Origin of the sequence: Rhizobium ecuadorense (genome assembly GCF_001187535.1) — a bacterium.
Taxonomy (GTDB): domain Bacteria; phylum Pseudomonadota; class Alphaproteobacteria; order Rhizobiales; family Rhizobiaceae; genus Rhizobium; species Rhizobium ecuadorense.
Genome location: NZ_LFIO01001780.1, coordinates 55,386 through 112,297, shown reverse-complemented (window position 1 = coordinate 112,297; position 56,912 = coordinate 55,386). Strand labels below are relative to the sequence as shown.

Here is a 56,912-nt window from a genome sequence, read left to right as displayed (position 1 = left end):
CCTCGCCGAGGACGCTCCGGCTGCGCCGCGAGGCGATTGAGGAGAGGGGGAGGGGGGCCCGCCCGGGGCCCACCCCCACAGATGCGGGATTGCGGCGGCTGAAGGACTTGGGAGAGATGACAGCCGCCGGCAAGACAGAGTGAGATACGAAGACATAAGCATGTAGCGCTCGATTTCTGGGAGGAGTGAGTATGGCAGGCGTTCAATTCGCGGATGTGCGGAAATCCTTCGGTGTGCATCCTGTCATCAAGGGGGTGGACATCGACGTTGCCGATGGGGAATTCGTCATCCTCGTCGGCCCCTCGGGCTGCGGCAAGTCGACCCTTCTCAGGATGCTGGCGGGGCTCGAGAACATTTCCGGCGGCGAGATCAAGATCGGCGGACGCGTGGTCAACACGCTGCCGCCGAAGGACCGCGACATCGCCATGGTGTTCCAGAATTATGCGCTCTATCCGCATATGACGGTCGAGCAGAACATGGGCTTCTCGCTGATGCTCAACAAGGCGCCGAAGGCAGAGGCCGAAAAGCGGGTGAAATATGCCGCCGGCATCCTCGGCCTCGACAAATTGCTCGACCGCTATCCGCGCCAGCTTTCCGGCGGCCAGCGCCAGCGTGTCGCCATGGGCCGGGCGATCGTGCGCGATCCTGAAGTTTTCCTGTTCGACGAGCCGCTCTCCAACCTCGATGCCAAGCTGCGCGTCGCCATGCGCGCCGAAATCAAGGAGCTACACCAGCGGCTGAAAACCACCACCGTTTACGTCACCCACGACCAGATCGAGGCGATGACCATGGCCGACAAGATCGTCGTCATGCATGACGGCATCGTCGAACAGATCGGATCGCCGCTGGAGCTCTACGACAAGCCGGCCAATCTCTTCGTCGGCGGCTTCATCGGCTCGCCGGCGATGAACATGATCAAGGGCAGGCTCGATCCGGAAGACGTCCGCCAGTTCGTCGCCGCCAACGGCACGCGGCTGCCCGTCGCCGATCCGCCGGCAAGTGCGGTGGGCCGCGAACTCGTCTATGGGCTGCGCCCCGAATATATCTCGCTCGATCCGAACGGTGTGCCGGCCGAGATCGTGGTGATCGAACCCACCGGCTATGAGACCCATCTGACCGTTCGCCTCGGCGGCAGCGATGTCAGCTGCGTGTTCCGGGAGCGCGTCAATGCCCGCCCTGGCGAAGCGATCCGCGTGGCGATCGACGCTTCGCACGTCCATCTCTTCGATGCCGAAGGCGGACAGAGATTGACCGACTGATGCCATCCGGCGGCGCGGGAGGGGAGGAGCCTTCCCCGCCGCCGGAGCGCAGGCATTCCGTGGGCGCTTCCGCTCCGGGGATGCCAGGCCGCCGTCCACCCAAGCGGGAGGTGGACGCCGGAGAATTGCTCCCGCTGTTTCAATGAGGAGGAATCTCATGACGATCAAGAGACGTGAATTTCTTGCTGCATCGGCAGCCGTTGCCGGCGCTGCCGGCTTCGGCATCAAGCCATCTTTTGCGCAGGCCGAGCCGACCTACACGCCGGAAAGCGGCGCCAGCCTGCGGCTGCTGCGCTGGACGCCCTTCGTCAAGGGCGACGAGGAGGCCTGGATCGCCAACACCAAGAAGTTCACCGAAGCGACCGGCGTCGAAGTGCGCATCGACAAGGAAAGCTGGGAAGACATCCGCCCGAAGGCTGCCGTTGCCGCCAATGTCGGCTCCGGCCCGGATCTCATCATGTGCTGGTTCGACGACGCCCACCAATATCCGGACAAGCTGGTCGATCTCACCGAACTCGGCAACTATCTCGGCAACAAGTATGAGGGCTGGTACGACGGCGTGAAGGGGTACGCGACACGCGGCGACACCTTCATCGCCATGCCGCTGACGGCGATCGGCAATGCCGTCGTCTATCGCGACAGCCACGTCAAGGCCGCCGGTTTCAACGAATTCCCGAACGACACCGCAGGCTTCCTCGAGCTTTGCAAGGCGATGAAGGCAAAGGGCACGCCCGCCGGCTTCCCGCACGGCAAGGCGGTCGGCGACGGCAACAATTATGCCCACTGGCTGCTCTGGAGCCATAACGGCAAGATGGTCGACGAAGGCGGCAAGGTGACGATCAACAGCCCCGAAACGCTGGCTTCGATCAACTATGCCAAGGAGCTCTATGCGACCTTCATTCCGGGCACGGAAAGCTGGCAGGACGTCAACAACAACCGCGCGTTCCTCGCCGGCCAGGTCTCGCTGATCGCCAACGGCGTCTCGGTCTATTACACCGCCAAGAACGACCCGAAACTCGCCGAGATCGCCAAGGATATCCGCACCACGAACTTCCCGATCGGCCCGGTCGGCAAGAGCGTCGAGCTTTGCCAGACGAGTTCGCTGCTGCTCTTCAAGCACACAAAATATCCTGAGGCGGCCAAGGCCTACATCAAGTTCATGATGGAAGCCGACCAGATGAATGCCTGGATCCAGGGCTCCAGCGCCTATTGCTGCCAGCCGCTCAAGGCCTTCGCCAAGAACCCGATCTGGACCGCCGATCCGGTCCACGCGCCCTATGCACGCGCCTCGGAAAAACTGCGCCCGAACGGTTATGCCGGCCCGCTCGGCTACGCCTCGGCGGCAACCATGGCCGATTATGTTCTGGTCGACATGTACGCCGCCGCCGTCACCGGCCAGATGTCGCCGGAGGATGCGATGAAGGAAGCTGAGCGCCGGGCCAACCGCTACTATCGCGTCTGAGCCCCGCTTAATGCATGTCGCCCGGAAGTGCGTAGCGGTTCCGGGGATAACGACATGCATGGAAACAACAGACAAGTACGCGGCATGCCGGCCTTTCGGCATGCCGCAAGCTCCTCCGGGAGTCCAAACGCGATCTGGAGATAAGCAATGTCGATGGCAAATTCGGGGAATGGACGTGGGCCGGTCTCTTCGCTCCTGCAGAACAACAATGTGCTCGGCTTCCTGTTCATGCTGCCGGCGGCGGTGTTCCTCGTCTGCTTTCTCACCTACCCGCTGGGGCTCGGCGTCTGGCTCGGCTTCACCGACACCAGGATCGGCCGCGACGGCATCTTCATCGGGCTGGAGAACTATCAGTTCCTGATGGATGACTCGGTCTTCTGGCTGTCGGTGTTCAACACCATTCTCTATACCTTCGTCGCCTCTGTGCTGAAATTCGCGCTCGGCCTCTGGCTGGCGATGCTGCTCAACCAGCACCTGCCCTACAAATCCTTCTTCCGGGCGATCGTCCTGCTGCCCTGGGTGGTGCCGACGGTGCTTTCGGCGCTGGCCTTCTGGTGGATCTACGATTCGCAGTTCTCGATCATCTCCTGGTCGCTGATGAAGCTGGGGCTGATCAGCGGACCGATCAACTTCCTCGGCGATCCGATCAATGCCCGCATATCCGTCATCGTCGCCAATGTCTGGCGCGGCATTCCCTTCGTGGCGATCTCGCTGCTTGCGGGGCTGCAGACCATCCCGGCGTCGCTGCAGGAGGCAGCCTCACTCGACGGTGCCACCAGCTGGCAGCGTTTCCGCTATGTGACGCTGCCGATGCTGACGCCGATCATCGCCGTCGTGATGACCTTCTCGGTGCTTTTCACCTTTACCGATTTCCAACTCATCTACGTGCTGACCAAGGGCGGCCCCGTCAACGCGACGCATCTGATGGCGACGCTCTCGTTCCAGCGCGGCATTCCCGGCGGCCAGCTGGGCGAGGGTGCGGCGATCGCCGTTGCCATGGTGCCCTTCCTGCTCGGCGCGATCATGTTCAGCTTCTTCGGCCTGCAGCGGCGCAAATGGCAGCAGGGCGGCCAAGATTAGGAGAATGACGATGTCGACACATTCGAACACCGCTCATCAGGCAAACACCGCCGACCAGGTCGTGACCGACAATGCCGAAGGCATGAGCTATCTGAACCGTCTGCCGCGGCGGATCGTGATGCTCTATCTGCCGATGGCCGTCTTCGTCTTCGTGCTGCTCTTCCCGTTTTACTGGATGGCGATCACCGCGGTGAAACCCAACGAGCAGCTGACCGACTATAGCAATTACAGCCCGTTCTGGGTGGTGGGGCCGACGATCGCGCACATCAAATACCTGTTCCTCGAGACATCCTATCCGGGCTGGCTGTGGAACACGATGCTGGTGGCGGTCTGCTCCACCTTCCTCTCGCTGGTGGCGTCGGTCCTGGGCGCCTATGCCATCGAGCGCGTCCGCTTCACCGGCTCGCGTTCGGTCGGCCTGGTGATCTTCCTCGCCTATCTCGTGCCGCCGTCGATCCTCTTCATCCCGCTTGCCTTCATCGTCTTCAAGCTCGGCATCTATGATTCCCGGCTGGCGCTGATCTTCACCTACCCGACCTTCCTCATTCCCTTCTGCACCTGGCTGCTGATGGGTTATTTCCGCTCGATCCCGTTCGAGCTGGAGGAAAGCGCGCTGGTGGACGGCGCCAACCGGTGGCAGATTCTCACCAAGATCATCCTGCCGCTCGCCGTGCCGGGGCTGATTTCGGCCGGCATCTTCGCCTTCACGCTGTCCTGGAACGAATTCATCTATGCCCTTACTTTCATTCAGTCATCGGAGAATAAAACCATTCCCGTCGGCGTGCTGACCGAACTGGTGCGCGGCGATGTCTTCGAATGGGGGGCGCTGATGGCGGGCGCTCTGTTCGGCTCGCTGCCGGTGGTCATCCTCTACTCGTTCTTCGTCGATTATTACGTGTCCTCGATGACGGGTGCGGTGAAGGAGTGACAGCAGCAAACGGCATGCCCAACCACATTCGGCGGTCTCAACGTCGAGCCTTCTTGCGACACGTGGTATAGTTCAATTTCGGTTGTCCACGGACGATTCGATAAAGGAATTATTCCATGGGAGATCAGAAACGCCCGCTGCAACCTGGAGAAGCCGCGCCCGGCTTCGCACTGGCGACGGCCAACTTCGACGGAACGGTCTCTTTCGCCGACTTGAGCGGCCGCCCGTTCCTGATCGGCTTCTTTCGCGGGCTGCACTGCCCATTCTGCCGGCGTCAGTTGGAACAGCTTGCCGGCGTCGAGCCGACGCTGCGCGCCGCCGGCGTGGAGACGGTGGCCGTTATCAATACGCCGGCGGAACGTGCCCGGCTGTATTTCCGCCACCGGCCGACGCCGATAACGCTTCTCTGCGACCCCGACTGCCGCACGCATCGGGCCTACGGTGTGCCGCATGCCGAGCTCCTGCCCGATGGCAGCGACGAGCAGCCCGAATGGCCCTATCGCACAACGATGGCGCAGTTCCAGACGGCACGCATCAACCCCACCGGCGAACTGCCGGAACCGCTCCACCCGATGGAAGCCAACACGATACTCAACGCCAAGGACGGCTTCGAACTTACCGAAGCCGATCATGCGATCTTCGCGAACCACGGAACCCAGCTCGTCGGGCACTTCCTGGTCAATGCGGAGGGCATCATCGGCTGGGCACGAATAGAGGCGCTCGACGGACCGAACAGCCTCTCCGTCTTCCCGACCGCGGCGGAGATCATCGCCGCCGCCGGCAGCCTTGGGCACTGAGAGCGCGATCTCGTCCGAAACCCGCTCACACTTTCGGCGCTCCAGCAGATCACAAATGCTGCAGAAGTAGACCTGCCGCCAAGGCATGAAAGGCCTCGACCGCTTTCGGCAGCACGTTTTGCGGATTTTCGCTGGCGGCGATCCAGAGAGCCGCATTGAGCGCCGCGCCGCTTAGCAATCGGGCCGCCGCTTCGGCGTCAAGCGGCTTGAGTATGCCTTGTGCGATCAGGCGCTCCACGGCGCTCTTGGTTACCTGCAGACAGGTGTTTTGGCTCGGCCATTGCGAGGGATCGCCTAGCACCGCCGGTCCGTCGAGCAGAACGATGCGTTGGACTTCCGGATTGAGCGCCATCTCGATATAGGCCGCACCCTCGGCGAGCATGCCCTGCCAATCATTGCCCGCCCGAGCCCCGATCTCCTTGGCGCGCGCTGCCATCTCCGTATCGATCTGTTCGACGACTGCCGCCAGCAGTCCGCGCTTGTCGCCGAAATTGTGGTAAAGCGCGCCGCGTGTCAGGCCGGCGTCCGCCGTCAACTCGTCCATCGAGGCTGCAGCGTATCCCTTTTCCGCAAAGGCCTTTCGCGCCGCCGCGATCAACTTGACGCGGTTTTCCCGCATGGTTTCGCTGCGTGGTTTCGCCATCCGACCCTCTCAAATTTCACATACGCAGCGTATATGAGATTGACATACGTCGCGTATGTCCCATATTACACATACGCACCGTATATAACAGTGCGCTCATTGCTCGTTGCCAACAAAAAGAGAGACCAGAATGACCCAACGCGAAGCAATCTTTCCTGCCGGCAGACATGCTCTTTACGAAGAGCACGGCTATTCCGCCGCGATCCGATCCGGTGATCTGCTGTTCGTGTCCGGACAGGTCGGCAGCCGTTCGGATGGCACACCCGAACCCGATTTCGAACGCCAGGTAAGGCTGGCCTTTGAAAATCTGAAGGCCACGCTGAGTGCCGCCGGCTGCACGCTGGATGATATCGTCGATGTCACCTCCTTCCACACCGACCCTGAAAACCAGTTCGCAACCATCATGGCCGTCAAGCAGGAGACTTTCAGCAAGCCGCCCTATCCGAACTGGACTGCGCTCGGCGTCAACTGGCTCGCCGGTTTCGATTTCGAAATAAAAGTCATCGCCCGTATTCCGGCAGACAGCTGACATCACCACCCCCGACACGGAGAAACGCCCTCCAGCAGGAAGCGCCCGACTTTCACCGAGCCGCCGGCCGGCGTCGAGAACTTGCCGACATCGCTCGCCGCTCCTATCTCATGTCGAACAGACTGATGGAGCGACGAGATGGAACTTGTGGCTGACACGCAACTCGATACGGCGATCGAGATCATTCCTCCGGAAGACACAAAAGACCAGGCCGACGGCCGTATTTGCCTGTGCTGCAAGCGCCGGCGCCGGTGGATGGACGACGACGGCTGCGGCATTTGCGAGGAATGCCTGGCCTCGTAATCACAGCGAAAAGGGCACAAGGCGATGGCAATCCGCAGCGCTGGACTTCTCATCTACCGGCGCATGTCCAACGACATCGAAGTGCTTCTCGTCCATCCCGGCGGTCCCTTCTGGGCGGGGAAGGACGAAGCTGCCTGGTCGATCCCAAAGGGATTGATCGAGCCGGAAGAGGATGAACTGGCGGCGGCAATGAGGGAGACGGCCGAAGAGCTGGGTGTCGCCATCGACGGCATGTTCACGCCGCTCGGCGAATACCGGCAGCCGGGCGGCAAGATCGTCGTCGTGTGGTCGGTCGAAGCCGATCCGGTATTGGACGTGAACGCGATACGAAGCTCTGAATTTCAGATGGAATGGCCGCCGAGATCGGGAGCGATAAAGAGCTTTCCGGAGGTGGACCGCGCGGGTTGGTTTTCCCTGGCCGAGGCGGGAACGAAGCTGTTGAAAGGACAGCGACCGATGCTTGCCGACCTGCTGAAGCATCAGGAGTGACCGGCGCGAAATGATGATCGAGCCGCCCGTCTCGCCGCATGCATGCGTGAGGCGCGCGGCAGCCATGCGTTGCTTCTGCAGACATCCATCTCCATCTGACAGTCACAGCCGCCTCACTCAATCGAAAAAATCGGCGCTCCGACCCGGCTTGGGCACGCGCGAGGAGACAATCATGAACGGCATATCGAAAACCCTCAACGACATGACACTTATCGAGCGGTCGAGCCTGCTCGACACCGTCGCCGACGCCCTGGAGGCAACCGCCGAGGAGGCCGAAGACGCGGGCGACGCCCGCTTCGTCGCCAACTCCATCTGCATCGCCAACACGATCCGGGGATTATCGGGGGAGCTTGCGCCGCGCGACCTGCGGGCGGCCGAGCTGCTTCTCGAGCAGGGTATCATGCTCGTCCACCAATTCTCCAGCAGGGTAAAACCAAGCGGAATGAAGCATTAGCGCCATGCGCAAAATCGGGCCGGCAGAGCCGGCCCGTCCGTAATCACTGCTGCTCGAGCGGCGCTGGCACCGCAGCCGGTGAAGCCGGCCGTCCAAGCCGATCGGCGACCAGCATCGACAGCATCATTTCCACAAGCCCATTGGCGGCGCCCTTTTCGCCGCCGGCGCCGCCGACCTGGATCTGCGGCACCAGCGGCAGCCTGCCATTTTCGATCGCCTCGGCGAAGCGCATCAGCACCTGCGAGTGGAGCTGATAATCCGGCCCACCGAAGGCCGCGACCTTCTTTTCGGTCGCCTCTGCTTCCGCCAGACCGACGGCGCGCACCTTCTGGGCATCGGCCAAACCGGTCGCCTTGATGCGCTCGGCATCGGCAAGTGCGATCGACTTGATCCGGTCGGCCTCACCCAGGCCGGCGAGCCGCACCTTTTCCGCTTCGGCCTTGGCGGTCACCTGAATGGTTTCCGCCTGCTGGCGGGTGCGGGCGAGTTGCGCCTTGCCTTCGTTCTCGCTGATCTCGATGGTGAGCGCCGATGTCGTGATCTTGGCCTGCTGTTCGGCGAGCGCTTCCTTTTCGCGCAATGTGCGCTCCTGGATCGCCGCCGCCTCCTGCAATTTATAGGTCTCGACCTTTTCAACGGCGATCTGGCGCTCGCGCAGCTGGATCAGGATCTGCTCTATGCTGTTCTGGCCGTTGCTGGCCCGCGGCGTGCCGATCAGCACTTCCTGCAGTTCGAGACTGTAAGAGTTAAACTTCTCGCGCATTTCGTCGCCGGATTTGCGCTGGATTTCGCTGCGCTCCTGCAGCAGTTCGATCAGAGTCTTTGTCTGGGCAATATTCTTGAAATAGGCCGAGACCATCGGATCGAGCGTCTGTTCGACCAGCCGTTTGATATCCCCAAAACGCTGTACGACGAGAGGCGCCTTCATATAGTCGATATGCACGACGACCGAGAGCGGCAGCACCGGTTCGAACGCATCCTTGGTGATCAGCGACACTTCGGAAAGATTCTCGTCCAGCCTGTGCTCGCCGAACTGTTCCTTCGTCCATTTGAGCACGAAGTTGGTGGTCGGCACGATGATGATATTGCCGGCATAGGTGTTGAACGCATATTTGCCCGGCAGAAGCGGCGTCGACCAGACACCGCGTGCGCCCGTCTCGACCAGCTCGCCATGGCGATAGGACTGGCCTGAAATATCCGCGCTTCGCCGGCCGGTATAAGAGACGACGACACCCACCGTGCCGACCTCGATGATCGTCTTCTCCACAAGTTCGACGGTCGCAAAGATGCGGTTGAGGAAATAACTGCCGTCGGCAAGCACCTGCAATTGCCGGCCGCGATAACCGCCGGCATTGAGAAATTTCTCCGGATCCTGGAAATTATTGTGGAAGTTCGGGTCCTTTGGGTTGTTGGCAACGGTCGGCGCGATGATCTCGCCATCCGGCAGCGCCGGACCGTCATGGATGGTGACGACACCGATCAGGTCCTGGGCGTCATGAATGACGACGGGCTCGAAACCGTTCCGCTCGGTGATCAAGGTGGACATGTCGGCAAACAGTCTTTGTTCCCCCGTGTTCAGGTTGACGGAGTAGGTCGATTGGGCGGTCAGCACGATGAACTGCGCCAGATTGATGGCATAGGTGCCTTCGCGCAGGATCTTGCGCTGCGGCCCCTTCTGGCCGCCCTTTGTCAGAAAGCCGCGCACGTCCTGAAAATCATCGGCGTCGACATTCGAGGCAAGCGTCTGGGTCGGCGGCAACGGCTCGCCATCGCGGGCGAAGACATAGCCGATCTGGCCCTGCGGAATGGTCACGAGATTGGCGCGATGCATCGAATACTGGAACGGCATGAAGAAATGCAGGCCGCCGCGCACGACTTCCGGCTGGAAGCCGGCCTCGCCATAGAGCGCAATGAAGCCATTATCGACGGAGCCGCGAAAGCTCCACAGCTTTTCGAGAATGCCGAGCCTGTCGTTCGGGATATAGCGGATCACGCCGCTCCACCGGAACAGGGCTGCCAGCACGATGAGCGTAACGGCGATTTCAATCGCCTTCCATCCCATCGGGCTTAGATATTGTAAGGTTTCCATCTTTTCTCTCGTATGGGCGCACGGGTTCGTTCCACCCGATAGCCGCCCGGCTGGTGCTGGTTGATAAGACGGGGAGATGGCGCGCCTGTTCGTTCGACGCACCTAATTGTGTATCGAACGTTTGGGCTGCTCATTGTCTGGAAAAAACGACCGCGCGTCCCGAGTCCCCGATGAGGGGCGGCGTGGTCGTGAGTGATCTTACATCGGTGTCACCTTGATAGACATGACGATGCAGGACGTAAGGATTGCGCCTTGAGGTTTAAAGATGCTCGATGCGGAAATCAGGCAAGTCCTTCCAACGATTTCGATATTTCGAGCATTCAATTCTACTGATCTATTTAACTCTAAAATAAAATAGTTGGAGCGCAACGTTCTTCGAAAACCGCTCAGATCTTTCGGTACGCACCGGCTCTTGACGTTCCCGTTTCAGCCTTTGAAAGGCACTTCAAACCTTGGTATTCGATTTTCGGCCTGCAGTTCGTTTCCTATCAAGGCGACTTTAGTTCACGGAGATCTCTGTAAGCCAGTCGGCAAAATGCTTCGCCAGACGGCGCTGAACGCCGGTTTTCGGATAAGCGAGATAGTGCCCGATATATCTGTTATCGCGGCAGTTCGCGAACGGCCGAACAAGGCGTCCGTTCTCTAGGTCCCGGCGCGCCAGGATGTTCGACTCGAGAGCCACGCCTAGATCATTGGCGGCAGCGTCCAGTGCCAGAAAGCTTCTGTCGAAGCTCATTGCTGGCGCTGGCGGCGGCCCAAGATTGTTAAGCTCAAACCAGTCGATCCATTGGATCCGCTTGAGGTCGCTTCGAATAAGCGGAAAGCGAGCAAGGTCCCGTGGCGACTTCAACTGTCCGGCCAAGTTCGGCGAACAAATCGGCGAGACGACCTCTTCCAAAAGCGGAATGACGATCAAGTCCTCACGATTTTGTGGTTCTCCGTACACGATATCGACATCGAACAACCCGTCAACAAAGCGGGCGTATGTGGTGCTGGCTGCCACCCGCACCTCGACGCCTGGGTTCTGCCGCAGAAAGTCCGGCAAGCGGGGAGATAGGACCTGGGCTGCGTAACTGGGAGCGCAGTGGACGCGAAGAAGATGCGCTTTGTTCGATGAAATCATCTCAACACCGCGTCGCAGTTCCTCGAATGCGTTCGAGGCATGGCCCAGCAAGGTCTGTCCGGCCAATGTCAATGTGACCTTGCGGGTACTCCGCTCGAACAGCGACGTTCCCAATTCGCGCTCCAGCTTCGAAATCGCGTGGCTCACGGCGCTTGGCGACAGATGAAGTTCCTCGGCGGCAGCACGGAACGAGGCGAGCCTGGCGGCAGCCTCGAAGATACGGAGAGCGGAGAGTGATGCCATTTGTAACATTCGATTAGTGAAGCATATTCACCCACCGGTGTAAACTTCGCGTTTGTCGATCTCCAACAACTTCGTCAGTTTGACCTCGCAAAGCCAATTGGCTTGCCTTTGATTTGCCAGATGCTCGGGATGCATCGGGAGGAGATTACATGCTATTGAATGGGAAGACCGCGGTCATATCGGGCGCGGCGAGCAGACGCGGCATTGGTCGTGCCACCGCCCAGCTCTTCGCCGAGCATGGTGCTCGGATTGCAATTGTCGACATCGATGCGGATGCTGCGGCCGATGCTGCATCGGCACTTCCGGGCGTCGAAGCCGGCTCTCACATAGGGCTTCGCTGCGATGTCGCAGACAGATCGTCCTGCGGAGATGCGGCGGCGAAGGTGATCGAGACATTTGGTTCGGTAAATGTCCTCATCAACAATGCCGGCATCACGCAGCCCGTCACGACACTCGATATCACTGCGGCCGACTGGGAGCGCATAGTAGCCGTAAACATGACGGGCGTTCTCTTCCTCAGCCAGGCTTTCATTCCTCACATGCGCGACAATGGCGGCGGGTCGATTGCTTGCATGTCGTCGGTGTCCGCTCAGCGCGGCGGCGGCATATTCGGTGGTCCGCACTATTCGGCCGCCAAGGCCGGTGTTCTCGGTCTGGCAAAGGCGATGGCACGTGAATTCGGCCCGGCCGGCATTCGGGTCAACTCGGTCACGCCGGGTCTTATCCAGACCGATATCACCGGTGGCAAGCTGACCGACCAGATGCGTGCCGACATTATCAAGGGCATTCCTTTGAGCAGGCTCGGCGAAGCGACGGATGTCGCAAACATCTATCTGTTCCTCGCCTCGGACCTTTCGGCCTACGTCACCGGCGCCGTAATCGACGTCAATGGCGGCATGCTGATCCATTGAGGCCTGCCGAACAGCGATTCCAGGAGGAGAATACCCGACCATGAACCCGATGGGGCACAACATCAGCTTGACGGAGCGTGCAAGACGCATCAGGCGTCATGCGCTTCGCATGGGCGAGGTACAGGGACAAGGCTATATCGCGCAGGCGCTCGGCGTCGCCGACGTGCTCGCGGTTTCCTATTTCCATGCGACCACCTATCGTCCGGAGGATCCCGAATGGGAGGGCCGCGACCGGTTCCTTCTCTCGATCGGACATTACGCGATCGCCCTCTACGCGGCGCTGATCGAGGCTAAGATCGTTCCCGAAGACGAGCTTGAAACCTACGGCACGGACGACAGCCGTCTGCCGATGTCGGGGATGGCGGCCTACACGCCAGGGATGGAGATCACCGGCGGCTCGCTGGGACATGGCCTCGGCATCGCCGTCGGCATGGCGCTCGCCCTGAAGCGGAAAAAATCAAAATCCTTCGTCTATAACCTTTTCTCTGATGGAGAACTCGACGAGGGATCGACCTGGGAAGCTGCGATGTCGGCGGGATCCTACAAGCTCGACAACCTGATCGGTATCGTGGACGTCAATCAGATGCAGGCCGACGGGCCGTCAATCGGCGTGCTGAATTTTGAGCCATTGGGAGCGAAGTTCGAGGCCTTCGGCTGGTTCGTCCAGCGCGTCGACGGCAACAATATCGAAGCATTGGTGGAGGCTTTCGACGCGGCTCGCAACCACAATGAAGCAAAGCCCCGCATCATCATCTGCGACACGAAGATGGCGAAGGGTGTGCCATTCCTCGAGGCACGCGATCGAAACCACTTCCTGCGGGTCGAGCCTCACGAATGGGCGGAAGCCATCAGGATCATCGATGCGGGAGTGGAAGCATGAGACGTTCGAAATACATCCGCCCGACGCATTTGGAAAATGGCCGCGACAAACCTCGTCTGACGACCTCGGCGATGATAGCATCGATCGCGGGACTAGATCAGCCGACCAGAGCAGCACCGTTCGGCAATGCGCTCGCCGCACTCGCCCGGAAGGACGATCGGGTTGTCGGCATGTCTGCCGACCTGGCGAAATATACCGACCTGCACGTCTTTCGCGCCGCCCACCCGGACCGCTTCTACCAGATGGGAATGGCTGAACAGCTCCTCATGATGTCGGCAGCCGGCATGGCGCGCGAAGGGTTCCAGCCCTGGGTTACGACATACGCCGTTTTTGCATCACGGCGGGCTTATGATTTCATATGCCTCGCCATCGCCGAAGAAATGCTCGACGTGAAGATCGTCTGCGCCCTTCCGGGGTTAACCACCGGCTACGGGCCGAGCCACCAGGCAACGGAAGATCTCGCGATGTTCCGGGGGATGCCGAACCTGACGATCATCGATCCGTGCGATGCGAGTGAGATCGAGCAGGCGGTTCCCGCGATCGCAGCTCATAAGGGTCCCGTCTACATGCGGCTGCTTCGTGGCAACGTACCGGTCGTCCTCGAGGAATATGGTTATAAATTCGAGATCGGGAAGGCAAAGCTGATCCGCGACGGTCGTGACACACTGATCATTTCCTCCGGCCTCATGACGATGCGCGCACTGGAAGCCGCCAAGCAACTCCAGAGGGACGGCGTGGACGCGGCCGTACTGCACGTGCCGACGATCAAACCTCTCGATGAGGAAGCAATCATCAGAGAAACCCGCAAAGGCGGCCGCCTGGTGGTCGTCGCGGAGAACCACACCGTGATCGGAGGCCTCGGCGAGGCTGTCGCCGGCACGCTGCTGCGCGCCGGTGCCGCGCCGCCGGCCTTTCGTCAGATCGGGCTGCCGGACCAGTTTCTGGATGCGGGCGCATTGCCCACCCTTCACGACCAATACGGCCTTTCGACCGGAAAGGTCGCGGAAGCGGTCAAGGGCTGGCTTTCGACCTAAAGCGCCGGCGACCCGTGGAGGAGAGCGGGTCAATTTTTCAACCAAGCTTACGATGGAGGATAAGATGAGCTTGCAGATAAACAGACGATTTTTCCTGGCGAGTGCCGCCGCTGCTTTGGCCGCTCCTGCGCTTGTGTTGTCCAGCCGGTCGGCAAGCGCGGCCGCGACAACGCTGACGCTCGGCCATGGGGCAGCGCCGGGAAATCCGAGAACTGTCGCGGCCGATAAATTTGCCCAACTTGTCAAGGAGAAGACCGAAGGCCGTATCCAGATCAACGTCGCGGGGGCGGAGACACTTGGCAGCGACTCCGCGATGCTGACCAGCCTTCGCACAGGTGCGCTCGACTTTACCGCCAACAGCCAGGGCGCCACCTCGGCCATCGTTCCGGAACTGAACGCGCTCGGCTTGCCATTCCTGTTCAAGAACACGGACAGGGCGATGGTCGTGCTCAATGGACCTGTGGGTGAAGAGCTGAACAAGCGCTTTGAAGCTGTCGGCGTGGTGCCGCTGGATTGGTGGGACAATGGGATCCGTCATCTCACCAATTCGAAGCGAAAGGTTGCCGCACCGTCGGACCTGGCGGGCATGAAGATCCGAACGCCAGCTGATCCCATGACGATCGACATCTTCCAGGCGCTCGGAGCGGGCACCGAGCAGATCGCATTCGGCGAGCTCTACATCGCCCTCCAGCAGGGCGTAGTGGATGGCCAGGAAAATCCACTCGCCAATATCGAGAGCTCCAAGCTTCATGAGGTCAACAAATATATCAGCCTGACCGCCCATAAGTGGGAATCGACGCCGTTCCTGATGTCGAAGATCGCTCAGGCGCGACTTGGCGGCGATCTCGAGGCCGTCAAGGCGGCGGCGAAAGAGGCCGGTGATCTGCAGCGGAAGCTCTCGAGCCAGAAGGCTGCCGAAGTGCTCGCGAACTTCAAGAAGAACTCCGCGGTCGAAGTTGTCGAAGTCGATCATGGTGCTTTCGCGAAGGCAACCGCATCGGTGGCGGACACTTGGAAGAAGAAGCCTTTCGGCGATTTCGTCGCCCAGGTGGAAGCTGCAGCGAGGGGCTAACCCTCTTACGAGCCGGAGGCCTCATGAACAGGGTATATTCAGGCGTCGATGCGTTTGCCGATATCATCGTCGTATTTTCGCGTCTGGTCATTATCGTCAGCGGTATCGCGCTGACGATAGTCACCACGGCCAACGTTGCCATTCGCTACGTCTCGGCGAGCGGCGGCCTCTCGTTCGCACAAGAGCTGCCCATGCTGATATTCCCTTGGTTCATCATTGCGGGGATCGTGATAGCGGCTCACGCCGGCGGCCATATGGCGGTCGAATGGCTGTACGACAAGCTCGATGGTCGTGCGCGGACGACGGCCTTGATCGTCGCAAACGCGATCAGCGTCGCGGCATTCCTTGTCCTCGCCTACCAGGCGACGGTGGTGGCCGAAATCGCCGGCGCGGAACACAGCGCCGTTCTGCAACTCCCGAACAGCATCGGATACTACTCGCTGTCGATCGGCGCGGTGCTCGTTTCCATCGTCACTATCGCTGCGACCGCCCGCGTTCTCCGACTGGGCTGGGAATATCGGCTTGAGATAAAGCCGGAGGAGATCGCGCTATGACCCTCGTCATGATTGTTTCCTTCTGCATTCTCATGGTCCTCGCGGTCCCTGTCGGCTACGGGCTGATCATCGCGGCGGGTCTCGGAGTGCTCTTCAACGGCTACGTCCCTCTGTCCGTGGTGGCGCAACAGGTCTACGACCAGACCCAGTCCTTCCCGATGCTGGCGCTGCCATTCTTCATGCTTGCCGGCACGCTGATGCTTGGCGGCGAACTCGGGCGTCAGTTACTGGAACTGGCTTCTCGTGCGATGCAGCGCTGGAGAGGCGGCCCGCTTTCGACGACGGTCGTATCTTCGGTCGTGTTTGGCGGCGTCTCCGGCTCCGCCGTGGCGAACGCGAGCGCGCTGGGATCCGTCCTCATCCCGTGGCAGAAGAAGCACGGTTTTCCTCCGGCTCTCTGCGCCGCCAACAACGCGACCTCCGCGGTGATCGACGTCCTGATACCCCCGTCGATCCCGATGATCCTCTACGCCCTGATCAGCGGCGTCAGCGTCGGCGACCTTTTCATCTCGGGCATCGTCCCAGGCCTGATCATGGCGGCGAGCTTCATGTTCGTATGCTGGTATATTTCCGTGAGGCGAGGCTACCAAGTGCAGGCCGTCAAGGTGCGTAAGCGTGAGCTTGCCCGACTGGCACTGCAAAGCTTTCCCGCCATTCTGCTGCCGATCCTGATCATCGTCTTTCTGCGCTTTGGCCTTGCGACGCCGACCGAGGTCTCGGTTCTGTCGGTGGTCTACTCGCTGCTGCTCAGCATCCTCTTCTACCGTGACCTGACCTGGAAGCGCTTCTGCGAGAACATGGTCGAGGCAGGCGTCGCGACTGGAGTGGTCATGCTTGTGATCATGGGGAGCGCGGCAGTTGGTTGGGTGCTGACGTTCGATCAGGCGCCGCAGCACATGGCCGAGTGGGTTTCCGCCCACATCTCCAGCCCGATCGTCATCATTCTTATGATGAACGTCATCATGCTGGTCGTCGGCATGCCGCTCGATATGCCGCCTGCGATCCTGCTGCTCGGCCCTATCTTCGTGCCTCTCGCCGACACGATCGGTCTCGACCGCGTCCAACTCGGCCTGATGATGGTGATCAATCTGGGGATCGGACTCTATACGCCGCCCATCGGTACGACGCTGTTCATCTCGTCTTCCATTGCAAAGGCGCCTCTTGGAAAGACGACCAACGAGCTTTGGCCATATTTCGGCATGGCGATGCTTCTTCTGCTGGCGGTGAGCTTCGTGCCCGCCCTGACGATCTACTGAGGGGCCGATCGATGAGCGATACTCCAAGACATGTCATCGCCGTGCGGGGACTTACGAAATCCTACGGTGCGACATCGGTCCTCAAAGGCGTCGATTTTTCGGTGGCGCGTGGAGAAGTCCATGCTCTGCTCGGCGGCAACGGAGCCGGCAAGTCCACGATGATCAGGATCATCACCGGCGCAGCGTCGAAGAACGACGGCGAAATCCGCTTCTTCGACAGCACGGGTACGGAGCGGAGCGAAAGCGCGGGCAGAGCGAAGGTTGCCGTCGTGCACCAGGAGCTCGCGCTTCTGCCCCATCTGACCGTCGCGGAGAACATCGCCCTGCCGCACCACAGGAAGGGAGCTCGTCTGTTCCGGCGCACGGTCGCCGCGCGACAGGCCTTCGATGCTCTGCGCATGATCGATCAGGACTTCGCCGCGACGTCGCTGCACAGGCTGGTCGGCAGCTTGAGCCTCCACGAAGGTCAGATGGTCGAGATCGCCAGGGCGCTCTCGTCGGGCGCGGAACTGATCCTGCTCGACGAGCCGACGGCCAACCTCACCGCGCTGGAAACCGAAAGACTATTTGCGGTCCTGCGCCGGCTCACCCGCGAAAACGGTCTGTCTGTAGTGTTCGTGTCTCACCGGATGAAGGAAATCAGGCAGATTGCGAATGTCTGCACGATCATCCGCGACGGACGGACCGTGGTCGACCGGCAACCGATGGATCAGCTCACGGACGTCGGCATCATCGAAAAGATGGGGCAGGTAGCGGCCTCTCACGCGGCCGAGCGGGCGCCACCATCGGCTGCGAAATTCAGCGCTACGCTGGGAACTGACCGTATCAGCATAGCGGAAGCGGGCTTCAAGCTGGAGCTGCTACCGGGCACCATTATCGGAGTGGCCGGAGCCCCCGCCGGCCCGGCGGCACTCATCCAAAGCCTGACCGGCGCGGCCCGGACGAAAAGGTGGACCGTTGCGCACGCCGGATGGCCGGATCGGCTTCGGTCACCAAGGAACGCCGCGCGTCTGGGCGCCGGATTCGTCACGGGCGACCGGTCTCACAAGGGCATTCTTCACAGCCTGCCCATCATCGACAACGTTATGGCTTCCCGCCGCATCGTCCGGGGTACCGCCATCGCCGGCGGCTCCGAAGGAGCCGAGTGCCTGGATCTTCTGAAAGCCTTGAAGGTCAAGGCGGCGTCGGTCTGGGACCTGCCCAGCACGCTGAGTGGCGGGACGCAGCAGAAGCTGCTGCTTGCACGCTGGCTAAACGTTCCCTCGCGCCTGCTTGTCCTAGAGGAGCCGACAAGGGGGGTGGATATCGGAACAAAGCGTGAAATCTACCAACTCATCAGGCAGATGGCCGCCAGTGGCACCGTGATCGTGTGGTGGTCCACGGAAAACGTCGAACTGCTGGAAGTGTGCGACCGGGTGGTCGCATTCGATACCGAAGGGCGGTGCGCGGGCGTGCTGGAACGGGACGACTTCAGCGAAGAGAAACTCGTTACATTGACGGGAATGGCAGCATGACCAGGACTGAGACACAGATTGCTCCGACGGAGGCGTCGACACCGGAAATCAAGCGGACGGAAAGCCCCTTCAGCGCATATCGAACGGAAATCGCCATTGCTGTCGCGATCATTCTGCTGGCGCTTGCGGTAGGCTCCCAGGTTCCTCAGGCTCTGACTTGGGGCAACTTCGCCAACATCACCCAGGCCGGCGCGCCGCTCATCATCATGTCGCTGGGCGTCCTTCTGGTCGTCGTCACTGGCGGTATCGACCTTTCGGTCGGATCGGTCTTCTCGCTGACCGGCATGGTGACCGCGCAGGCAATGGCGCATGGGTTCGGCGGCGTCTCGGCGGGCCTCATCGGCCTGTGTGTCGGCTTGCTATTCGGATCCATCAACGGGCTCCTCGTCACGATCGTTGGGCTGGCGCCTTTCGTCGTCACGCTGATCACGTTCGCGGTCGCCGGATCACTCGCCTTCATCGTCACGAACGGACGCTCGATGCCGATCGAAGACCCCGATTTCTGGTTGCTGAACAGCGGCAGCATGATTCCTGGCATGCCGAACTACATCCTGTTCTGTGTGATCCTTCTGGTCGCGATCGAGCTCTTCCTCAAGAAGATGGTCGCCGGCCGATGGTTCTACGCGGTCGGCAGCAGTTCCACGGCTGCCTACCTCCTTGGTATTCCAGTCAAGCGTACGAAGTTCATGGCATATGTCGCCTCTTCGCTGCTCGCGTCCTCCTCAGGGCTTCTGACGATCTCCTACATCCTGAACGCAGAGTCGACTGCCGGCTCCAGCCTGATGCTGCAGGCTATCGCGGCAGTCGTCATCGGCGGAGCAAGTCTCCTTGGAGGCACAGGGACCGCGGTCGGCGCCGTGCTCGGCGCGCTGATGATCACGGTCATTCAGAACGGCGTCAATCTCATCGGCATCAACAGTTTCTGGCAAGGATCAGTGACCGGCGTTGCCATTCTCATCGCGGTCCTGATCGACCGCTTCAGCAAGTCACGGCGGGGGGCCGTTTGACCGTAACCCGGCATGTCGCCGGTCCATTGGAGGAGGAATGAAAATGAGAAATTTGAAACAGCGGCTCGGGCTGATGACGGGCGTCGCCATCGCCACCCTGGCTCTGGCTGTGTCCGCGCAGGCGCAGGAGAAAAAGACGGTGGCATATCTCGCACCGTCGCTCGATATCTCCTACTGGCAGTGGGTTGGCTACGGGGTGAAAGAGAAAGCAAAAGAACTCGGCATGGATTACGTCGAGTACACATCCGAAAACTCGCCCGCAAAACAGATGGACAATGCCCGCACGGCTGTGACGAAGGGCGTCGACGCCATCGTGATCGGACCCGTCAGTTCGACCAGCACGCCGCCGCTTCTGGCCTATCTGAAATCACAGAACATCCCGATCGCATTTGCCGGAATCGGTCCGCAGCCCGGCCAGACCGACTACACGTCGTCGGTCACGGCGAACAACTACGAAACCGGCAAGGCGCAGGGCGAATTCGTCTGCAAGCTCGCCAAGGATCGTGGTGGCAACCAGGTCGGCATGCTCTCGCTTCCGCAGGACCGCGAGAATGCGCAGAAATACCTCAAGGGCGCCGAGGAGGCCTTCAAGTCGAGCGGATGCGATCTCGCCCAGATGCTGGAGACTCGCGGCCTGACTGTGAACGAAGCTGTCACGCAGGCGAACGACATGCTCACCGCGCATCCGGACATCAAGGCCATCTATGGGATGTATGACGAAGCGGGGACCGGTGCGGCCAAAGTTCTCCAGACCCGTGGACTGACAGGCAAAGTCGGCATCGCTGTGGCGGATGGCAGCCCAACGACGATCGCGCTTTTGAAGTCGAATGCCATTCAGGGCATCTTCTTCCAGGAGGCCGTCGGGCAGGGGATCGACGGCACGCAACAGGTCTTCAACGCGATCTCCGGCACTCCGGTCAAGAAGGATCTCGCTCTCGTCATGCCCCTGGTTACGGCGGACAAGGTCGATACTGCGGATGCAAAGGCAGTCATCGCGCGGGTGTTTCCGCCGGCCAACTAAATCGGCACGGGCGCCGGCGGCAATCTCCGGCGTCCTTCATCCGTGATCTTATCAGGGGCAGCAGGCATGGACGACCTACCGATCATCGATCCGCATTTCCATCTTTGGGACCTCGACAACAACTACTATCCGTGGCTGTCGGATGGCGTGAAACCATCCGCCTTCGGCGACTATACCGACATCAACAAGACCTACCTGATCGAGGATTTTCTCGCTGACGCAAAAAACCAGAACCTTCGGAAAGCCGTCCATCTCGACGTCGGTTACGATCCAAAGGATCCGGCCGGCGAGACGCGCTGGTTGCAAGACGTGGCCGACAAACATGGTTTCCCCCACGGGATCGTCGGGTATGCCGATTTCCGAAAACCGGACGTCGGCGATCTTCTCGACGAGCACATGTCATACGCGAACTTCCGCGGCATTCGGCAGTCGATGAACTTCCATACCGACCCGGCAAAGACTTATCTTACCGAACCGAACGTCAGTCGGACGCCGGAATGGCGCAGGGGCTTCAGGGAACTTGCCCGCAGGGGGGGCCTCAGCTTCGACCTCCAGCTCTATTACTGGCAGATGGAGGAATTCCTTGATTTGGCGCGCGACTTCGCCGACGTGCAGATCATCCTGAACCATACGGGGATGCAGGTCGACGGCGCCAGCCATTTCGAAGGATGGCGGAGGGGCATGCGGCGGCTCGCGCAGGCGCCCAACGTGGCGTGCAAAATCTCCGGCCTCGGCATGGGCGATTGGACTTGGACGACGCAGAGCATCCGGCCCTATGTGGAGGAGGCAATAGCTGCTTTCGGCGTTGATCGCTGCATGTTCGCCTCCAATTTCCCGGTCGACAAGCTGTTCGGCAGCTACGACAAGATCATGGATGCGTTCAAGTCCATTACAAAAGATTGCTCTCGAAGCGAGCGCGAAATGCTGTTTCATGACAACGCGGAGAAATTTTATAGACTGTAACGAGCCCGCCGGACGTAGATTTGCAGACGGATTCCTGAACTGACGATCGTGATCCCTCAGCTTCCGAAGCCGCTCATATCGAACACGGCCGCGTTGTCCTGAACTTCGCGCAGCCCCTTATACGAGGCGTGACGGAGGCTGCCGTCATCGGTCCAGCCGCGAAACTCGATCTCGGCGATAAGGGTCGGCTGGACGAAGACGTAGCGTTTGCCCTTCAGGGCAACGGCCGACCGGTTCGTCTTTAACCGGTCGAGCGTCTTTTTCAGGTGCTCGGCTTCGCTGGCGCTGAAACCAGTTCCGACCGAGCCCACGGAAATCCAGTCGAAACCCTTCTTGCCGGCGAGCAGCAGGCTGCCGATGCCGCCGCGGGCGGCTGCCGATTGTTCGTAACCGACGATCATGAAGCTCTCGCTCTCAACGCACTTGATCTTCAGCCAGTCGCCCGTGCGGCCACTGCCGTAGGGCCGGTCGCGATGCTTGGCGATGATGCCTTCCATATGATGGTGGCAGGCGTGCTCTAGCAGCTCTTCCGGAGGCAGTTCTATTTCTTCGGAAAAGCGGATCGTCCGATTGCCGCCTTCCGGTATCAGGTCTTCAAGAAGGTGACGGCGCACGGCAAGCTCGGTGCCGGTGAGGTCATGCCCGTCAAGATACAAAAGGTCGAAGGCGTAGAGAATGGACTCGCTCGAAGCCCGCTTGCCACCGCGACCGCCGAGCGAACGTTGCAGCGCGCCGAAATCCGATCGGCCGTGCTCGTCGAGAACCACCGCTTCCCCGTCCAGTATGGCGGTGGTCACGCCAAGTTCCTTGGCGGCCGCGGCGATGGTGGGAAAGCGGTGCGTCCAGTCATGGCCGCCGCGGGTGATGACACGAACGCCCTTCGGCTCGATGTGGACCGCCAGCCGGTAGCCATCCCACTTCGCCTCGTAGAGCCAATCCGGCCCGATCGGCACGCTGGGTTTCAACAGCGCCAGGCAGGGCTCGACCCGTGCCGGCATCGGATCGAAGGGAAGGCTTGGCTGGTCGGGATCGCGCTTGCGGATCGGACGAGACTGCAGCGTCGCGTTGGACTCGTTGAGGAATGGCAATGAGGGGCGGCGCGAGCGCGTCATGATCGTTGTCTGTCCTTCCCGGACTGGTTTTCAGGCTCTTCTCCAAACACGATGTCGCCTTTCCCACTCTGCTCAATCGGATTTAGGTCCGGCGAGTATTTCGGCAAGAACCATAGCCTGGCGCCGCAGACGCTACACGGCCTGCACACTCTGGTCCTTCGGCAGCGAGATCGTCATCGCCGCGGCGACGGCGGCCGTAACTGCAACGGCGAGATAGATGCCGCTGAAACTCTCCGTCGATGTCTTGATCACGCCGCCAAAGAAATTCCCTGTCGTGCCGCCGATGCCTTGGAACACGGTGCAGATGCCTAAGACAGTCACCGCGACGCGGGGCGTGGCGCGATGTGAAACGTAGGCCGGCAGCAAGCCATAGATCGGATAGAAGCCCAGCGAAAAGAAGATGCCGGACAGGATCGAGAGTTCCATCGAGGGATCGAGGACGAAGAGGGCGCCGGCGGCGAGGAAGCTTGAGTAACAGGTCAGCATGGCATAGCGCGATCCGAGACGGGACGATATTGTGCCAATGGCGAAGCCTGCGCTGATCCCCACCGCCCCGATCGTTGCCCAGAGCCATGAGGCAAAGCCGACGGAGTAGCCGAGTTCCTCGCGCAGGAACGGCGAGAGATAGGTGAGATAGGGATATGGCATCAGGCCGTTGATGAAGCCGAGCACGAAGATCAGCGTCACCCATGGCATGATGGAGCGCAGGCTTGCTGAACCGCCGGCAGTTGGCGCCAGCGTTTCGTGACTTGTCCCGCTGTCGAAGAGGCCGGCCCGCCCGAAGAGAATGTGGGTGACAACGGCCAGTGCGATCGTGGCCGCGCCTGTGAGGAACCAGACCATCTGCCAGTGACCACTTCCGGCGTATGCCGCCACGAGTGCGCTGTTGATGAGGACGCCAAAGGCCGGGGCGCTGGAGATCAGGCTCATGGCAAAGCCGCGCTGTTCTGCTCTTACCACCCGCGAGGCAAGATTAATCATCGGCACGAAAGTCGATGCGCCAGTCGCGCCGGCGATCATCAGCAGGCCGGCAACCACATAGAGATTGTCGCTGATGGGGATGCTCGACAGGCAGAGCCCGCAGAGCGACACGGACGCCACCACCGTCCGTGCGGCGCCGATGCGATGGACGAGCCAGGTGGCGAGCACGGCGAATGCGACTGTGGAAAACTGCACCAGGCCGGTGACCGTGCCGACGAAGGCATAGTCGAAGGCAAGATCTTTCCGCATGTCGGGAATGATCTGAGGAAAAAGGCTGAGGCCGAATCCGTAACACGTGCCGACGCAGGCGATCATGACGGCTACGAGGACGTTATCCTGGATACGCATGCTAGTCATGATGATCGACCTCTGTTGGCAACCATGTTCGCGCTCCCGCTCGACGCGATGATCATCTAGCATGGGCAGCCGGCGGACTGTCGGATCTGCGACGCCGGCTGCCTAAAACCTATACAAGTTAAGGGAGCGCCGAGCACGCGCTACGGCGTGCTCGCCTATGCTTTTCGCTGAACCGATCGAGCCGCCGAAACAACCAGCTCGACCGATCACCCGTTGACGCTCCGAACGCTCGCAACGCTGCCGTCGCAGGCCGCCCGGCGCTGAGCAAGCGCCTTGACCGAAAAGAGCGCGTAGATGATCAACGGAAGGCAGACGAGATAGGATGTCCTGATGCCCGCGTGTTCGGCAATGAAACCGAGCAGCGGCGGCGCCAGGAAGAAGACGACGAAGGTCATCTGGCCAAGGGCGGCGACGTTGAGATGCGCCGCGCGATCTGTGCGCTGGGCCGCCGCCGAGACGGCGAGAGGATAGACCGCGCTGCAGCCGGCGCCCATCAAGGCAAAGCCCGCCAGTGCCACATAGGCATGTGGAGCGCCCCAGACGGCGCAAATGCCGATCGCCGAAAGGACAAGCAACATCGTGGCGACGGCCCGCGGGCCAAACCGATCGACCAGCGGATCGACGAACAGGCGCGCCAGTGCCATGCAGAAAGTAAAGAGCGTCAATCCTAGTCCGCCAATGAAGGGCTCGACTGAAAACACGTCGCGCATATAGATCGCCGACCAGTCGATCCCTGCACCTTCGACGAGAAAGGCCGCGATGCCGATCACGCAGAGCGGCATGAGGCTCCGGGTGGGAAGCGCCACCAGTGGCGCCTTGCCTTCATTCAACGGGGACCGCGCGGGCGCATTGCGCATGCCTGAAATCGCCCAGACGCCGAGCACAAGCACCGCGGCAAAGGTCACGGCGAGATGGAGTTGCATCGAAATACCAGCTTGGCGAACGACTGAGGAGACAAGCGCCGTGACGAAGAAGCCGAGGCTCCAGAAACCATGCGCCCTGTTCATCACGCCGCGTCCTAACTGTGCTTCGATGCGATCAATCTCGACATTGAGATTGATCTCCAGCGCCCCGGCGAGCATCCCCTCGACGAAAAGCACACAGAACACGACCGGCGCCGCACCAATCCACGGCACCAGCGACAGCAGTGCCGACGTGCCGAGAACAGTAATGAATGCCGTCGTCCGCGCGCCAAGCCGGGCGATCACGGGCGAAGACAAAGTCAACGAAATCAAGGCGCCGATCGCAGCCCCGATCAACGTCAACCCAAGCTCCGACTTGTCGACGCCAAGCGCAACCTGCAAATCCGGCATCCTCGACAACAGCGCCCCCAGCGACACGGCGAAGAGAAAGAAGCAGACATAGATCCGCTGCTGCGGCGCGATTTTCATGATGCAACTCCGGGAATTGACGCTCGAAGCCGAACGCGCGCTTTCGGATTTGTGATGTCTAACTCACAGGGGCGGAGATCAAAACTTTTTTCTGAGGAGATGCGACGGAGCAAGCGATCTTAGGGACCGGCGTATGCGGGCCCTTCTGCCTAGCCGATGCTGGCGGTCTAAAGCGCCAACCGCAACTGCGGCTCCGTTCCAGCCGCCCGCCGCTCCAGCGACGATAGCGAGACGCCGAGCAGAATCACGCTCTCACGGCATTTGAGCACCGCTGACGGCGACATAGACCGAATAGATCGAACGCGTCGCCGCAATGAACAGCCGGTTGCGCTTGGGACCACCGAAGGTGAGGTTGGCGACGGTTTGCGGCACGCGGATCTTGCCGATCAGTTTGCCGGCCGGATCGAAGCAATGCACGCCATCACCAGCACTCGACCAGAGGTTTCCGTTCACGTCGGTGCGGATGCCGTCCGGAATGCCGCTGTCGATCAGGCAGAAGACGCGGCCATTCGCAAGCCTGTTGCCGTCGGCCACGTCGAAAGCCCTTATATGGCGTGGCAGGCTTTCATCATGGCTTGCAGCCGAATCCGCCACGTAAAGAATTGTCTCGTCGGGGGAGAAGGCAAGGCCGTTCGGCTGGATGAAATCGGTGGCGACAGCTGCCAGCCCCCCGGTCGCCGGATCAAGCCGGTAGACGTTGCGGGTCGGCTGTTCCGGCACGGCGCGATAGCCTTCATAATCCGACATGATGCCGTAGGTGGGGTCGGTGAACCAGATCGTGCCGTCGGATTTCACCACCACGTCGTTCGGCGAATTGAGCCTGGCGCCTTCGAAACGATCGGCGAGCACGGTGATTAAGCCGTCGACCTCGGTACGCGTGACGCGGCGCATGCCATGTTCGCAGGAGATCAGCCGTCCCTGCCGGTCGCGCGTGTGGCCGTTGGCGAAGTTCGAGGGTTGCCGATAGACGGAGACGCCGCTCTCCGGCGTCCATCGCAGCATGCGCTGATTGGGAATGTCGCTCCACAGAAGCTGGTTCGCATCGTTGAACCAGACGGGACCCTCCGCCCAGCGGCAGCCGGAATGGAGTTCGTCGAGGCCGGCGCTCGTCACGATCAGTTGCCGGAAGCGCGGGTCGTGAATTTCGTAGATGCTGGCCTCGGCCATGGCGGTCTTTCCGTTTATCGCATGCCGGCCCGGCGGCCGCCGGCAAGCATGATGACGCTGATGATGATGAGGCCGGTCATGATAAGGCGGATGCCGGCGCCGACCCCGTAAGTGTTGAGCATGGAGACGACCAGGAACATGAAGAGCGACGCGCCCCAGATGCCCGGCACGTTGGAATCGCCGCCGGCGACGGCTGTGCCGCCGATCACGACGACGGCGATCGACATCAGCAGATATTCCGAGCCCATGTTGAGCGCCGCGCCGCCGGAGAAACAGGCGAGCAGATAGCCTGCGACCGAGGCGAGCACGGCGCAAAATAGATAGGTGACGAAGCGCGTGCCGTCGACCGGAATGCCGGCCATGCGCGCGGCCGGCATGCTTTGGCCGATCGCCGAGATCCAGCGCCCGTAGATCGTCTTCTCGAGCAGGAACCAGGCAAGCAGCGAGATGAGGAGCGCGACGATCGCCACATTCGGTACGCCGAGCGTGTTCGACGTGGTGAACTCCGCAAGCATGGCCGGGGGCTTGATGCGCAATCCCCGGTTCGTCCAGATCGCCGCGGACTGCACGATGAAGCTCATCGACAGCGTGGCGATGATCGGCGGAATGCGCAGCGCCTTGATCAGCGCATAATTGCCGAGGCCGACGACCAGGCCGAGGACGACGGCAATGAGAAGGCCGGGCAGGATCATGCCGTTTTCGACATTCATCAGCTTCAGCGCCACCGTGCCGGCAAGCGTCATGGTGGCGGGAACCGAGAGGTCGATGTTGCCGGGACCCAGCGTGATGACGAACATCTGGCCGATGCCGACGATGACCGAGAAGGCGGCGAAGGTCAGCGCCGCCTGCGACAGGCCGAGTGTGCTCGCCCCGAGCGTCACCATGATCGTCAGGAACCAGACGATGAAGGCGGCAAGCCACGACCAGATCCAGGGTTTGCCGAAAAGTCTGAGGAGCGGGGTCATCGGCGTTTCTCCCGCTTCTCCAGGCGGTTCAGCATCAAGCGGAGCGCGAGCACGATGATCAGGATCGCGCCCTGTGCGCCGATCTGCCAGTCCGGCGAGATGCGCAGAAAGGACAGGAACGAACCGGCGAGCGTCAGCGTCAGCGCGCCGATGACGGCGCCGACAGGGGAGACGCGGCCGCCGATGAATTCGCCGCCGCCGAGGATGACGCCGGCGATCGACAGCAGCGTATAGCGCAGCGCGATATTGGCATCGGCCGAGGTCGTCAGGCCGACGAGGGCGATGCCGGCAAGCACCGCGAACAGTCCGGCAAGACCGTAGGCGCAGGCGCGCGCCGCGACGATCGACCAGCCGGCGCGCTCGACCGAGCGCTGGTTGCCGCCGATGCCGCGGATCAGCACCCCCAGCGAGGAGCGCATGACGAGGAGATGGGCGATCGCGGCGATGGCGATGCTGGCAACGATCGCCATCGGCGCCAGCGGCGGCTTGACGGTCATCAGCCAGCGCACCCAATCCGGCGCCTGGCCGCCCGGCGCCGGCAGCAGCAGCACGGCAAGGCCGCCCCAGACGAAGCTCATGCCGAGGGTGACGACGATCGACGGCAGGTTGCGCAGATGGATGACGACGCCGAGGCCCGCATAGGTGGCGATCGCACCGGCAAGGATCAGCATGCCGATCAGGGGAGCATCGCGCAGAAAGGTCGCGGTGACGCAGGCGACGAAGCTGACGAAGGTGCCCATCGACAGATCGAGATCATTGACCGCCATCACCAGCATCTGGGCGATCGTCGCAAGTGCGATCGGCACCGCCAGATTGAACAGCAGGTTGAGCCCGACATAGCTCATGGCGCGCGGCTGCAGCCAGAAGACGGCGGCAAGCAGCAATGTCAGCGACAAGGCGGGGATGGCAAGACGCAAGGCGTCGGACGACAGCCGGAACGTCATGCGGCGACCCCTTCGAAGGAGGCAGCGATGATATTCGTCTCGTTGACGGCGTCGCCGGCGAGTTCGGCGGTGATGCGGCCTTCGCGGAAGACGTAGACGCGGTCGCAGAGGCGGACCTCGTCCATTTCGGTGGAATACCAGATGAAGGTGCGGCCGCGCGCCGCTTCCTCGCGGATGATGGTGTAGACCTCCTGCTTGGTGCCGACGTCGACGCCGCGCATCGGATCGTCCATTAGGACAACGGGCGCGCGCGTTGAAAGCGCCCGGGCGAACAGCACCTTCTGCTGGTTGCCGCCGGAAAGTGACAGGATGCGGTTGGCCATATCGGGCGTGCGGATCTCGATCCGCCGCTTCCAGTCGGCGCCCTTGGTCTGCTCTTCGCCGGCGAGGATAAGGCCTCGCCGGGTGAGGTCACCGAGCGAGGCGATTGAGAAATTGCGCAGGATGCTCCACAGTTCGAAGACGCCGTTGAGGCGGCGGTCGCCGGCGACGAAGGTGACGAGCGGATTGCGCTCAGGCAGCCAGTTGCCGGACTGGGCGGCATGCAGGGCGAGCAGCAGTTCGGTCTGTCCGTGGCCGGCCAGTCCCGCCAGTGCGATGATCTCACCCTTGCGGGCCGTGAAGGGAAGGCCCTTCGTCTGATGGGACAGAATGAGCGGCGCGGTGGATTGTTCGCGCGCCGCGCGCTGCCCGGTCTCCTCCTTGGCGACAGTGCCCATCGCTTCCACCAGGCCGTGATGGTCGAATCCATCAGCCGGACGTTCGGCGACGACGCGGCCGTCCTTCATGACGACAATGCGGTCGGAGGTTTCGAGGATCTCGTGCAGGATGTGCGAGATGAAGATGACGGAGCCGCCGGCGGCGACGAAGCGGCGGACATGATCGAGCATCTGGCGGGCAAGGCTTGCGTCGAGCGACGAGGTCGGCTCGTCGAGAATGACAAGCCGCGGCGCAACGCCGGCGTCGGAAAAGGCCATTGCAATCTCGACCATCTGCCGCTCGGCGATCGAAAGATCGCCGACGGCCCGGCTGCTGTCGATGCCATGACCGGGAAAGACGGCATCGAGGCTCTTTTCGATGATTCCAGCGGCGCGCCCGCGCCAGCCGAAGCCGCCGAGATGGCGGTGCATGATGCGTGTGTTCTCGACGATGGAAAGATTGGGGCAGAGCGAAAGCTCCTGGAAGACGCAGCGCACGCCGCGGGCGCGCGCCGCGTTGATGCCATAACGCTCCAGCCGCTCGCCGTCGCTTGCCACACTGCCTTCATGCGGAGTGAGGCCGCCGTTGATGACGCTGACGATCGTGGATTTGCCGGCGCCATTGTGGCCGACCAGCCCGACACATTCGCCCGGCATGACGCGGAGCGTGACGCCGTCGAGCGCCCTGACCGCGCCGAAGCTCACCTTGGCGCCCTCGACGGCGATCACCGCGTTCAAAACCTCATTCATCCTGCCCGCCACATCTGCTTCACAAAGAATGCCGCGCGGCCATTTGCGGCCGCGCGGCAGTCACCGGGAGATTACTTTGCAGACTCGATAACCTTGATAGCGTCAGCCTGCGTGTATTCCACATTGGCGACGCCGCCGGCCTGGGTATTGGCGAGGTTGGTTTCGAGATTGTCCTGGTCGATGCGCAGGAAGGGCACGACGAGATCCTTCTTGACTTGCTTGCCGTCGAGGATCTGCTGGGCGACCCAGAAAGCGAGCGTCGAAACTCCAGGTGCGATGGAGACGGACATGGTCTCGTAGCTCTTGGCGTCCTTCTGCTCCTTCCACCACTTCAACTCGTCTTCGCGATTGCCCATGATGATGATCGGCATCTTGCGGTCGGTGGCGGCAATCGCCTGTGCGGCGCCATAACCGTCGCCGCCCTGCGTCACTACGCCGACGATGTCGGGGAGGCTCGGCAGGACACCGGCAACAGCCTTCTGCGCCACGTCCTGCGCCCAGTCCCCGTGGACGGAGCCGACAACCTTGAACTGCGGGAACTGCTTGACGCCGTCGTGGATACCCGCCGAAATCTCATCGTCGACGAAGACCCCGGCAAGCCCGCGGATCTCCAGAAGATTGCCACCTTCGGGGATTTTCTTCGACAAATACTCGACTTCGCTGCGCCCCATTTCCTTGAAATTGACGGCGATGCGCCAGGCGCAGGGTTCGGTGACGATGCCGTCGAAGGAAACGACGGTGATGCCGGCGTCGCAGGCTTCCTTGACCGCGCCATTCAGCGCCGTCGGCGAGGCGGCGTTCAGCACGATGGCGTCATAACCCTGAAGGATCATGTTCTGGATCTGCGCCGCCTGCTCCGTCGCCTGGTTCTCGGCGGTGGTAAAAGGGTCGGCTGCGGCAACGACGCCGGCCTTGACGGCCTCGCCTGTGACTTTGCCCCAGCTCGTCAGCATGGCCTGGCGCCAGGAGTTGCCGGCATAATTGTTGGAAAGGGCGATTTTCTTGGCCGACGTGTCGGCAAAGGCGGAAACGGGCATCGCGGCGCAAGCAATAGCGGCCGATGCCAGAAGCATCTTACGAATTGTCATGTCTTCCTCCCTCTGATCGCGCCGGTCGGCGGATCGTTCACTCCTGCGTGCCCAAAATGGGCCCGAGTGAAAATTGTTCTTGCACTGAGCTTCCTCCTCTCAGTAAGGGCAGGATGCGGGAGATCGACCGGCCTGTACAGGGGCAAGGCAGCAAGTCGTTTGCGGGTTTTGCGCAATTAGCTGCGGGTTTACGCAAGACGGCGGCGCTTCCGCGGGCGCTTACTGCGAAGGGCGCGCTGCGGGTTGAGGAGCCTGCTGCCGTCTCGGGGAGGAACCACCATGCTGCATCGCGCACCCGCAGCCATGTTCGACCACTATCTCGGGATTTCCCGGCTGCTCGCGGGCCAGCTCGACTTCCGCTCGGCCATCCGTTCGGTTGCGGCCGAGGTCGCCCATATCATCCCGCACGACCATCTCGATGTCTGCGTGCTGCTCGAGGGGGGCAACTATCACACGGCCTATGAGACGGGCATCGAGACCGCCTGGGGCGACCTTGCCGGCGCGCCCGTGGTCAACAGCCCGATCCGCTCGCTGCTCTGGGGCGAGGTGGATTTCCTGCTGGCGGACGACGCCATGACGGACCAGCGTTTCCACTTCGAGGGCGCCTTCAAGCGGCCGATCGTCGAGGAGTCGCTGCGGAGCCGCCTGCATGTGCCGATGAAGGTGCAGGGCACGATCATCGCGGCGCTCTCCTGCTCGTCGCGAACGGCGGGTGTCTATACGATGGAGGATATCGAACGCGCCCGCATCATCGCCGACCTGCTGACGCCCTATTTCTTCGCGCTGCGGGCTGCCGAGCAGGCGCAGCGCTCGGCCATTGTCGAGGCGGAGGCCCGCGCCCGCGAGGAGGGGCTGCGGCAAGGCGCGCTGAAGCTGACCGAGGCGCTGGAGCAGGAACGACAGCGGATCGGCATGGATCTGCACGACCAGACGCTCGCCGACCTGACGCGGCTTGCCCGCCGGATCGATCGGCTGTCGCGCAACGGCGAGGTGACGCCCGAGGCGCTGGAGCCGGTCTCCCGTTCCCTACAGCATTGCATGCAGGATCTGCGGCAGATCATCGAACAGGCCAAGCCTTCCGTGCTTCAGCTCTTCGGTCTCGCGCAGGCGATCGAGCATCATCTCGACCGGTCGACCCGCGACACCGGATCGGCCATCGAATGGGGTCTGGTCGACGAGACGCATGGCGCATTGGAGCGGCTGGAACCGACCGTCAGCGTCGCGCTGTTCCGCATTGCCCAGGAGGCGATCAACAATGCGGTGCGCCATGCCGCACCGCTCACTGTGACGGTGCGGCTCGAGGCCGACGAGGAGCGGCTGTCGATCGAAATCTTCGACGACGGGAGCGGGCTCGCCAAGGCACGCGGCCGGATCGGCGGCGGCATCGATAATATGAAGACCCGTGCGCGGCTGATTTCGGCGCGCTTCACCACCGGGCCCGGCCACAACAATCGCGGCACCGTGGTGCGCGTCGTCCTGCCGCTTGGCCCGCACAACCCGGCGAGCGGGCCGGACCGAGGAGAGACACGATGAAGGTTCTGATTGTCGAGGACGACCCGCTGCACCGCTCCTATCTGCACGAGGCGGTCAACGCCGCTCTGCCGGAATGCGATACGGTGATCGAGGCCGAGAACGGCACGGCCGGCGAGAAGCTCGCCCGCGACCACAAGTCGGCGCATATCGTCATGGACCTGCAGATGGCGAACCGCAACGGCATCGAGGCGGCGCGCACCATCTGGAAGGAGCGGCCGGAGACCCGCATCCTGTTCTGGTCGAACTATTCTGATGAGGCCTATGTGCGTGGCGTCTCGCGCATCGTCCCGGATGGCGCGGCCTACGGCTATGTGCTGAAATCCGCCTCCGATGAGCGGCTGAAGCTGGCGCTGCGCTCGATCTTCATCGAGAGCCAATGCGTCATCGACCGCGAGGTGCGCGGCCTGCAGCAGAAGAGCCTCGGCCAGACCAACGGCTTTACCGATTCCGAATACGAAATCCTCGTCGATATCGCGCTCGGCCTCACCGACCGAGCGATCGCCAAACGCCGGGGCCTGTCGCTGCGCAGCGTACAGAACCGCCTGCAGCAGCTCTACGACAAGCTCGACGTCTACCAGAGCGCCGGCGACGACCACGAGGACGGCCGCTTCAATCTCCGCGCCCGCGCCGTCACGGTGGCTTTCCTGCGCAAGCTGCTGAACTACAGCGCTCTGGAGCGGGCCGAAGCGGAGCTGCAGGAGTGGCTCGACGGAAAGTAGTCCGGAGCGGATGGAAGGCTTATCATCTGCCCAGGCGGGTCAGGCGATGGCTTTCAACGGCGCCCGGCTGCTCGGCGCCGGCTCAGGCTTGCCAAACAGGAAACCCTGCATCTGCGCCGGATGGCTTGCATGAAGGATCGCAAGCTGCTCCTGCGTCTCGACCCCTTCGGCAATCACCGGCAGGTTGAGCGTCGACGCCATCTCGATGACATTCTCAAACAGCGCCCTGATGGTGGGATCGACGCCGATGCCGGCAAGGAAACGTCTGTCGATCTTCAGCTTGTCGAACGGAAAATCCCGCAGGTTGCCGAGCGAGGAATAACCGGTCCCGAAATCGTCCAGTACGACCCGGATCCCCATCGCGCGCAGTTGACCGAGCGTGGAAAGCACGGCAGCCCGATCGTGGAACAGCGCCGACTCGGTGATCTCAAGCTCCAGGCGGTCAGGCGGCAGCCCGGTTTTCGCAAGAATTTGCGCGAACTGCTCCACCAGGTTCGGCATCAGGAACTGAACCGGCGAGATGTTGACGGCGATCGTCAGCGGGGTTTTCCACGAGGCTGCTTCGCTGCAGGCTTGTTCCAGAACCCAGATGCCGATGGGGATGATGCAGCCGGTTTCTTCGGCGGCAGCGATGAAGTCCGCCGGTGCAAGAACGCCTCTGCTTGCATGGCGCCAGCGCAACAGCGCCTCATAGCCGCACGGCTGCTGCGAGGATGTGTCGACGATCCTCTGATAGGCGAGGAACAGCTCTCCTTTGGCGAGTGCGTGCCGCAGGTCGTGCTCGAGCTGCCGCTTGGCATGCAGTTCGATGTCCATCGCCGGCTCGAATGTGCAGGCTCTGCCGCGGCCGCCGCTCTTGGCCCGGTAAAGCGCCATGTCGGCATTGTTTCTGAGGCGCCGATCGGTAACGCCGTGCTCGGGGTACAAGGCCATCCCGATGCTGGCGCCGAATCCCGAAGAGGTCGCGAGGTCTGCGAACTCCTCGGCGAAAGCCTTCAGCAGATCTGTCGCCAACGCTTCCGTCTGCTGGCGGGACGCGTTTTCGAGGATGATACAGAATTCGTCTCCGCCCATGCGGGCGATCGTCACATCGGCCGGCAAAGCGCGAACTAGAACCTGCGCGACCCGCTGAAGCACCGCGTCGCCCTCGGCATGGCCGAACGTGTCGTTGACGAGCTTGAAACGGTCGAGATCGAGAGCAAGCAGCGCCAGCCCGCTCGGGGTTTCTGCCGCGCCTGATATCGCCATCCCGAAACGCCGGTCGAACTCACGACGGTTCGCCAGGCCGGTCAACGGGTCATGGCGCGCCATATGCTCGATCCTGCGGCTCGCCTCATGGCGCTCCGTCAGATCGCGCACGGCAATCACCTGGCACTCGCGCCCACGATATTCGATCGTCCGAGCCAGGACCTCGACCGGAATCATGTCCTGGCCGTCGCGCAATACGGCTCCCTGGCAGGTGTCCATGCCGAGGCGGCTGTCGATTGCAAGCACCGCCTCGACCGGTTGCCCTTTCAGAAATGCGGTTGCCTTACCGGCCATCGCAGCGAATTTCTCGTTGAGATCGATGACGACATTCTCCTGGGCGATGACCAGCCCCTCGAACGAGGCATTCGCCAGCCCGCGCAAATCGGTCAAATGACGGTCAAGGAACAGCGCTGCGGCGGCTCCGAGCAGGATCAATGTCGAGATGATCGAGACGGCGATGGCGATGGCGATCCGATCGACGGAGGAGAGATCGGCATGCACGGGCTCGGCGGAAGGGGTGATCTGGACGCCGCTCATCGACACCGTGTGGAGGCTGCAGATCGCCAGGACGATGCACGCCGCGCCGGCGAAAATATGAAAACGCCTGCTGGCGCTATGCCGCAGGGCCGCAACCGCAACGATGCCGAAGCCGATTGCCAACGCACAGGCGACGATCGATTTGTCCAGGACGAGCGAAACCATGCTGAACGGCGTGATGGCGAGCAACCCCACGAAATGCATTGCCGCAATGGCAACGCCGAACAGGACCCCGCCGGACGCCTGGACAAGCTGGCCGCCATTCATGAAAGCGATTTCAACCGCGACCGCAAATAGTACGATGGCGGCGATAATCGACAGAATGATCAATGAGCCATCGTAGCCGATCGGCACCGGACCGGCATAGGCCAGCATCGCGATAAAATGGGTTGCCCAGGTGCTGGCGCCGAGAACGACGGCAGCGGCGATGAGCCAGGAGTGGTGATGGTGCCGCACGCATTCCTGCGCACGCGTCAGCATGAAAACGGCCGTCAGGCTGCCGAAGCAGCAGATCGACAGGGCGACGAAAAGCAACGTCCAGTCATGCTGGTCGGCGATACATGAAAGCACAGTGAACATGGCATCTCCCGAAGGTGCGGGGAGGGTGCCAAAGCGGGCCTAACGAAATCATACGGGCTTCGTTAAAATGCCAGTCATCCATGCAAAAACCACAACGAAAAGACGAGAAGAAAGTGCCGCTCGACAAACCGCTGAGGAAGGCGGCCGCAACAGCAGCTCCGTGGCTTCGGTGGGAGAAAATCGACTTCTGGCAAAGGTATCAAGCGCCTGGCAGCGGGATCGAACGCTTGGCATCTGCCAATGACAGGCCTGAAATGACGCGGTACCGCGCCTCGACAAGGTTGTATATTCCGAAGGCTGCCAATCCGGCGGCAACGGCGATGTAGAGGAAGGATCCGAACGGAAGCTGGCGGACCCATTCCAGCGCGTCGCCCATGCTGCCGGCCTGTTGCGGATCCACCCGGAAGCCGGCATAGGCGAAAAGTATCCGGGTGATTGCGAACACCACGCCGCGGGCGACGAGACCGTAAACGCATATCAATATCACGATGCCCTTGCTGTCCGGTATTTTGACGTAGCGCTCAAACTTCCGGGTGATGCCCTTGACGATCGTCACCATGCCGCCGATGACAAAGCCGGCCCCAACGGCGATCGCAAGGGTGGAGCCGAAAGGCTGCGACATGATCCATCCCGCCAGCCCCTTCTCACCCGAACCTTCACTCCCGCCGCCGAGGAAGATGGCACGACTGAGAGCATATCCGGCAAGCCCGAGATAGGTGACGGCGCTGCCGAGGAGCGCCGCCCGGATCAGCCATGCCTTTCCGTCCCGCCCATGGCCGTCACTGTCCGCCAGGGACTGGGCCAGCCTCCAGGCGACAAATCCGAGAAGACCAAGACCAATCATTCCGACCCAGACACGCCCGAACGGCTGCGCAAGCAGCGTCGAGAGCGCCGACTTCGTTTCCGGCCGGCCGCCGGCGACGCCGGAGAAGAGCGCGAGCCCCGCTATCAGGAGAAAAACGACACCGCGCGCCGTGTAGCCGCCTTTGGCGAGTACATCAAATCGAAAGCCTTTGCTCATCAGCATTTCCTCTCCGTCGCCAGTGCGCGAGATTAACGCGCCAGCCTTCCGAAAGTTTGCTGAAAGGACTCGCAAGGTCCTCGGGATCGTGAAGAAATGGATCTTCCTTCTTGACCGGGCAATGCGGTCGTTGGCGATCCGGAGTTGCTGCCGCCGGAAGTTCCATAACGTTGATTATGCCGTTTCAGCAATTTAAAGTTGAATAAATCCTCTTAAAATTGCATTTCTACTCCGCTCATGGAGGTGAGATTGCAGATCGGATTGATTGCGGCGGCGCATGTGATGCGCGCCACATCCTTGTTCCCTATCGCACCTCAAACTCCGGATCAGGCGGAACCTGCATGGCGAGAGCAAGATGATTTGTCTGCGCGGCAAGGCCGATGATCGTCAGGAGTTCGCCGTGCTGGGCGTCGGTCATCCCCCGGGCACGGGCGGCAGCGGTATGGGATTGAACGCAGTACTGGCAGGCATTGGCCGTCGACGCCGCGATGTAGATCATCTCGCGCGTCAGCGGATCGATCGCGCCCTCGACCGTCATGACCGATTTGAGCGTTTCCCATACGCGTTTGAGGTTTGCGGGATCGTTTGCAAGAGCACGCCAGAAATTGTTGATGAAGTCGGTCTTGCGTGTCGCCCTGATGTCGTCGAACACGGCTTGAACGGCCGGAACGGCTGCGGCCTCTTGGTCCGACAGGAGTTTGACTGTTGCCATCGAAAGTTCCTCTCCGGGCGCCGATTTAAGGCCTCAAGCATGATGTTGCTCGGCGATCCCACGCCGCCTGCGAAAGATACGAAGAAACAGCAACTGCCGCCAGCCTCCCCGTCGGCGACGTAAATCGAAGCGGCGTTTCACGAAAACAGGCAAAATTAGAAATTATTGTCTACAAATTTTGTAGATTATACGGTTCCATAGCCCTGTCGACTTCAGCGCTGATATTTCGAACGCCCTTTGAATGCTTCTTCGGGCGCATGTGACCTGCCGACTTCTTCCCCTATCAACAGGAGATTTCCATGAGCAATCCGGTTCTCGTCAATCAGATCATTCCCGACACCGATGTCATCAAGCTGACCGGCCGTGTCGGCGCCGAAATCAAAGGCATCCGCCTTGGCGGAGAGCTTTCGGATGCAACGGTGGCAGCCATCAACCAGCTTCTGCTGAAGCACAAGGTGATCTTTTTCCGCGATCAGGGACATCTCGACGATTCCGAACAGGAATCCTTCGCGCGCCGCCTCGGCGATCTCGTGCCGCATCCGACCCAGGGACCGGTCTCCGGCACAGCCTCGATCCTCAATCTCGATTCCAGCCGCGGCGGCGGCAGGGCGGATCAGTGGCACACCGACGTCACCTTCGTCGACGCCTATCCCAAATTCTCCGTGCTTCGCGGCGTCGTCATTCCGGCGGCGGGCGGTGACACCATCTGGTCCAACACCCATGCCGCATACGAAAGCCTGCCGACGCCGCTGAAACTGCTGGCGGAGAATTTGTGGGCCATTCACAGCAATGCCTATGACTATGCGGCCGTGCGCCCTCGCGCCACCGCCGAAGAGAAGAAGCATTTCGAGGAGGTTTTCACCTCGACCATCTACGAAACCGAGCATCCGGTCGTGCGTGTCCATCCGGAAACCGGCGAAAGATCGCTGCTCCTTGGGAATTTCGTTCAGCGCCTGGTCGGCGTGTCGAAGAGCGACTCCGCGAAACTCTACGAGGTGTTCCAGTCCTACGTCACCGCCCCGGAAAATACCGTGCGCTGGCGGTGGAAAGCCGGGGATGTCGCGATCTGGGACAATCGCGCCACCCAGCATTATGCCGTCAACGACTACGGCGACCAGCACCGCGTCGTGCGCCGCGCCACCGTTGACGGCGATGTTCCCGTTAGCATCGACGGCCGCCGCAGCATAACCCATGTCAAGGCTGCCAAGCCGCAAGCAAAGGCGGCGTGATCGCGCACATATGAGTGTCGCCCGGAAGCAAAATGGGCCGCATGCCTTACGAGAAGGACAGCTTCTCGCTTGGCCGGGTCAGGGTTTCCGGGCGCAGCACCGCATCGAGATGCTCCTTCTGCATCAGGGCGCGTTCGAGAAGGATTTCGTAGACCCCCCGTCCCGAATGATGCGCTTCCAACGCAACCTCGGTGGCGTTGCGATAGCCGATATAGGGGTTGAGCGCCGTGACGATGCCGATCGACTGCTCGACCGTCTGCCGCAAACGGTCGCGATTGGCGGTGATGCCGCAAATGCAATTCGCCTCGAGCGTCAGGCAGGCATTGGTCAGGTGGCTCAGGCTGCGGTAGAGGCTGTAGAAGATCACCGGCTCGAAAGCGTTCAGCTGCAGCTGGCCAGCCTCGGCGGCCATGGTGATCGTCACGTCGTTGCCGATCACTTCGAAGGCGACCTGGTTGACGACCTCGGGGATCACCGGATTGACCTTGCCGGGCATGATCGAGGAACCGGCTTGGCGCGCCGGCAGATTGATCTCGTTCAATCCCGCCCGCGGCCCCGAGGACAGCAGCCGCAGATCGTTGCAGGTCTTGGAAAGCTTGACCGCGACGCGCTTCAGAACACCCGAAAGCTGCACGAAGGAGCCGCAATCCTGTGTCGCCTCCACCAGATCAGGTGATGTCACCAGATCGATACCGACGATTTCGGACAGGCGCTCGCGCACCAGCGCTGCGTAGCGAGGATGAGCGGTGATGCCGGTGCCGATCGCGGTTGCGCCGAGATTGATCTCACGGATCAACGAGACCGCCTCGGAAAGACGCGCCTCGTCCTCCGCCAGCATCAGCGCATAGGTTCCGAATTCCTGCCCCAGTGTCATCGGCACGGCGTCCTGCAACTGGGTGCGGCCCATCTTCAGGACGTCGGCAAACTCGACCGCCTTGGCCTCGAATGCCCGGCGCAGAATGCCCATGGCGTCGACCAGGCGGTGAACGCCGATCCATGCGGCAAGCTTCAGCGCCGTTGGATAGACGTCGTTGGTGGATTGCGAGAGATTGACGTGCTCGTTCGGATGCAGGTGCTGGTACTCGCCCCGGCGATGGCCCAGGATTTCGAGCGCCCTGTTGGCAATCACCTCGTTGGCGTTCATGTTGGTCGAGGTTCCCGCCCCGCCCTGGATCAGATCGACGACGAAATGATCGTGCAGCGCACCGTCGCGGATTTCGATGCAGGCCGCGATGATCGCGTCGGCGCGCTCCTGATCCAGAAGGCCGAGGCTCGCATTGGCCTGAGCCGCCGCCTGCTTGATCGCCGCGAGCGACGCGATCAGATCCGCCGATTCCTTCAGCGTCTGGCCGGTAATCGGAAAATTCTCGACCGCACGCAGCGTGTGCACGCCGTAATAGGCCGAGGCCGGCACGTCGCGATCGCCGATCAGGTCGTGCTCGACGCGGATAGCAGTGATATCGGATGTCGTCATGGCAGGAACCTTCGAGTGGGGCGCTGCGGGCACGCATTGCGGCAGCAGGCTGAAGACGAGAATGGCTGGTGACGCGGCGCGATAGCCGCGTCGACAGACGTCATCGGGCAAGGGCGGCAAGGCGAAGATCGTCGCCGTCCGCCTTCTATCCGCGCAGTTTGAACGGAAAAGACACGCCGCCCGTCGTAACACCCATCGTATTGACACGCTGAGGATGGTGGAACGGCGCGAGCTGGCTGCGGATCTCAGGCGAACCGATGCCGAGCCGCTCGAGAAGCTCAGTCACGACGGCGTAAAGAATTTCGAGATTGCCGTCCTCGATCTTGACCGAGATGCCGAGCGCACCGTCCGTCCCCAATCGCCGGGTTTCGTCCGAGGCCCGCACGCCGATCGCGTAGCTGGCATCGGCCCCGAGCTTGCCGATGAGGGCGCCGTTGAATGCGCGCATCAGGGCCGTGCAGTAGCGCCCCTCGCCCGCAACCATGTCAGGGTGGTGTGCCATTGCATGGAAGATGCGGGCCAGTGCGGCACCGCGCCTCGACGACCCCTCGCCCGCCCCGTCGCCATCCGCTGTCGCGGCAAGCTTGGCATAGATTCGGGCCAGGCGGTCCAGCGGAAAGGCCGGGGTCGGGAGATTGCATCCGTCGATCCCCCATTCGACATCCCGAACATCCAGATCGCAGAGTTCGGCGACAGTGCGCTTGACCCTCCCCTGCATCGGATGATCCGCCAGGTGGTAGCCTTCCATGTCTGCGCCGATCGCCCGGGCGCCGGCAAGCATGCCGACGTGCTTGCCCGAGCAATTGCTGCAGACGGCTGTCGGGACAAAGTCCTGCCTGATCCAGGAGCGGTTGACCGTTTCGGACAGCGAAGGATGACCGCCGCAGCGAAGGTCAGCCTCCTCGGCCTTGATCTTCGACAGCATGGCCCGCGTGCGCGCGATATGCCGCTCTTCGCTGCTGTGGGACGCGCACATCAGCGCAACATCCGCATCATCGAAGCCGAAACGCTCGACGCCCTCCGCCTCCAGGATGGCAAGCGCCTGGGCCGGCTTGGCGGCGGAGCGGGCAAGCGTCATACGCTCGGGATTTCCCAGCGCGTAAAGCAGCCTGCCCTTTGCATCGACGACAGCCGCGTGGACGTGATGGCGGTTCTCGACGATGCCGCCACGATCGGTGACGACGAAATCCTCACTCGGGGTCATGTCTTTCTCCATTCATGCCGCACCCCGGCGGCGACACGCGCCGCCGGAGCAAGCCTCGATTGTCGATCGGTGTCAGGCGAGATCGAAACCGCCGCGATCCTCGCCCTGTTCGGCGGCGAGCATGTAGATGCGCTCACGCATCAGCAGCCAGCCGACCACCAGCGCCGGAATGATCAGCGCCAGAGAAGCGACCGTGTAGGTTCCGACCGGATAGTCGAGAGCCATCAGGATCACGACGACGGCAAGGAAACCCAGCGTCAGCACGCCGGTATAGGGCGCGCCGAACATCCGGAATTCAGGCCGCGCCAGCTTGCCCTGCCGCGACAGCTGCCACAGCTTGAGCTGGCAGAGCACGATCACGCCCCATGCGGCGATGATGCCGAGGGCGGCGACATTCAGGCCGATTTCGAAGGCCTCCGCCGGAACGACGGCGTTCAGCACGACGCCGAAGGCGGTCACGACAGCCGTCACCGCAATGCCGACATAGGGCACGCCGGATCGGTTCATCTTCGCCAGCGCCGCCGGCGCCGAGCCGGAAACCGCCATGGAATGCAGGATGCGGCCTGTGGAATAGAGGCCGGCATTCAGCGACGACAGGACGGCGGTCAGCACGACCAGGTTCATGACGACGTCGGCGCCCTGGATGCCGATCTTGCCGAAGAAGGTCACGAACGGGCTCTCGCCGCCCTTATAGGCGGTATAGGGCAGTAGCAGTGACAGCAGCAGGACCGAGCCGACATAGAAGACCACCAGGCGCAGCACGACTGTCCGGATCGCCCGCGGCATGACCTTGCGGGCATTTTCGGTTTCACCGGCGGCGGTGCCGATCAGCTCGATCGAGGCATAGGCGAAAACCACGCCCTGTATCACCACCAGGGCCGGCAGGATGCTGTTCGGGAACATGCCTCCGAAATCGGTGATCGTGCTGAGGCCTGGAACATGGCCGTCGATCGGCGTGCCGGTGACGACGAAGTAGACGCCGACGATCAGGAAGACGACGAGGGCGAGAACCTTGACGAGGCTGAACCAGAATTCCAGTTCACCGAAGACCTTCACCGACAGAAGGTTCATCGAGAGGACGAGGACCAGCGCCGCCAGCGCAAAGGCCCATTGATCGATCATGGCGATCCATGGGACATAGGCCTTGAAGAAATTCATGTAGAGGGCGACCGCGGTGACGTCGGCGACCGCCGTCATCGCCCAGGTCAGCCAATACATCCAGCCGACCGCGAAGGCGAGCTTTTCGCCGTAAAATTCCCGGGCATAGGAGACGAACGAGCCCGAGGTCGGGCGATGGACGATCAGTTCGCCGAGAGCCCTCAGAACGAGAAAGGCGAAAAAGCCGCACAAGGCATAGACCAGCACAAGTGCCGGACCGGCAGCGGCAAGCCGGCCGCCGGCGCCGAGAAACAGCCCCGTGCCGATGGCGCCGCCGATGGCGATCATCTGGATCTGCCGCGGCTTCAGCGCCTTGTGGTAGCCGAGATCTTCCTCGGCAAAGACTTGGCCTTCGGCCTCGCTTCTATTGGATTGCATGACTGTCATTTCTCCTCCCTATCCCTGGGTTCGGCAACCTCCCGGCCGCCCCTCCGCGCAGATGTCATAAAGATGTTAATCTGCTATGCGGTCTGACAGGTTTGGCGAATAAAGGAAAAACCACCCTGCAGTCAAGGATTTTCCCTCTGCTATTTGTGGATGCGTCACCGGCGGCCTGGAGAAAGGCAGTCTTTGGCGGCGGGATTGGATCGATTTCCTAGGCTTCCGTCAAAAACGCCAAAGATATCAGAGCTCGATGCCGATGATGCGGCTGACAGCCGCCGCGACCTTCCTGAGATGGATTTCCATCGCTGCCTGAGCCTCGGTCTCCGCCCCTATGCGAATGGCTTCGACGATGGCGCGATGCTCTTCATTCGATTCCTGACGGCGTGGCCCCAAGGCGGTCAGCAGCCCGGATTGCTGCGCCATCGCCTCGCGGACGTCATCGACGATATCGCGGAAGACGGCGTTCTTCGAAGCTTCGGCGATCAGCCCGTGAAAATCCGAATCCAGCCGCACCCAAGCCTCGGTATCTTGTTCCTGCTCCATCCGGTCGCAAAGGCGAAGCAGCCGGGACAGCTCATCGTCGCTCCGGCGCAGCGCTGCCCAGCCGGCAGCGGATACTTCGACGAAGGGCCGCGCCTCCACCAGATCACGCGCCGAATAATCGCCGTAACGGATATCTCCGCCGCCGCCAGCCGCGAGCACATAGGTTCCGCTTCCCGTTCGCGTCTCCGTCAGCCCCAAAATCTGCAGCGAGCGCAGCGCTTCCCGCACGATCGGACGGCTGACGCCGTATTTTGCCGCGAGCTTGGCTTCCGACGGCAGCTTGGAACCTTCGGCAAACCGGCCGGAGACAATGAGATTGCGCAATTCCTCGAACACCAGTTCCGAGGCGCTTTTTCGACTGAGGATCGCGGAGTCGGAAAGCCAGTTTTCCAGATCATTCATCGTCTTGCATTCGATCGGCAGCGCAGCCGGATATGGGGTGCAAATTTAAAATCATACCTTAGGCGCAGTCCCTCTTTCATCGGCAATCCCGATGATGGAACGCTTGACCTCCAGCAGATGCTCGGCCATCGCGGCCTGCGCATCCCTCTCGCTGCCCGCGGCAACGGCCCGGAGAATGCGGCGGTGCTCGGCGTTGGAGGCTTTGCGCCGGCCGCGAACATGCTCCACCAGTTCCGATTGCGTCGAAAGCGCGCCGCGGACATCGGCGACGACTTTTCGGAAGATCGCATTGCCCGAGGCTTCGGCGATCTCTCCATGGAACTCGGCGTCCATCCGCACCCATGTCTGGACGTCGTCCTCCTCATCCATCCGGTCGCACAAGGATGAGAGCGACGCCAGCTGCTCGTTCGAGCGCCGCAATGCCGCCCAACCCGCAGCCGGGATCTCGATGCAGGGGCGCGCCTCCATGAGATCGCGGGCGGAATAGGCGCCGCCGCCGAGCTGCCGCGCCGGGCTTTCCGAAACGATATAGGTGCCCCGGCCGCTTCGGGTCTGCGTGAACCCCAGCGTCTGCAGCGAGCGAAGCGCCTCACGCACGATCGCCCGGCTGATGCCGTAACGTTCGGCGAGCTGCACCTCCGCGGGAAGACGGGTGCCAAGCGCCAGTTTCCGACCAACAATGGCGGTGCGGATATCTTCGAAGACCGCTTCGGCAGCGTTTCTCCGGCCGATCTCTTTCTTCTCTGACAGCCATGAATCCATATCCTGCATCGAAGGACGATGCGGGCATTCGAAAGAGCTGTCAAGCAGCCGGACAGGTGCCGGCGGCCTGCCGACGCGTGGCCTACCAGAGCTTCATGTGACGGTTGACGTCCTTGTAGAGCAGGTAGCGGAAGCGGCCGGGGCCGCCGGCGTAGCAGGCCTGCGGGCAGAAGGCGCGCAGCCACATGAAATCGCCGGCCTCGACCTCGACCCAATCCTGGTTCAGGCGATAGACGGCCTTGCCCTCCAGCACATAGAGGCCGTGTTCCATGACATGGGTTTCCATGAAGGGGATTACCGCGCCGGGTTCCAAGGTCACGATGTTAACGTGCATGTCGTAGCGCACATCGGCCGGATCGATGAAGCGGGTCGTGCCCCAGCGTCCGTCGGTGTCGGGCATGGCGCGGATCGGATGGTCGTCCTCATGGGTGACGATCGCCGGCGGCGGCTCCAGCCCCTCGACCTCCTGAAAGGCCTTTCTGACCCAGTGGAAGATGGCAGCGGCCGAACCATCGTTTTTCAGCCGCCAGGCCGAACCGGCGGGAATGTAGACGAAGGAGCCGGTGCGCAGCGCGTGGCTGACGCCTTCGAGCTCCACCGTCATGCCGCCTTCGACGACGAAGAGGACTGCTTCGGCCCGCTTGTCCGGCTCCGGCCGATCACTCCCGCCGCCGGGCTGAACCTCCATGACATATTGCGAGAAGGTTTCGGAGAAGCCGGAAAGCGGACGGGAAAGAATCCAGGCGCGCGTTCCCGTCCAATGCGGAAGCAGGCTCGTGACGATATCGCTCATGACGCCGCGGGGGATGACCGCGTAAGCCGTGGTGAAGACGGCCCTGCCGGAAAGCAATTGGGTCTGCGGCGGCAAACCGCCGAGCTTCGAATAATACTCTGTCTTGTCCATAGATGCGGCTTTCCAGGCAGGTGTCACTGCATCTGCTTTATGCGCCGTCTGCCCGTTAGGCAACTGCCATTGGGCCAAGCCAACCTATCGATCGGCCATCACCAGATGGCCCGGCCCGACTTCACGATAGACGGTGGCCGGAGGCTGGTAGTCGACTGATCGCATCGGGCTCTTGATCTCGTCATTCGCCACCATGCGTTTTTCGTGGCGGCGGTCGGGATCCGGCACCGGCACGGCGGCGATGAGCTTCTTTGTGTAGGGGTGCTGCGGATTTTCGAAGACGGCGGCGCGCGGGCCGATCTCGACGATCTCGCCGAGATACATCACCGCCACGCGGTGGCTGACGCGCTCGACCACCGCCATATCGTGCGAGATGAACAGGAAGGCGAGGTTGAGGCTCTGCTGCAGATCGAGCATCAGGTTGATGACCTGCGCCTTGATCGACACGTCGAGCGCCGACACGCTTTCATCGGCGACGATGACCTTCGGCTGCAGGGCAAGCGCCCGGGCAATGCAGATGCGCTGGCGCTGGCCGCCGGAAAATTCATGCGGATAGCGCGCCGCCATATCCGCGGACAGGCCGACCTTGACCAGCAGATCGGCAACGACCTCTTTTGCCTGTTTCGAACTGCCCATTCTGTGTTCGAGATAGGGCTCGGCGATCGCGGCCCCCACCGTCATGCGCGGATTGAGGCTGGCAAAGGGATCCTGGAAGATCATCTGCACGGATTTGCGCATCTCGCGCAGATCCTTCCTGTCGAGGCCGAGCACCTCCCTGCCCTCGACGAGAACGGAACCGGCCTGCGGCTCGATGAGACGCATGATGGCGCGGCCCGTCGTCGATTTGCCGCAGCCGGATTCGCCGACAAGCGACAGCGTCTCGCCGGCGTGCAGATCGAAGGAGACGTTTTCGACCGCATGCACCCGGCTGGTCAGCCGGCCGAACAGACCGGAATGAATGTCGAAACGCTTGCTGAGGTTCCTCACCTCAAGCACCGGCGTTGCTGCGACGGTATCGGCGGCCTCGGCCGGACTATCCGACTGACCCGTCGCCGTGTTGACCACCGGGAAGCGCAGCGGCCGCTGGCGGCCCTGCATCGAGCCGAGCACCGGCACGGCCGACAGCAGTGCTCTGGTATAGGGATGTCTGCCGCGGTGGAAGATATCGGCGGTGACGCCGCTTTCGACCTGTTCGCCGCGATACATGACCACCGTCCGATCGGCGATCTCGGCGACGACGCCCATATCATGGGTGATGAAGAGAACAGACGTCCCCTCCTCTTCCTGCAGCATCTTGATGAGATCGAGGATCTGACCCTGGATCGTCACGTCGAGCGCCGTCGTCGGCTCGTCGGCGATCAGGAGCCTCGGCCGGCTGGCAAGCGCCATGGCGATCATCACCCGCTGGCGCATGCCGCCGGAAAAGCGGTGCGGATATTCGTCGAAGCGCGAGGCGGCCGAGGGGATGCGGACTTTTTCCAGCAGCCTGATCGTCTCGGCCCTGGCATTGGCCTTGCTCATCTCGGAATGGCAGAGCAGCGCTTCGGAAATCTGATCGCCGATGGTGAACAGCGGATTGAGCGAGGTCATCGGCTCCTGGAAGATCATCGCCACCTCGTTGCCGCGCACCTGCCGCATGGCATGTTCGGGCAAGGTCAGCAGGTCGCGGCCGCCGAGCATGACCCGGCCCTCGACGCAGCTGCTATCGGCCTGCAGCAGCCGCATGATCGACAGCGAGGTGACACTCTTGCCCGAACCGGATTCGCCGACGATCGCCACCGTCTCGCCAGGTGCGACGGTGAAGGAAACGTCACGCACAACAGGTTTCCACACGCCGTCGACCAGAAAGGACGTCGTCAGCCCCTCGACGGAAAGAACGGTGGTGGCTGTCTCAATCGATTGTGCTTGGACGCTGCCCATGTCGGTTCCTTCTACGTTCAATCCGGCCAGCGCAGCACGCCGTCGAAGCGGTGCTTGCTGCGGTTTTCGATCGGCGTCGCGATGATCTCGTTGGAGGCGCGCGCCTTGTCGAGTTCCTCGGCCAGGCGGTTTGCGACGATCGTCTCCTGGCCCGGATGCAGGTTGCACGGGTCGAGATAGAAATAGCGGTGCTCCACCTCGTGATCGCGCACGATGATCGGCGGGCTGCCCTTCGCCAGTGCATCGGCCAGATCCCAGGCGGTAATATGCGCCTCTTCGGCATCGACGATCAGGCGCAGCCGGTTGAGCGGATTGTTGGTCGGGTCGGGCTCGACCAGCGCGGTGACGCCGGGACGGCCGTCGAGTGTCTTCTTCCAAAGGTTGAGATAGCCGGTTTCGCGTTCGCGAATGCCGGCATGGTCGCGCCTTTCCCAGGCTTCGAGTGCTGCCATGACACCGAAGATGCTTTCCTTGCCGACCTTCATGCCGCGGCCGATGCCCATATTCTGCAGGAAGGCATGGCGCACAAGTTCCTTGCGGCCGGCGACGATGCCGGACGTCGGGCCGCCGAGGAATTTGTGGCCGGAATAAAGCGCGATATCGGCCCCCTGCTCCAGGAAAATCCTGAGATCATATTCCGAGGCGGCATCGACGATCACCGGCACGCCCCTGGCATGAGCGATCTCGACGAATTCCTTCAGGTTCAGCAGGCCGTAGTCGACGACATGGTGGGAGACGACATAGACGGCGGCGGCGGTCTTTTCGGTGATCGCCTTTTCCATGTGGAAGCGGTGCGTCGAGGTCGCTTGTCCCACAAGCACGACCTTGCCGCCGGCAAGCCGGATCGCCTGATCGACCGGTGCGCCGTAGCTCACCACATGCCCCATCTGCACCAGCACCTCGTTCTTCTCGGGCACGACATCCGGCAGCTTCTCGATTGCCAGCAGATTGTCGCCTGACATGGCGCCGGCGACCGCCAGCGAAATGCCGGCCGAGCAGGAAGCGGTGACGAAGCCCGCCTCACCGCCCGTCAGCCGGGCGATGACCGCGCTTGCCTTGCGCTGCAGGTCGTTGATCTCGACGAAATGCGGCAGGATCGATGCCATCGCCTCGATCGCCTCCGGCACGACGATCGAGGCGCCGAGGCTGGTCATCGTGCCGGATACGTTGATGACGGGGCGAAGGCCGAGCGAAGGTCTGATGTCATTCAGCATGAAGGTCTCCAGAAGTCTCAGTCGAGGAACAGGCCATGGTGGGCGCTGCTCCGAATATGAAAGCTCTCGTCAGCCATTCAAGGCGACGATCGCCTCAATTTCGACGGTGATGTTGCCGGGCAGCGAGCCGAAGCCGACGGCCGAGCGGGCATGTTCGCCGGCCGCGCCGAAAACTGCAATCAGCAGATCCGAACAGCCGTTGATGACGCTCGGATGATCCTCGAACTCCGGCACGGCATTGACCATGCCGAGCAGCTTGACCACCCGCTTGACACGGGAGAGATCGCCGAGCGCATCATGCATGACGGCGAGCAGATTGATGCCGGTCAGCCGCGCATGCCGATAGGCCTCCTCGACACCGACATTTGCGCCGACCTTTCCTGCATGCAGGAAACCGTCGGCCTCGCGCGGCCCCTGGCCGGAGAGGTAAAGCATATTGCCTTCCACCACATGCGTCACGAAATTGGCGATCGGCGGCGGCGGCGGCGGCAGCTTGATGCCGAGGGCGGCTAACCGTTGGTAAGGCGAGTTCTCGACCTTGCCGGCGGCGTTGGGAAACTGATTCACGCAAACTCCTGTCATGCGAATTTTGGATTGGCGAATTTGGATTTGGATTGGCCGATTTAGGTCGGCGGATTAAAGGTCCTTGCGAAGTCTTGGGTCGAGCATGTCCCTGAGGCCGTCGCCGACCATCTGCAGCGACAGCACCGAGAGAATGATGGCGACACCCGGAAACAGCGTCATCCAGTCGGCCTGGCCGATATATTGGCGGCCGGCGGCGATCATCGTTCCCCAGGTCGGAATTTCGGGGCTGACGCCGAGGCCGAGGAAAGAGAGGCCGGCTTCGGCGAGCATCGCGCTCGCAAAGAGGAAGGTGGCCTGCACCAGGATCGGCGACAGCAGGTTGCGCAGCACGTGCCGGGTCATGATGTGGAAGGTCGAAATGCCGAGCGCCCTTGCCGCCTCGACATAGGGCAGTTCGCGAATGACCAGCGTCGAGGCACGGACGATACGGGCCAGGCGCGGGGAATAGACGATCGACAGCGCGATGATGACAGTGGTCAAGGACGGGCCGAGGGCCGCGACGAGGGCGATCGCCAGCAGAATATCCGGGAAGGCCATCATCGCATCGATCAGCCGGGCGATCGGTGTATCGAGCTTCTGGAAGAAGCCGGCAAGCAGGCCGAGCGTCACGCCGATCACCGCCGACAGGCTGACGACCGCAACGCCGACGAGCAGCGACAGGCGGCCGGCAAAGATCGTGCGCGAAAAGACGTCGCGGCCGAACTCATCCGTGCCGAAGAAGAAGGCGCCGCTCGGCGGCTTCAGCCGGTTGACGATCGAAAGTTTGGACGGCGAATAGGGCGCGACGACAGGCGCGAAGACCGCCAGCAGCACGAAGATCGCCAGGATCAGCAGGCCGAAGGCCACCGTCTTGCGTTTCAGCAGGCGGCGGATGAACTTTCCGCTTTCGGTTTCGGCTGACTTGATTGCGATATCGGCCATCAGTAGCGCACCCTCGGATCGACCAGCAGATAGAGCATGTCGATCGCAAAATTGATCAGCACGTAGAGGGCGGCGATGGCGAGCAGCGCACCCTGGATGACGGGGTAATCGCGGCGCAGCACCGCCGAGACGACGAGATTGCCGACACCGGGAAGGCCGAAGACCGTCTCGGTGACGACGGCGCCCGAAATCAGCACCGCCGCCGTCAGGCCGAGCACCGTCAGGATCGGGATCAGCGCATTCTTCAGCGCATGCTTGAGGATGACCTTGCGCTCGACCAGCCCTTTGGCGCGTGCCGTGCGGATATAATCGTCGCCGAGCACATCGAGCATCGAGGCGCGGGTGAAGCGCAGGATCAGCGCCGAGGAGACGATGCCGAGCGCGAAGGCCGGCAGCGTCAGATGATACATCCGCTCGAGGAAGGTCGAGCCCGGACCGCCATAACCCGAGACCGGGAAGAGGTTGAGCCGTACGGCGAAGAACTGCATCAGGATCAGGCCGAGCCAGAAGCTCGGAATGCTGGCGGCAAACATCGCCAGCGTTGTTGCCGCCTGATCGACGAAGGAGCCGCGCCAATAAGCGGCATAGATGCCGATCGGCAGAGCGATGACGCTGGCGATGGCAAGGGAAAACAGCGTCAGGAAGAAGGTCGGCTCGGCGCGGTCGAGCAGAGCCGACGTCACCGGCATGTTGAGGAAGATCGACTGGCCGAGATCGCCCCTCAGCAGTTGGCCGATATAATAGACATATTGCAGGCCGAGCGACTGATCGAGGCCGAGGCGGGCCCGGAGATCGGCAACATCCTGCGGCGTCGCATCGGGGCCGAGCATGACGGCGGCCGGGTCACCCGGCGTCACGCGCACGATGACGAAGACGATCGTGACGACGAGAAACATCACGACGATCATGCCGAATAGACGCTGGAGGATGTAGCGGATCATCCGACTCTTGCTCCTCGGCTTGGTCCATGTCCGTGTCGTAGCGGAATCCGCCGCCCTCCCTCATCCCTGTGCTTGTCACAGGGATCCAGCCACGGCGCGTCTGCGCTGTGATTGACTCTTATCCGTTCAAGAAGTCCTCCGCGCTCAAGGACTTGAGCGCGCTGGATTCCTGTGACAAGCACAGGAATGAGGGAGCAAGTGGTAGGCACAGAGATCACTCCATCACTTCTTGATCGAAGCGTTCCAGAAATACGGCCACGGGGCCGGATCGACGCCTTCGAGCTTGACGGATTTCGCCGAAACGGCGTTGAAATCGCCGATCTTCATGAAGGGCGCGTCGGTATAGACGGCCTTCTGGACATCGGCCCAGAGCGCCACCCGCTTCTTCGGATCAACTTCCGAGGTGAAGGCATCGACGGCGGCCTTGCGGGCCGGCGTATCCCACCAGCCGGGCGAGCTGGTCGAAAGCGAGCCGATCAGCGCCGGCTCCGGCAGGAAGGGGCTGTGGGTAATGTAGATATCCCAGAGCTTCGGATCGGTGCGGCGCTGCGTCAGCGTCGCCCAGTCCACCACCTGCATATCGACGGTGAAGCCGGCAAGCTTCAGATATTCAGCGGCGACCTGCGCCATCTTGTAGTGGAATTCGTACTGGCGGCTGGTCAGGATGCGGATCGGCTCGCCATTATAACCGGCCTTCTTGGCGGCAGCCGCCGCCCCTTCCGGATCGGCGACATTATAGGCGCCCTCGACACCGGCATCGGTCGACCAGGAAAAGCTCTTCGGATAGATGGCGCCGTCGAGCGCATAAAAATCCTTGCTGCCGAAAGCGGCGGCCAGCATGTCTTCCATGCTGAGCGCCTGGCGGATCGCCTTGCGAACCTCGACATTCCCGGCAACACCTTCTTTCGTGTTGAAGACGAAGACCGGATAACCGAAGGGCTTCAGCATGACCGGCTGCGAGGCAGTGGAGGCTTTCAGCTTGTCGTAGGATTCGACGGGGATCGAATCGACATAATCATACTGGCCGGAGATGGCGGCCTCGACGCGGGTGTTCGGATCCGGCACCGGCACGAAGCGGATTTCATCGAGATATTGATGGCGGGCGCCGCCATAACCATTGCCGTCGCCTTCGCGCGACTTGTAGCCGTCGAAGCGGACGAGCTGGATATACTGGTCAGCCTTGCGCTCCTTCAGCATATAGGGGCCGGTACCGATGAACTCCTTCATCGGCTCGTCCTGCTTTTCCGAGGGGATGATGATCGCCGCCGAATTGTTGAAGGCAAGCAGCGAGGTCAGCGGCGCATAGGGCTGCTTCAGCGTGATCGTGACGGTCGAAGGATCGGCAGCCGTGATCTTGTCGATGAAGCCGGCCACCTGCTTGCCGCGCGAGGCGATCTTCATCCAGCGGCCGAGCGAGGCGACGACGTCTTCCGAGGTCATGTCGCTATTGTCGTGGAACTTGATGCCGGTCCTGAGCTTGATCGTATAGGTTTTGCCGTCGGCGCTGATCTCGGGCAGGCTTTCGGCCAGCAGCGGCGTGACGTTCCAGCTCTTGTCGAACGTGTAGAGCGTCTCGAAAATATGCTGAGTGACGATGCCAACGAGATCGGCCGTCGACGACATCGGATCGAGCGTCGGCGGCTCGCCGATCGTCGCGACATTGATGACGCCGCCCTTTTCCTGGGCAAAGAGGGTCGAAGGCAGGGCAACAAGCGCAGTGCCGAGCAGGAATGCGACAAGCGTTTTCATATGAGGGCTCCCGGTTAAGTTCCACAATTATGTAATTCATCTTTTTGTAACAGAATAAGAGATGAAGTGATCGTGTCAAGCGGAAGCCGCGGATTATATCGTGGGACGAGGATCAGGACGGCGAAAACAGCACCGCATCACCGGCTCGGCTGGTCACCTGCGCGAAGGCTGCGCATTATGCCGACTGAAGAATCGGCAGCGGCAGAGCATCAATAAGGCGAGGATGGAATGAACATCGACTTCAACGACGGAAAATGGCTGCACGAACCGGCCAGCTGGCGCGTGGACGACACCGCTCTCACCCTGACGACCGATGAAAAAACCGACTTCTGGCGAGAGACCCATTACGGCTTCACCCGCGACAGCGGCCATTTCCTCGCCTTTCCCACGCCCGAGAGCTTCACCGCCCAGATCCGCATCCAGGGCGAATTCCGCACCCTCTACGACCAGGCCGGCCTGATGGTCCGCCTCGACGAAAAACGCTGGGTCAAAACCGGCGTCGAATTCACCGACGGCGAAGCCTTCCTCAGCACCGTCGTCACCGACGGCAAATCCGACTGGTCGGTGTCGCAACCCTTCAAGGAACTCGAGGATTTCTACATCCGCGTCACGGTCTTAAACGGAGCGATGCGCATCCAGGCCTCCCGCGATGGCAGCCGCTGGCCGCTGCTGCGGCTAGCACCCCTCCCAATCGCCGACCGATACGAAGTCGGTCCGACGGCCTGCACGCCGGAGCGCAGCGGTTTGATGGTGCGGTTTTCGGCGTTTTCGATTGGGCCGGCGATTACGACGGGTCTGCATGATTTGAGCTAAGTCAGGATTTCTACGCCGATCAATTTGCCATCCTCTCCGCCAATCGAGGATCATGTCTGCATCACCGAACAACTGAAGCAAATCCGCCCGGCCGAGATCAACAAACAGATCTCTCAGCCTGATAGAATTGCAAACCACGCCGGGGATTTCTCTGCCTGGGTGATTAGGCAGATAAACGCAAAAAACGTCTCTTTCGTTGGCATCCAATAGAACGTAGTCATCGCCCATGAACCACCTCTCCGTTTTGCTTAATTTAAAAGTCATCGTGCCGCGCATCCAGGATGACCGAGATCCAGTCAACTGATCCGTTCGAACTCTCGCAATCTCTCAGCAGACATACCCTTCGCCTCGTGCGCTCCGGGCCAAGTCCACCTCTCAGAGCCGTCGTCCCTTATCCAAACGCTCCCAGCAGAGCACTCCTCGTGAAAGAAACTAATATTTTGCTCAAAAACCTTTGCATCCCGCCGCATCTTGTCAAAGTCCTCGGTCAGCCTCGGTGCGGATGAATTTTGCCTCCGCTCTTCCGAGCACCATTTCCCGACGGTCGATCGGTAAAGCTCGTTCGAAAAGCGTAACCGGTGTGCCGCTCACGCCTTGACCTTAAATCTTATGATCACATCCATAGCCGACGCCGATTATTGCATTTGCGCACTTCATTCACCCTGACTGCCGAATGCCTACTCGCGTCAAGCGCTACATGCCGTCACCACCATAACCGTACAGGAATTGCATTTCTTCGCTCTTCACTCGCTTTTCGATCAGCGTTAGAAAGGCCTCCGCACCAGGAACAGGCAAATGCCGAAGCCTGAGAACGAGCCGGATGTTGTCCTTGGCCGTGCCCGGATGCCTGAGCCGGAACGCCTCGCTTGCCGCGACGCCTATGCAGTCGTCTATCTTTTTCCCTAGGATATCGATGTGAAAGGTTATGATCTTCTCGTCCGACCATCCGTGGAAGGCGAGAGCCTGATCGGCCGTCCATGGAAGAGTATCATTAACGATCATCCGAACGTGATTGTTCGGATAGGGCACCTCCAAAACGAGATCGACAATGCCCTCAAAGGTAGTGCGGTCTAGGTCTGCCATGGTGGGATCGCTGCTACGCGTCAAATGCCGCCGATCAGCAAATAGGGATAGTGTTGGATCACGGTCCGTACGCGGTCCTCGAACCGGTCAAGGAATGTCAGCAGTGCTTTCCGATGGAACTTATATTTGCGCGGCATTAATCCGGCGTACAGGACGTATTTGTCGACGATCGCACGCAGGGGGGCATTCCCCCTCACGTCACGCCTGAGTTCGTCAAATCGAGAGAGAATATTGAGCCAGATATCTCTCCCTATCCACGTGGTGCCCCAATGACGATAGTTTCTCGTCCAATCAGGGAAGGAACGAGCTACGAAGCCCTCGATGAATAAAAAAGCTTCTTCTCGTATGTTGAATACAGCCGGGTTAGACCGATCACAGTCATACTTGCCGCAGAAGTCGTGGTCGCAAGGGATGAAATCGAAAGTGAGCCCGCCTCGCGGCCCATCTACAAAGCTATAGTCGATAGACATCTGAAAAAAGCGGACATCGCGTGCCGCATCTGGAGTGATCACCCGCAATAGCAGCAAGGCCGTCAGATATCAACGCTTGCATCGAGACGACCGCGCGGCAAAGGCCAGGCAAGCCGGGACGGAATCGGCGCGCCCCCTTGGTTCGAACCCAATCATTGGTGCTCTTCGGCTGGTGAGATCGCCGGCTGATCATGCGTACATCGTCGACGACTCATCCGCCCTCAACCGCGGACTGTCATTTTCGGGATGACATCCGCCCCGTTCTCTGCGAAAAAGAGCGCGATGAGAGACAGGGGCGTTCGTCGACAGACGGGCTGAGAAGCACCCTTCGAACCTGAACCGGATAATGCCGGCGGAGGGAGTCGCTCGGGGTCGCGGTTCGCCGCACGAATTACCCCGTGCCCGCCCCCGCCTGAAAGGGGCCACATGCAGACCAGGACCACACCAGGAGCCATGCTGAAGGCGATGCGCGAGAAGCCGCCGCTCGTTCAGTGCATCACCAATTACGTCGCCATGAACATCGCCGCCAATGTTCTCCTGGCCGCCGGCGCCTCGCCGGCCATGGTGCATGCGGCTGAGGAAGCCGGCGAATTCGCCGGCATCGCCAACGCGCTGACCGTCAATATCGGCACGCTGTCGACGCAATGGATCGACGGCATGCAGGCGGCGGCAAAGGCGGCGACCTCGGCCGGCAAACCCTGGGTGCTCGATCCGGTCGCCCATTATGCCACGGCGTTCCGCCGCGATGCGGTCGCCGGTCTGCTGGCGCTCAAGCCCACGATCATCCGCGGCAACGCCTCCGAAATCATCGCGCTCGCCGGCGGCGAGAGCAGCGGCCAGGGCGTCGACGGCCGCGATCCGGTCGAGCGGGCCGAAGGTTCGGCGCGATGGCTGGCCGAGCGCCAACAGGCGATCGTCGCCGTCACCGGTGCCGTCGATTTCGTCACCGACGGCCAGCGGGCTGTGCGCATCACAGGCGGATCGACCTTGATGCCGCAGGTTACCGCGCTCGGCTGCTCGCTCACCTGCCTCGTCGGCGCCTTTGCCGCCACGGTGCCCGAGGATATGTTCGGGGCGACGGTCGCCGCCCTTGCAACCTTCGCCATCGCCGGCGAGGAGGCAGCGCTGGGTGCGGCCGGTCCCGGCTCCTTTGCCTGGCGCTTCCTCGACGCGTTGAACGCGCTCGACGCCGAAACGCTCGATGCCAGGGCACGGGTATCGGCGGCATGAAGACTTTCGACCTTTCGCTCTATCTCGTCCTCGATCCCGATCTCTGCGCCGGGATCGGCATGGTCGAGACCGCGCGGCTTGCCGTTGCCGGCGGCGCGACGATGGTGCAACTGCGCGACAAACATGCCGGCACGGCCGGGATGATCGAGACCGGACGCGCCTTGAAACAGGCGCTTGATGGCACCGGCGCGCTCCTCATCGTCAACGACGATGTCGAGGCGGCGATCGCCATCGGCGCCGACGGGTTGCATATCGGCCAGGAGGATATGGATGCGGTGACAGCGCGGGCGACGATCGGCTCCGACATGATCCTCGGCCTGTCGGTCGAAACCGCGGCGCTTGCCGCTGCCGTCGATCCCGATGTCGTCGACTATACCGGCGTCGGGCCGGTGTTTGCGACACCGACCAAGGCCAACCACAAGCAGCCGATCGGCTTTGACGGTCTTGCCAAGCTGGTGGCGGCTTCGCCGGTGCCCTCGGTTGCGATCGGCGGGCTCAAGGCGGAGCATGTGG

The 56,912-nt window shown here is 61.7% G+C and carries 54 protein-coding genes and 1 riboswitch (2 of these 55 cut by a window edge); of the genes, 26 read left to right on the top strand and 28 right to left on the bottom strand.

Translation table 11 applies throughout. The features are described from left to right. From denD to AF337_RS35875, 6 genes are all read left to right on the top strand, one after another. A protein-coding gene (gene denD / locus AF337_RS35900) for a D-erythronate dehydrogenase (protein WP_049735821.1) crosses the window boundary here: on the top strand, positions 1-40 show its final stretch. The gene continues 953 nt to the left of window position 1, outside the view; 40 of the gene's 993 nt are visible here — the last part of the coding sequence; its start codon lies off the left edge, out of view; its stop codon occupies positions 38-40. A gap of 151 nt (positions 41-191) precedes the next feature. Beyond that, positions 192-1,259, top strand: a complete 1,068-nt coding sequence (locus AF337_RS35895) for an ABC transporter ATP-binding protein (protein ID WP_049735820.1) — start codon at positions 192-194, stop codon at positions 1,257-1,259. Between the two features lie 157 nt (positions 1,260-1,416). Beyond that, positions 1,417-2,721 (top strand): ABC transporter substrate-binding protein, encoded by a 1,305-nt coding sequence (locus tag AF337_RS35890; protein ID WP_049735819.1) that lies wholly within the window; start codon positions 1,417-1,419, stop codon positions 2,719-2,721. 147 nt (positions 2,722-2,868) lie between these two features. Further along, a complete protein-coding gene (locus AF337_RS35885) occupies positions 2,869-3,801 on the top strand; it encodes a carbohydrate ABC transporter permease (RefSeq protein ID WP_049735818.1) in 933 nt (310 codons plus the stop codon). Between the two features lie 10 nt (positions 3,802-3,811). Next, a complete protein-coding gene (locus AF337_RS35880) occupies positions 3,812-4,729 on the top strand; it encodes a carbohydrate ABC transporter permease (RefSeq protein WP_049735817.1) in 918 nt (305 codons plus the stop codon). Between the two features lie 116 nt (positions 4,730-4,845). Beyond that, positions 4,846-5,526 carry a redoxin domain-containing protein gene (locus AF337_RS35875; RefSeq protein WP_049735816.1) on the top strand — a complete coding sequence of 227 codons (681 nt, stop codon included), beginning with the start codon at positions 4,846-4,848 and terminating at the stop codon, positions 5,524-5,526. Positions 5,527-5,575: 49 nt separating this feature from the next. Here the strand turns inward: AF337_RS35875 and AF337_RS35870 are convergent, their stop codons facing one another. Further along, positions 5,576-6,169 carry a TetR/AcrR family transcriptional regulator gene (locus AF337_RS35870; RefSeq protein ID WP_049735815.1) on the bottom strand — a complete coding sequence of 198 codons (594 nt, stop codon included), beginning with the start codon at positions 6,167-6,169 and terminating at the stop codon, positions 5,576-5,578. A gap of 130 nt (positions 6,170-6,299) precedes the next feature. On the opposite strand from AF337_RS35870, the gene AF337_RS35865 reads away from it, so the two are divergent. From AF337_RS35865 to AF337_RS35855, 4 genes are all read left to right on the top strand, one after another. Next, on the top strand, positions 6,300-6,698 hold the full coding sequence (locus AF337_RS35865; protein WP_049735814.1) for a RidA family protein: 399 nt from the start codon (positions 6,300-6,302) through the stop codon (positions 6,696-6,698). Positions 6,699-6,836: 138 nt separating this feature from the next. Continuing rightward, positions 6,837-7,001: a hypothetical protein gene (locus AF337_RS43905; protein WP_167347834.1), complete on the top strand. Its 165-nt coding sequence runs from the start codon at positions 6,837-6,839 to the stop codon at positions 6,999-7,001. 24 nt (positions 7,002-7,025) lie between these two features. Beyond that, positions 7,026-7,490: an NUDIX hydrolase gene (locus tag AF337_RS35860; protein ID WP_049735813.1), complete on the top strand. Its 465-nt coding sequence runs from the start codon at positions 7,026-7,028 to the stop codon at positions 7,488-7,490. Positions 7,491-7,662: 172 nt separating this feature from the next. After that, positions 7,663-7,944: a hypothetical protein gene (locus tag AF337_RS35855; protein WP_049735812.1), complete on the top strand. Its 282-nt coding sequence runs from the start codon at positions 7,663-7,665 to the stop codon at positions 7,942-7,944. Between the two features lie 43 nt (positions 7,945-7,987). On the opposite strand, the gene AF337_RS35850 is transcribed toward AF337_RS35855, so the two are convergent. Together AF337_RS35850 and AF337_RS35845 are read right to left on the bottom strand one after the other, a co-directional pair. Further along, the gene (locus AF337_RS35850) at positions 7,988-10,033 is read right to left on the bottom strand and encodes an SPFH domain-containing protein (RefSeq protein WP_049735811.1); all 2,046 of its coding nucleotides are present in this window, start codon (positions 10,031-10,033) and stop codon (positions 7,988-7,990) included. A gap of 499 nt (positions 10,034-10,532) precedes the next feature. Then, on the bottom strand, positions 10,533-11,408 hold the full coding sequence (locus tag AF337_RS35845) for a LysR substrate-binding domain-containing protein (protein WP_049735810.1): 876 nt from the start codon (positions 11,406-11,408) through the stop codon (positions 10,533-10,535). 140 nt (positions 11,409-11,548) lie between these two features. Between AF337_RS35845 and AF337_RS35840 the strand changes: the two genes are divergently transcribed. The 10 genes from AF337_RS35840 to AF337_RS35795 all read left to right on the top strand — a co-directional run bounded on the left by AF337_RS35840 (position 11,549) and on the right by AF337_RS35795 (position 21,611). After that, positions 11,549-12,310: an SDR family NAD(P)-dependent oxidoreductase gene (locus AF337_RS35840; RefSeq protein ID WP_049735809.1), complete on the top strand. Its 762-nt coding sequence runs from the start codon at positions 11,549-11,551 to the stop codon at positions 12,308-12,310. Between the two features lie 40 nt (positions 12,311-12,350). Further along, the gene (locus AF337_RS35835; protein WP_049735808.1) at positions 12,351-13,190 is read left to right on the top strand and encodes a transketolase; all 840 of its coding nucleotides are present in this window, start codon (positions 12,351-12,353) and stop codon (positions 13,188-13,190) included. Next, the gene (locus AF337_RS35830) at positions 13,187-14,224 is read left to right on the top strand and encodes a transketolase family protein (protein ID WP_049735807.1); all 1,038 of its coding nucleotides are present in this window, start codon (positions 13,187-13,189) and stop codon (positions 14,222-14,224) included. The genes AF337_RS35835 and AF337_RS35830 overlap by 4 nt, the downstream gene beginning before the upstream one ends. Before the next feature lie 64 nt (positions 14,225-14,288). Beyond that, positions 14,289-15,296 carry a TRAP transporter substrate-binding protein gene (locus tag AF337_RS35825; RefSeq protein WP_049735851.1) on the top strand — a complete coding sequence of 336 codons (1,008 nt, stop codon included), beginning with the start codon at positions 14,289-14,291 and terminating at the stop codon, positions 15,294-15,296. 23 nt (positions 15,297-15,319) lie between these two features. After that, the gene (locus AF337_RS35820) at positions 15,320-15,850 is read left to right on the top strand and encodes a TRAP transporter small permease (protein WP_049735806.1); all 531 of its coding nucleotides are present in this window, start codon (positions 15,320-15,322) and stop codon (positions 15,848-15,850) included. Next, positions 15,847-17,106, top strand: coding sequence for a TRAP transporter large permease subunit (locus AF337_RS35815; RefSeq protein ID WP_049735805.1), 1,260 nt, complete (start codon positions 15,847-15,849; stop codon positions 17,104-17,106). The genes AF337_RS35820 and AF337_RS35815 overlap by 4 nt, the downstream gene beginning before the upstream one ends. 11 nt (positions 17,107-17,117) lie before the next feature. Continuing rightward, positions 17,118-18,620, top strand: coding sequence for a sugar ABC transporter ATP-binding protein (locus AF337_RS35810; RefSeq protein WP_049735804.1), 1,503 nt, complete (start codon positions 17,118-17,120; stop codon positions 18,618-18,620). After that, positions 18,617-19,627, top strand: a complete 1,011-nt coding sequence (locus AF337_RS35805; protein ID WP_049735803.1) for an ABC transporter permease — start codon at positions 18,617-18,619, stop codon at positions 19,625-19,627. The genes AF337_RS35810 and AF337_RS35805 overlap by 4 nt, the downstream gene beginning before the upstream one ends. Positions 19,628-19,670: 43 nt before the next feature. Further along, positions 19,671-20,648 carry a substrate-binding domain-containing protein gene (locus AF337_RS35800; RefSeq protein WP_049735850.1) on the top strand — a complete coding sequence of 326 codons (978 nt, stop codon included), beginning with the start codon at positions 19,671-19,673 and terminating at the stop codon, positions 20,646-20,648. Between the two features lie 66 nt (positions 20,649-20,714). Next, complete coding sequence (locus AF337_RS35795) at positions 20,715-21,611, top strand: amidohydrolase family protein (protein ID WP_049735802.1); 897 nt, start codon at positions 20,715-20,717, stop codon at positions 21,609-21,611. 56 nt (positions 21,612-21,667) lie between these two features. Here the strand turns inward: AF337_RS35795 and ligD are convergent, their stop codons facing one another. The 8 genes from ligD to AF337_RS35755 form a co-directional block, all read right to left on the bottom strand. Then, positions 21,668-22,723 carry a non-homologous end-joining DNA ligase gene (gene ligD / locus AF337_RS35790; protein ID WP_049735801.1) on the bottom strand — a complete coding sequence of 352 codons (1,056 nt, stop codon included), beginning with the start codon at positions 22,721-22,723 and terminating at the stop codon, positions 21,668-21,670. A 132-nt stretch (positions 22,724-22,855) separates the two neighbouring features. Then, positions 22,856-24,061 carry an MFS transporter gene (locus AF337_RS35785; RefSeq protein ID WP_049735849.1) on the bottom strand — a complete coding sequence of 402 codons (1,206 nt, stop codon included), beginning with the start codon at positions 24,059-24,061 and terminating at the stop codon, positions 22,856-22,858. 206 nt (positions 24,062-24,267) lie between these two features. After that, positions 24,268-25,452: an MFS transporter gene (locus AF337_RS35780; RefSeq protein WP_049735800.1), complete on the bottom strand. Its 1,185-nt coding sequence runs from the start codon at positions 25,450-25,452 to the stop codon at positions 24,268-24,270. 252 nt (positions 25,453-25,704) lie between these two features. Beyond that, the gene (locus AF337_RS35775; protein ID WP_049735799.1) at positions 25,705-26,619 is read right to left on the bottom strand and encodes an SMP-30/gluconolactonase/LRE family protein; all 915 of its coding nucleotides are present in this window, start codon (positions 26,617-26,619) and stop codon (positions 25,705-25,707) included. Positions 26,620-26,633: 14 nt separating this feature from the next. Then, the gene (locus AF337_RS35770) at positions 26,634-27,584 is read right to left on the bottom strand and encodes an ABC transporter permease (RefSeq protein WP_049735798.1); all 951 of its coding nucleotides are present in this window, start codon (positions 27,582-27,584) and stop codon (positions 26,634-26,636) included. Further along, positions 27,581-28,528 carry an ABC transporter permease gene (locus AF337_RS35765; protein WP_049735797.1) on the bottom strand — a complete coding sequence of 316 codons (948 nt, stop codon included), beginning with the start codon at positions 28,526-28,528 and terminating at the stop codon, positions 27,581-27,583. Before AF337_RS35765 ends, AF337_RS35770 begins: the two co-directional genes overlap by 4 nt. Continuing rightward, on the bottom strand, positions 28,525-29,976 hold the full coding sequence (locus AF337_RS35760; RefSeq protein ID WP_049735796.1) for a sugar ABC transporter ATP-binding protein: 1,452 nt from the start codon (positions 29,974-29,976) through the stop codon (positions 28,525-28,527). Before AF337_RS35760 ends, AF337_RS35765 begins: the two co-directional genes overlap by 4 nt. A 71-nt stretch (positions 29,977-30,047) precedes the next feature. Beyond that, on the bottom strand, positions 30,048-31,064 hold the full coding sequence (locus AF337_RS35755; RefSeq protein WP_049735795.1) for an ABC transporter substrate-binding protein: 1,017 nt from the start codon (positions 31,062-31,064) through the stop codon (positions 30,048-30,050). A gap of 279 nt (positions 31,065-31,343) precedes the next feature. Here AF337_RS35755 and AF337_RS35750 point away from each other — a divergent pair, with 279 nt between their 5' ends. Beyond that, on the top strand, positions 31,344-32,597 hold the full coding sequence (locus tag AF337_RS35750; protein WP_049735794.1) for a GAF domain-containing sensor histidine kinase: 1,254 nt from the start codon (positions 31,344-31,346) through the stop codon (positions 32,595-32,597). After that, positions 32,594-33,316 (top strand): response regulator transcription factor, encoded by a 723-nt coding sequence (locus AF337_RS35745; protein WP_049735793.1) that lies wholly within the window; start codon positions 32,594-32,596, stop codon positions 33,314-33,316. Before AF337_RS35750 ends, AF337_RS35745 begins: the two co-directional genes overlap by 4 nt. 39 nt (positions 33,317-33,355) lie before the next feature. Here the strand turns inward: AF337_RS35745 and AF337_RS35740 are convergent, their stop codons facing one another. From AF337_RS35740 to AF337_RS35730, 3 genes are all read right to left on the bottom strand, one after another. Then, the gene (locus tag AF337_RS35740; protein ID WP_049735792.1) at positions 33,356-35,680 is read right to left on the bottom strand and encodes a putative bifunctional diguanylate cyclase/phosphodiesterase; all 2,325 of its coding nucleotides are present in this window, start codon (positions 35,678-35,680) and stop codon (positions 33,356-33,358) included. Positions 35,681-35,879: 199 nt separating this feature from the next. Continuing rightward, positions 35,880-36,701: a DUF1206 domain-containing protein gene (locus AF337_RS35735; RefSeq protein ID WP_049735848.1), complete on the bottom strand. Its 822-nt coding sequence runs from the start codon at positions 36,699-36,701 to the stop codon at positions 35,880-35,882. 304 nt (positions 36,702-37,005) lie between these two features. Further along, positions 37,006-37,413 carry a carboxymuconolactone decarboxylase family protein gene (locus tag AF337_RS35730; protein WP_049735791.1) on the bottom strand — a complete coding sequence of 136 codons (408 nt, stop codon included), beginning with the start codon at positions 37,411-37,413 and terminating at the stop codon, positions 37,006-37,008. A 299-nt stretch (positions 37,414-37,712) separates the two neighbouring features. Here AF337_RS35730 and AF337_RS35725 point away from each other — a divergent pair, with 299 nt between their 5' ends. Then, the gene (locus AF337_RS35725; RefSeq protein WP_049735790.1) at positions 37,713-38,642 is read left to right on the top strand and encodes a TauD/TfdA dioxygenase family protein; all 930 of its coding nucleotides are present in this window, start codon (positions 37,713-37,715) and stop codon (positions 38,640-38,642) included. A gap of 46 nt (positions 38,643-38,688) precedes the next feature. On the opposite strand, the gene aspA is transcribed toward AF337_RS35725, so the two are convergent. From aspA to AF337_RS35665, 12 genes are all read right to left on the bottom strand, one after another. Further along, entirely contained in the window at positions 38,689-40,116 is a 1,428-nt protein-coding gene (gene aspA / locus AF337_RS35720; protein ID WP_049735789.1) for an aspartate ammonia-lyase, read from the bottom strand. A 145-nt stretch (positions 40,117-40,261) separates the two neighbouring features. Beyond that, a complete protein-coding gene (locus AF337_RS35715) occupies positions 40,262-41,320 on the bottom strand; it encodes an asparaginase (protein WP_049735788.1) in 1,059 nt (352 codons plus the stop codon). A gap of 72 nt (positions 41,321-41,392) precedes the next feature. Next, on the bottom strand, positions 41,393-42,865 hold the full coding sequence (locus tag AF337_RS35710; protein WP_049735787.1) for an amino acid permease: 1,473 nt from the start codon (positions 42,863-42,865) through the stop codon (positions 41,393-41,395). 237 nt (positions 42,866-43,102) lie between these two features. After that, positions 43,103-43,807, bottom strand: coding sequence for a FadR/GntR family transcriptional regulator (locus tag AF337_RS35705; RefSeq protein ID WP_049735786.1), 705 nt, complete (start codon positions 43,805-43,807; stop codon positions 43,103-43,105). A 51-nt stretch (positions 43,808-43,858) separates the two neighbouring features. After that, entirely contained in the window at positions 43,859-44,578 is a 720-nt protein-coding gene (locus AF337_RS35700) for a FadR/GntR family transcriptional regulator (protein WP_049735785.1), read from the bottom strand. Between the two features lie 73 nt (positions 44,579-44,651). Further along, positions 44,652-45,473 (bottom strand): bifunctional allantoicase/(S)-ureidoglycine aminohydrolase, encoded by an 822-nt coding sequence (locus AF337_RS35695; RefSeq protein WP_049735784.1) that lies wholly within the window; start codon positions 45,471-45,473, stop codon positions 44,652-44,654. Positions 45,474-45,557: 84 nt separating this feature from the next. Continuing rightward, on the bottom strand, positions 45,558-47,393 hold the full coding sequence (locus AF337_RS35690; protein WP_049735783.1) for an ABC transporter ATP-binding protein: 1,836 nt from the start codon (positions 47,391-47,393) through the stop codon (positions 45,558-45,560). A 17-nt stretch (positions 47,394-47,410) separates the two neighbouring features. Then, the gene (locus AF337_RS35685) at positions 47,411-48,607 is read right to left on the bottom strand and encodes an aminotransferase class V-fold PLP-dependent enzyme (protein ID WP_049735782.1); all 1,197 of its coding nucleotides are present in this window, start codon (positions 48,605-48,607) and stop codon (positions 47,411-47,413) included. 69 nt (positions 48,608-48,676) lie between these two features. Then, on the bottom strand, positions 48,677-49,189 hold the full coding sequence (locus tag AF337_RS35680) for a RidA family protein (protein WP_037074330.1): 513 nt from the start codon (positions 49,187-49,189) through the stop codon (positions 48,677-48,679). A gap of 54 nt (positions 49,190-49,243) precedes the next feature. Beyond that, positions 49,244-50,113: an ABC transporter permease gene (locus tag AF337_RS35675; RefSeq protein ID WP_049735781.1), complete on the bottom strand. Its 870-nt coding sequence runs from the start codon at positions 50,111-50,113 to the stop codon at positions 49,244-49,246. After that, complete coding sequence (locus AF337_RS35670) at positions 50,113-51,054, bottom strand: ABC transporter permease (RefSeq protein WP_049735780.1); 942 nt, start codon at positions 51,052-51,054, stop codon at positions 50,113-50,115. The genes AF337_RS35675 and AF337_RS35670 overlap by 1 nt, the downstream gene beginning before the upstream one ends. Before the next feature lie 222 nt (positions 51,055-51,276). After that, entirely contained in the window at positions 51,277-52,803 is a 1,527-nt protein-coding gene (locus AF337_RS35665) for an ABC transporter substrate-binding protein (RefSeq protein ID WP_049735779.1), read from the bottom strand. A 228-nt stretch (positions 52,804-53,031) separates the two neighbouring features. On the opposite strand from AF337_RS35665, the gene AF337_RS35660 reads away from it, so the two are divergent. After that, a complete protein-coding gene (locus tag AF337_RS35660; RefSeq protein WP_049735778.1) occupies positions 53,032-53,616 on the top strand; it encodes a DUF1349 domain-containing protein in 585 nt (194 codons plus the stop codon). A gap of 693 nt (positions 53,617-54,309) precedes the next feature. On the opposite strand, the gene AF337_RS35655 is transcribed toward AF337_RS35660, so the two are convergent. Together AF337_RS35655 and AF337_RS35650 are read right to left on the bottom strand one after the other, a co-directional pair. Further along, entirely contained in the window at positions 54,310-54,699 is a 390-nt protein-coding gene (locus tag AF337_RS35655) for a hypothetical protein (RefSeq protein ID WP_049735777.1), read from the bottom strand. Positions 54,700-54,719: 20 nt separating this feature from the next. Continuing rightward, positions 54,720-55,226, bottom strand: coding sequence for a hypothetical protein (locus AF337_RS35650; protein ID WP_049735776.1), 507 nt, complete (start codon positions 55,224-55,226; stop codon positions 54,720-54,722). 224 nt (positions 55,227-55,450) lie between these two features. Next, positions 55,451-55,547: riboswitch (TPP riboswitch) on the top strand. A 48-nt stretch (positions 55,548-55,595) separates the two neighbouring features. Between AF337_RS35650 and thiM the strand changes: the two genes are divergently transcribed. Both thiM and thiE read left to right on the top strand, forming a co-directional pair. Continuing rightward, a complete protein-coding gene (thiM, locus tag AF337_RS35645; RefSeq protein WP_049735775.1) occupies positions 55,596-56,399 on the top strand; it encodes a hydroxyethylthiazole kinase in 804 nt (267 codons plus the stop codon). Then, positions 56,396-56,912: the 5' portion of a thiamine phosphate synthase gene (thiE, locus tag AF337_RS35640; protein WP_049735774.1), read on the top strand. The gene runs 119 nt beyond the window's last position; 517 of the gene's 636 nt are visible here — the first part of the coding sequence; its start codon is at positions 56,396-56,398; the stop codon falls past the right edge of the window. The genes thiM and thiE overlap by 4 nt, the downstream gene beginning before the upstream one ends.

Bases quoted from the DNA above. Each gene is read 5' to 3' on its own strand.
- AF337_RS35895 (WP_049735820.1), top strand. From the start codon at position 192: ATGGCAGGCGTTCAATTCGCGGATGTGCGGAAATCCTTCGGTGTGCAT.
- AF337_RS35890 (WP_049735819.1), top strand. From the start codon at position 1,417: ATGACGATCAAGAGACGTGAATTTCTTGCTGCATCGGCAGCCGTTGCC.
- AF337_RS35885 (WP_049735818.1), top strand. From the start codon at position 2,869: ATGTCGATGGCAAATTCGGGGAATGGACGTGGGCCGGTCTCTTCGCTC.
- AF337_RS35880 (WP_049735817.1), top strand. From the start codon at position 3,812: ATGTCGACACATTCGAACACCGCTCATCAGGCAAACACCGCCGACCAG.
- AF337_RS35875 (WP_049735816.1), top strand. From the start codon at position 4,846: ATGGGAGATCAGAAACGCCCGCTGCAACCTGGAGAAGCCGCGCCCGGC.
- AF337_RS35870 (WP_049735815.1), bottom strand. From the start codon at position 6,169: ATGGCGAAACCACGCAGCGAAACCATGCGGGAAAACCGCGTCAAGTTG.
- AF337_RS35865 (WP_049735814.1), top strand. From the start codon at position 6,300: ATGACCCAACGCGAAGCAATCTTTCCTGCCGGCAGACATGCTCTTTAC.
- AF337_RS43905 (WP_167347834.1), top strand. From the start codon at position 6,837: ATGGAACTTGTGGCTGACACGCAACTCGATACGGCGATCGAGATCATT.
- AF337_RS35860 (WP_049735813.1), top strand. From the start codon at position 7,026: ATGGCAATCCGCAGCGCTGGACTTCTCATCTACCGGCGCATGTCCAAC.
- AF337_RS35855 (WP_049735812.1), top strand. From the start codon at position 7,663: ATGAACGGCATATCGAAAACCCTCAACGACATGACACTTATCGAGCGG.
- AF337_RS35850 (WP_049735811.1), bottom strand. From the start codon at position 10,033: ATGGAAACCTTACAATATCTAAGCCCGATGGGATGGAAGGCGATTGAA.
- AF337_RS35845 (WP_049735810.1), bottom strand. From the start codon at position 11,408: ATGTTACAAATGGCATCACTCTCCGCTCTCCGTATCTTCGAGGCTGCC.
- AF337_RS35840 (WP_049735809.1), top strand. From the start codon at position 11,549: ATGCTATTGAATGGGAAGACCGCGGTCATATCGGGCGCGGCGAGCAGA.
- AF337_RS35835 (WP_049735808.1), top strand. From the start codon at position 12,351: ATGAACCCGATGGGGCACAACATCAGCTTGACGGAGCGTGCAAGACGC.
- AF337_RS35830 (WP_049735807.1), top strand. From the start codon at position 13,187: ATGAGACGTTCGAAATACATCCGCCCGACGCATTTGGAAAATGGCCGC.
- AF337_RS35825 (WP_049735851.1), top strand. From the start codon at position 14,289: ATGAGCTTGCAGATAAACAGACGATTTTTCCTGGCGAGTGCCGCCGCT.
- AF337_RS35820 (WP_049735806.1), top strand. From the start codon at position 15,320: ATGAACAGGGTATATTCAGGCGTCGATGCGTTTGCCGATATCATCGTC.
- AF337_RS35815 (WP_049735805.1), top strand. From the start codon at position 15,847: ATGACCCTCGTCATGATTGTTTCCTTCTGCATTCTCATGGTCCTCGCG.
- AF337_RS35810 (WP_049735804.1), top strand. From the start codon at position 17,118: ATGAGCGATACTCCAAGACATGTCATCGCCGTGCGGGGACTTACGAAA.
- AF337_RS35805 (WP_049735803.1), top strand. From the start codon at position 18,617: ATGACCAGGACTGAGACACAGATTGCTCCGACGGAGGCGTCGACACCG.
- AF337_RS35800 (WP_049735850.1), top strand. From the start codon at position 19,671: ATGAGAAATTTGAAACAGCGGCTCGGGCTGATGACGGGCGTCGCCATC.
- AF337_RS35795 (WP_049735802.1), top strand. From the start codon at position 20,715: ATGGACGACCTACCGATCATCGATCCGCATTTCCATCTTTGGGACCTC.
- ligD (WP_049735801.1), bottom strand. From the start codon at position 22,723: ATGACGCGCTCGCGCCGCCCCTCATTGCCATTCCTCAACGAGTCCAAC.
- AF337_RS35785 (WP_049735849.1), bottom strand. From the start codon at position 24,061: ATGACTAGCATGCGTATCCAGGATAACGTCCTCGTAGCCGTCATGATC.
- AF337_RS35780 (WP_049735800.1), bottom strand. From the start codon at position 25,452: ATGAAAATCGCGCCGCAGCAGCGGATCTATGTCTGCTTCTTTCTCTTC.
- AF337_RS35775 (WP_049735799.1), bottom strand. From the start codon at position 26,619: ATGGCCGAGGCCAGCATCTACGAAATTCACGACCCGCGCTTCCGGCAA.
- AF337_RS35770 (WP_049735798.1), bottom strand. From the start codon at position 27,584: ATGACCCCGCTCCTCAGACTTTTCGGCAAACCCTGGATCTGGTCGTGG.
- AF337_RS35765 (WP_049735797.1), bottom strand. From the start codon at position 28,528: ATGACGTTCCGGCTGTCGTCCGACGCCTTGCGTCTTGCCATCCCCGCC.
- AF337_RS35760 (WP_049735796.1), bottom strand. From the start codon at position 29,976: ATGAATGAGGTTTTGAACGCGGTGATCGCCGTCGAGGGCGCCAAGGTG.
- AF337_RS35755 (WP_049735795.1), bottom strand. From the start codon at position 31,064: ATGACAATTCGTAAGATGCTTCTGGCATCGGCCGCTATTGCTTGCGCC.
- AF337_RS35750 (WP_049735794.1), top strand. From the start codon at position 31,344: ATGCTGCATCGCGCACCCGCAGCCATGTTCGACCACTATCTCGGGATT.
- AF337_RS35745 (WP_049735793.1), top strand. From the start codon at position 32,594: ATGAAGGTTCTGATTGTCGAGGACGACCCGCTGCACCGCTCCTATCTG.
- AF337_RS35740 (WP_049735792.1), bottom strand. From the start codon at position 35,680: ATGTTCACTGTGCTTTCATGTATCGCCGACCAGCATGACTGGACGTTG.
- AF337_RS35735 (WP_049735848.1), bottom strand. From the start codon at position 36,701: ATGAGCAAAGGCTTTCGATTTGATGTACTCGCCAAAGGCGGCTACACG.
- AF337_RS35730 (WP_049735791.1), bottom strand. From the start codon at position 37,413: ATGGCAACAGTCAAACTCCTGTCGGACCAAGAGGCCGCAGCCGTTCCG.
- AF337_RS35725 (WP_049735790.1), top strand. From the start codon at position 37,713: ATGAGCAATCCGGTTCTCGTCAATCAGATCATTCCCGACACCGATGTC.
- aspA (WP_049735789.1), bottom strand. From the start codon at position 40,116: ATGACGACATCCGATATCACTGCTATCCGCGTCGAGCACGACCTGATC.
- AF337_RS35715 (WP_049735788.1), bottom strand. From the start codon at position 41,320: ATGACCCCGAGTGAGGATTTCGTCGTCACCGATCGTGGCGGCATCGTC.
- AF337_RS35710 (WP_049735787.1), bottom strand. From the start codon at position 42,865: ATGACAGTCATGCAATCCAATAGAAGCGAGGCCGAAGGCCAAGTCTTT.
- AF337_RS35705 (WP_049735786.1), bottom strand. From the start codon at position 43,807: ATGAATGATCTGGAAAACTGGCTTTCCGACTCCGCGATCCTCAGTCGA.
- AF337_RS35700 (WP_049735785.1), bottom strand. From the start codon at position 44,578: ATGCAGGATATGGATTCATGGCTGTCAGAGAAGAAAGAGATCGGCCGG.
- AF337_RS35695 (WP_049735784.1), bottom strand. From the start codon at position 45,473: ATGGACAAGACAGAGTATTATTCGAAGCTCGGCGGTTTGCCGCCGCAG.
- AF337_RS35690 (WP_049735783.1), bottom strand. From the start codon at position 47,393: ATGGGCAGCGTCCAAGCACAATCGATTGAGACAGCCACCACCGTTCTT.
- AF337_RS35685 (WP_049735782.1), bottom strand. From the start codon at position 48,607: ATGCTGAATGACATCAGACCTTCGCTCGGCCTTCGCCCCGTCATCAAC.
- AF337_RS35680 (WP_037074330.1), bottom strand. From the start codon at position 49,189: ATGACAGGAGTTTGCGTGAATCAGTTTCCCAACGCCGCCGGCAAGGTC.
- AF337_RS35675 (WP_049735781.1), bottom strand. From the start codon at position 50,113: ATGGCCGATATCGCAATCAAGTCAGCCGAAACCGAAAGCGGAAAGTTC.
- AF337_RS35670 (WP_049735780.1), bottom strand. From the start codon at position 51,054: ATGATCCGCTACATCCTCCAGCGTCTATTCGGCATGATCGTCGTGATG.
- AF337_RS35665 (WP_049735779.1), bottom strand. From the start codon at position 52,803: ATGAAAACGCTTGTCGCATTCCTGCTCGGCACTGCGCTTGTTGCCCTG.
- AF337_RS35660 (WP_049735778.1), top strand. From the start codon at position 53,032: ATGAACATCGACTTCAACGACGGAAAATGGCTGCACGAACCGGCCAGC.
- AF337_RS35655 (WP_049735777.1), bottom strand. From the start codon at position 54,699: ATGGCAGACCTAGACCGCACTACCTTTGAGGGCATTGTCGATCTCGTT.
- thiM (WP_049735775.1), top strand. From the start codon at position 55,596: ATGCAGACCAGGACCACACCAGGAGCCATGCTGAAGGCGATGCGCGAG.